We start from the raw sequence: 55,988 nt of genomic DNA, 5'->3' as shown, positions 1-55,988 counted from the left end.
AAGGACAGATCGGGGGCGGTGCGGAAGGCATAGCCGTCGCCGATTCGTTCCAGCGCCACGCCGCGGCCCTGATAGCGGCGGCGCAGGGCCGACACGGCCTCGGCCGGATCGCAGCCGCGCGGCAGGCGGGCGGCCAGGTCGCGAACGGTGATGGGACCGGCGGCGGCGAAAAGGATGGCTTCGACCATTCGTTCCTGCTGGTCCGGCGGCGGCGGCGGAAACTGGGGCCGGGCTTCGGCCTCGGCGTCGTCTTGCGGGGTCGGATCGGTCACGTCAGGAGCGGTCGGCTGAAGGGTTGCGGCGGAAGCTGATGGGCGCGAAGGTCCCGGCCTGGCGGATCTCCAGCTTGCCCTGCCGGGCCAGTTCCAGCGAGGCGGCAAAGGTGGCGGCGGTGGCCGAGCGGCGGCGCCTGCCGTCACCGTCCCAGCCATCGGGCAGGAAATCCGACAGGTCGGTCCAGTCGCCGGCAAAGCCGATCAGCCCGCGCATCCGGTCCAGCGCCTGTTCCATGGTGAATGTGTCGTGGCGCTCGAAGGCATAGGGGCGGAATTCCTCTTTCGTCTTCAGGCGGGCATAGGCGCGCATCAGGTCGATCAGCCCGGCCTGCCATTCGGTGCGCCGCTTGCGGGCAATGGTTTCGGGCGCGCCGCGCGCAAAGCGGCTGATGCCCAGCCGATCGCGGCCCATCAGGCGGGCTGCCGCCTCGCGCATGGCTTGCAGCCGTTCCAGCTGGAAGGCCAGATGGGCGGCCATGTCCTCGGCCGAGGGGCCCTCGGCCTCGGGGTCGGGCGGCAACAGCAGGCGCGATTTCAGGAAGGCCAGCCAAGCTGCCATGACCAGATAATCGGCGGCCAGCTCGATTCGCAGGGCGCGGGCCTTTTCCACGAAGGCCAGGTATTGTTCGGCCAGGTGCAGGACCGAGATCTTCATCAGATCGACCTTCTGGGTCCGCGCCAGGGTCAGCAGCAGGTCCAGAGGGCCTTCATAGCCGTCCACGTCGATGATCAGCGCCTCGTCCGCCCGGCGCTGCGCCACGCTGTCGAAATCATCCTCCGGCGGGCTGTCGGGCACCGGCTTCAGATAGGGAACGTCTGTCGAGGATCTGGCCAAGGGAATTCCCGTTTGCTGCGACGGGCAGACTCGGCCCAAGCCCTGCGCGAGTCAAGCGCGGCGGGCGCGCAAGGGGTATTTGTGCAACGAAGAAATCAGGCGGTCAGCGCGCGCCATTCGGCGAGCAGCGCGGCACGGTCCAGATTCCGGGGCGCACGGCGCCGGGCAAGTGCTGCATCGGCACGGCGGCGGGCGAGGGGCGTCATCGGCCCCGCGGCGGCGACCACCGGTTCCATCTGGGCCACATCGCGGTTGCAATGCAGAACCAGATCGCATCCGGCGGCGATCGAGGCCGCGGCACGGTCGGATTCGGACCCGGCGAGGGCGTTCATGGTGATATCGTCGCTCATCAGCAGGCCGTCGAAGCCGATCCGGTCGCGGATCAGCGCGATGATCCGGGCCGAGGCGGTGGCGGGGGCGTCGTCCAGGTCGGCAAAGCGGATATGGGCGGTCATGCCCATCGGCAGATCGTTGAGCGCCCTGAACGGCGCGAAATCCGTTGCGTCGAGTTCGGCCAGTGGCGCGGTGACCACGGGCAGGTCGCTGTGGCTGTCGGCGGCAGCCCTGCCATGTCCGGGCATGTGTTTCACAACCGGCAGCACTCCGGCAGCCAGCAGGCCATCGGCGGCAGCGCGGCCCAGTTCGGCGACGGTTTGCGGATCGGTTCCGAGACAGCGGTTGCGCAGGAAGGGATGAGTGTCGGGCTGCGCCACATCCAGCGTCGGCGCGCAATCCGAATCGATGCCGCAATCGCGCAATTCGCGCCCGATCAGGTAGTGTCGCAGCCACATGGCGCGCGGCCCGGCCGGGGCCTGATCCAGCGGTGCGGGCCATTCCATCCAATGCGGCGCCCGCAGGCGCTGGACGCGGCCGCCTTCCTGATCGACGGTGATCACCGCGTCGCGGCCCACGGCCTCGCGCAGATCACCGGTCAGGCGGCGCAGCTGGTCAGGGTCGTCCACGTTGCGGCCGAACAGGATGAAGCCCCACGGATCGGCTTGGCGGAAAAAGGACCGCTCGCCCGTCGTGAGGCTGGTCCCGGCGATGCCGCCGAGGATCGTCGCGTTCGGCGCCATCAGCGCGACAGCGCGATGCAGTCCGTGCCGCCCGATTTGACCGCCGAACAGAATTGGCGCGCATCGCTGATCGAGGAAAAGCCTGCCACGCGCAACCGCCAGAAGGTGCGGCCGTTCGAATCGTATTTCTGGATCACCTGCCCCTTGTCCGAGAACAGCGAGCCGAACTTGCCCGAAAGGCGGTTCCATTCGCCGTTGGCGATGGCATTGCTGTCAAAGGCGCCAAGCTGGACCAGCGGGCCGCTGCCGGTATCGACGGCCGGCTTCGCGGTCGGCTCGGCCGGGCGGCGGGCCGGGGCCGCCGGCGCCGCGTCGGTTGCCATCGTGCCGGCCGAGGCCAGACGGGTGATGCGCGGGCGCGGAGCCGGACGGGGCGAGGCCACAATGGCGCCAAGATTGGCCGCGGCCTGCGCCTGCGCCAGAGCCGCGTTGATCGCATCGGTCTGCGCGGGGACGCCGTTCTCGTCGGTCAGCGCCTCGTTGACCGATCCCTCGATCACGGGCGCGTCGATGACCGAGGAATCCTCGACCGAATCGCTGGCCACGGCAAGGCGGTTCGCTTCGGCCGCCGCCTGTTCCTCGGCCAGAGCGCGGGCCTCGCTGTCAGACATCGGCGTGATTTCCTCGCCATCGAAGCTGAGCGGCGCGTCGGGCGTATTGGCGGGATCGCGCGCCTCGGCGCCAAGCGTGCCCATCGCGACATCCTCGTCGGTCAGGCCCACCGCGGCGGGCGCGATCGCGACCGTATCGGTTCGCGCGGGTTCGGCCCCCTCGGTCACGCCATTGACCGAATAGCCGGTGTAAGAGGTCAGCTTGCCGCCCGGATCCTCGGGCGTGGTGCGGGCATCGCCCGCGATGGCCTTGATGACCGGCACGCCCGAAACATCGCGCGACACCAGTTGCCAGCCCCAGACCATCAGCCCGACCATCAGCCCGACCGAGGCCACGGCGCCCAGATAATGGGTCAGCCGGGTCAACCGAACCGAAATGCCTTCCGACCCGTCGGGATCGGCCGCGAATCGGCTGTCGCCGGATACGGCATCGCCGGCGCCGTCCCAGTTGTCCTGATCGTAAGAGAATTCGCGCCGCACCTTGTGCCGCGAGAACACGTAACCGCCTTCGCGGAAATCCATTACTGCCATAGCCTGCCTGTCTGCCGGTTGATCCGACTTGCCTCGACTGCTCGTCCACTTCGGCCGGGGCGCCTTTGGTCAGCGCATTTCCTCGACCGGAGTGACGCCAAGGATACCCAGACCGGCGGAAATGACAACGCCAACCGCCCGGACCAGCGCGATTTTTGCCTGGCTCGTGGCCGAATCGCCATCCTGGACAAAGCGCAGCGACTGATCGTCATTGCCCCGGTTCCACAGCGAATGCAGGTCGGACGCGATCTCGTAGAGGAAAAACGCGATCCGATGCGGCTCGTGCGCGCGGGCGGCATGTTCGACAAGGCGTGGCCATTCGGCAACTTTCCGGGCCAGGTCAAGTTCTGATTGATGGGCCAGTTTCGACAGATCGGCGTCCGCAAGGGCCGAATCCGAGACGTCGATGCCAACCTCTGTCGCGCGGCGCAGGACCGAACTGACCCGCGCGCTGGCATACTGGACATACCAGACCGGGTTGTCCCGGGATTGTTCCAGCACCCTGGCAAAGTCGAAATCCAGCGCCGCGTCGTTCTTGCGCGTCAGCATGATGAAACGGGTCACATCCGAACCTGCCTCTTCGACGACATCGCGCAGGGTGACGAAGGTGCCCGCCCGCTTGGACATCTTGAAGGGCTCGCCGTTCCGGAACAGCTTGACCAGCTGGATCAGCTTGATGTCCAGCGGCACGCGGCCGTTCGACAATGCCTTCACCGCGGCGTTCATCCGCTTGACATAGCCGCCGTGATCGGCGCCGAACACGTCGATCAACTGATCGAAGCCCCGGTCGATCTTGTCCCAGTGATAGGCGATGTCGGGGGCGAAATAGGTCCAGGCGCCATCCGATTTCTGGATCGGCCGATCCACGTCGTCGCCATGGGCGGTCGATCTGAAAAGCAGTTGTTCGCGCGCCTCCCAATCCTCGGGCAGTCGGCCCTTGGGCGGCTCCAGCACGCCGCGATAGATCAGGCCCAAGCTGTCCAGGCGCTTGATCGCCGCCTCGATCCTGCCGCTGCCGTAAAGCGCCTTTTCGCTGGAATAGATGTCCATCCGGACGCCCAGCAGGGCCAGATCCTGGCGGATCATCCCCATCATCGCCTCGGTCGCGAAATCGCGCACCTCGGCCAGCCATTCCTCCTCGGGGCGCTCCAGCAGGCTGTCGCCGTATCTGTCCTTCAGCGCCTCGCCAACCGCAATCAGGTAATCGCCGGGATACAACCCTTCGCGGATTTCCGGTTCCAGCCCATTGGCCTCGCGGTAACGCTCATAGGCCGAGCGGGCCAGCACATCGACCTGCGCGCCGCCGTCGTTGATGTAATATTCGCGTGTCACCTCGTGGCCGGAAAAGGCCAGCAGATTGGCCAGCGCGTCGCCAAAGACCGCGCCGCGGACATGGCCCACATGCATCGGGCCGGTCGGGTTGGCGCTGACGAATTCGACATTGACCTTGTGGCCCGCGCCGATGCCGGAACGGCCGAAATCGCGGCCCGCGCGGATTGCCGTCCTGACCACACCCTGCCAGACCGAGGGCGCGAGGCGCAGGTTCAGAAAGCCCGGTCCCGCCACCTCGGCGCCTGCGATGCGGGGATCGGTCAGCCGGGCGGCCAGTTTTTCGGCGATCTCGCGCGGCTTCATGCCGGCGGGCTTGGCCAGCACCATCGCGGCATTGGTCGCCATGTCGCCATGGGCCGGATCGCGCGGCGGCTCGACCGTGACATTGGCGGTGTCGAGACCGGCAGGCACTTCGCCCGCCCCGGCCATCTGGTCCAGCGCCTCGATGACGATACCGCGAAGATCGGTGAAAAGGTTCATGATCGGCTTCCTGACATTCAGCCTGCCGGTTATCGCCTGCGGATATGGAAGGTCAACAGCGGTGGCCGAAGCGCGCCAGGAAGCAGGGGCATCTGTCGGCGATCCCGGCATCGGAAACGCGCCCACCGGTCCCGGTCAGGGGGCGATGCGCGGCCGGACGACACCCGCCGCGCCGGGATTGCGGTCGGGGGATCCGCGACCGGGACGGGAATGCCCGCCCGGTCGGATCGTCAGTCCTGCGAATCCCGATCCTTTCGGTCTTTCGGCCGTTCCTCGTCCTCCAGCGCCGCATCCGGATCGGGCTGGCTGCTGTGATCCTCATCGCTGTCCGGATCGGCGACCTTGCCCTGGGTCTCGATCAGTTCGGAATCATCTTGCATATCCTCGCGCAGCTCTTCGGCCTCCTGCCCCGATTCGCCGCCCTTGACGCTGCCATTGCCCTGACCGCGCTTGACGGCCTCGGCCTCGTCGCGGGCGATCCGGCGGGCCTTTTCCTGCGGTTTGGCCTGCGCCTCGTTCTCGCGCGCGATCTGGTCGGCGATGTCGGGCGGCAGAAGCGACACGATCCGCACCCCCGCCTTGTCCACGACATCGCTGTCGGGATCGGTGACGAACCACAGCTTGCCGTCCTGCACGACCGCCAGCGGGATCGCGCCCTCGCGCACCGCACGCCAGTCGTCCAGCCGGTATTCCTCGGTCAGGCGCGTGGTGCGGAAAATCCAGCCCTCGGCCAGAAGTTCCAGATACTCGGCCAGCGTGCGGTTGCCGTCGATGGTCTGCCCGCCCAGTTGCGAGGGCAGCGCATGCCGGGCGCGATCTTCCTTGTGGCGGGCAAGCTGCCAGATCGCCTCGCGACCGAATTCCGGTGCGAGATCGGTGGCGACCAGCGTGTTGTAGGCGTCGTTGTCGGATGCCGAGAGGATCCCCGAATAGGTGATGAACTCGACGTTGCTTTCCGCCGCCTCGCCCAGAATGTCGCCATAGAAGGTGGGAATGTTCTGGGCCCGCGCGGTGCGCAGATGATCGCGGTTGGTGTCGGTGATCAGCACGTTCACCTCGGCCTTTTCCAGCGCCTTTGCCAGGCCCGTCGCGAACAGCGAGCCGCCGACGATCATCAGGCCCGGCTTCTCGCCCGAGGTCAGACCCAGCCGCCGCGCCAGCGGCGCAAGGGTGAAGCCGTGCAGCACGACCGTCACCAGCACCAGCACGAAGGCCAGCGGCGCGATCTGCGCGCCGTCGTCGATCCCCGCCGATACCAGATTCTCGCCGAAGATGCCCGAGACGGCGACCAGCACCACCCCGCGCGGCCCGGTCAGGGCGATCAGAAACCGTTCGGGCAGGGTCAGGTTCGATCCGATCAGCGAGATCAGGACCGTCAGCGGCCGCGCCACCAGCACCACCAGCGCGACGAAGATGCCCGCGCGCAGCCAGTTCAGTTGCGCCAGCGTGTCGAATTCCACACCCGCCGCAAGAAGGATGAACACCCCCGAAACCAGCAGGATCGTCGCATGTTCCTTGAAGCGGTGCAGTTCGTGATAGCTGGGCAGATCGGCATTCGCGACGACCAGCCCCATGACCGTCACCGCCAGCAGCCCGCTTTCCTGCAACAGCGTGTCCGATACCGCGAAGATCGCCAGCACGGCGACGAAAAGCAGCGGAACCTTCATGTATTCGGGCACCCAGCCGCGCCGGAAGGCCTGCACCAGCATGTAGCCCGCCACGGCCCCGATCAGCGCCGCGAAGCCGACGCCCAGAACCAGTTGTCCGATGGCCTCGCCGGCGGTGACACCGGTGCGATAGACCAGCACGATTTCCAGCGCGATGACGCCGACAAGGGCGCCGATCGGGTCGTTGACGATGCCTTCCCATTGCAGGACCTGCGCCGGCCGCGAGGTCAGCCTGGCCTGTCGCAGCAGGGGCGCGATGACCGTGGGTCCGGTGACGATCATGACCCCGCCGAAGACGATGGCCGATTCCCAGCCCAGCCCGGCGCCGAAAACCAGCGCAAGCGACGACAGGATCCAGCCCAGCGGCGCCCCGATATAGACCAGCCGCCTGACGCCCGGCCGGGCATCGGCCAGCTTTTTCAGGCTCAGCGTCAGGCCCCCCTCGAACAGGATCACGGCAACGGCCAGCGCGATCATCGGCTTGATCAGATCGCCGATATCGCGGGCCGGCACGAAAATTCCCGTGACCGGGCCCAGCAGCAACCCGGCGGCCAGCATCAGCACGATCGCGGGCAGGCGGAACCGCCATGCCAGCCATTGCGCGCCCACCCCCGCGATACCGACCACGGCGAAGGCCTGGATCGGGCTCAGCCCGCCGGTCACGTCCATCTCCATTCCTGTCCCTCGTTCTGTGCGCCGGTGTCCCGCGTCCAAGCGTCTGCCGGCCGAAAGGTTCCCTGTCGACTGCCATTGTGGCAGGTTTTCGGCCGGAAAGATTGACCTTCCTGCCCGGTTGGTTTAGGCGAGGCGGGTCCGCATCCGGCGGAACGACCGAAGGGGCGTGCGGAACTGCGTCCCATGACAGCCGACTGATGCGCCATTCGGGCGCACGGCATGGAACGCGGCGCGCGATTGGCGCGGCCAATGGAAAGCCCCCGCATGACGAAATTCTCCGATCTGAAAATCGACCCCAAGGTTCTGAAGGCCATCGAAGAGGCCGGCTACGAGAACCCGACACCCATCCAGGAAGGGGCCATTCCGCCCGCGCTGGAAGGCCGCGACGTTCTGGGCATCGCCCAGACCGGCACCGGCAAGACTGCCAGCTTCACCCTGCCGATGATCACGCTGCTGGGTCGTGGTCGGGCCCGCGCGCGGATGCCGCGGTCGTTGGTCTTGTGCCCGACGCGCGAACTGGCCGCGCAGGTGGCCGAAAATTTCGATACCTATGCCAAGCACACCAAGCTGACCAAGGCCTTGCTGATCGGCGGCGTCAGCTTTGCCGAACAGGACAAGCTGATCGATCGCGGCGTCGATGTGCTGATCGCCACGCCGGGCCGCCTGCTGGACCATCACGAACGCGGCAAGCTGCTGTTGACCGGCGTGCAGATCATGGTCGTGGACGAGGCCGACCGGATGCTGGACATGGGCTTCATCCCCGATATCGAACGCATCTTCCAACTGACCCCCTTCACCCGCCAGACGCTGTTCTTCAGCGCCACGATGGCGCCCGAGATCGAACGGATCACCAACACCTTCCTGCACGCCCCCGAACGGATCGAGGTTGCCCGCCAGGCCACCGCCAGCGAAACCATCACCCAGAAGCTGATCCAGTTCACGCCCACCCGCAAGGATCAGGCCGCCAAGCAGAAGCGCGAATTGCTGCGCGCCCTGATCGATGCCGAGGGTCTCGCGACCGAAACCGGCGGGCTGAAGAACGCGATCATCTTCTGCAACCGCAAGACCGATGTGGACATCGTCGCCAAGTCGCTGGCCAAATACGGCTATGATGCCGCCCCGATCCACGGCGATCTGGAACAGAGCCACCGCACCCGGACCCTGGACAGTTTCCGCGACGGCAGCCTGAAACTGCTGGTCGCCTCGGACGTGGCGGCACGCGGGCTGGACATTCCGGCGGTCAGCCATGTGTTCAATTTCGATCTGCCCAGCCATGCCGAGGATTATATCCATCGCATCGGCCGCACCGGCCGGGCGGGCCGTCAGGGCACCGCCATCAGCCTCGCCACGCCCTCGGACGAGAAATATCTTTCGGCCATCGAAAGCCTGGTAAAGCAAAGCCTGCCGCGCGCCGAGGCGCCAACGGGATTTTCGCTGACGGACGCGGCGCCATCCTCGTCTCGCAGGGATGGCGACGACCGCGGTCGCGGGGGGCGCGGCCGAAGCCGCAGCCGTCGCGGCGGCGAGGATCGCCCGCGCGAGGACAGCCCGCGCGTCGATCAACCCGAGAAGACGCGCGCGCCAGAGGCCGAAACCGCACCGCAGCAGCCCGAACGCCGCGAACAATCCGGCCAGCAGGACCGGCGCGACGACCGGCGCGGAGGACGCAGGGGCCGCGGCGAGGATCGCGGCCAGCCGGTGCAGGGCATGGGCGATCACGTTCCGGACTTCATGCTGGTGCCGATCCGGTCGGCGCTGGACAGCGCCACCCGTGACGAGCCCCCGGCAACCAGCGACGACGATGCCGGGAAACCGCAGGAACAGCCCCGGCCAAAGCGCAGCCGGCGCCGCAAATCCTCGACCGCCGAGGCCGAGACGGCGACCGGGCCCGCGTCGCCCGAGCAGCCGGAGGAATCGGCGCCGCCGACGGAGGCCATGGTCGAAACGCCGGCCGAGACACCCGCGGCGGCCGAAGCCCCCGCCGAGGCACAGGCAGAAACGCCGGACGACAAGCCGAGGAAAACCCGTCGCAAGGCTGCGGCCGCCAAGTCCGAGACCGCCGAGGCGGCGGCGGACGCGCCAAAACCGCGCCGCAGCCGCGCCAAGACCGCAAAGAAGGACAGCGCGGCCGAGGACGATACCGGCGCCGCGGACAGCGACTCGGCCGCGAAACCGGCGCGCAGCCGCCGCAAGAAGGCCGACCCTGCCGCAGAGGCCGAGGCCGAGCCGGCCAAGCCCGGGGCCGAGGAGACGCCCATGCCCAAGCCCAGGCGGCCCCGCCGCAAGAAGGCCGATGCCCCCGCAACCGGGGACAATGCCGACGCTGACGCCTGAGCCTCGACGATGCGCGACCGCCTGACCCCGCCGCGCCTGCGCTCTGGCCGGCGACCGCCGCTGCGCCAGCTTCTGCCCGATCTGGCGCTTGGCATGATCGCGTCGCTGGGCCTTGCGCCCTTCGATGTCTGGGGGCTGGCTCCGGTGGCCTTCGCGATCCTGATCTGGCGCGCCTGCCGCGCCAACCCGCAGGCCGCGTTCTGGCATCTGCTGGCGGCGGGGCTGGGCTGGTTCGGCCTGGGCATGAGCTGGATCGTCGAGCCTTTCCTGGTCGAACCCGAGATCTATGGCTGGATGGCGCCTTTCGCGCTGATCCTGATGGCGCTTGGCGGCGCCCTGTTCTGGGCCATTCCCGGCTGGCTGGCCGCACTTGCCGCACCCGGCTGGCGCAGCCGCAGCCTGACCATCGCGGCGGCGCTGGTTCTGTCGGACTGGCTGCGCGGCTGGCTTTTCACCGGCCTGCCCTGGAACCTGGTCGGGCATACCTGGATCTCGACCCCGATTGCGCAGATCGCCTCGAGCACGGGCGCCATCGGGCTGTCGGCGATAACGATGGCGCTTGCCGTCCTGCCCGCAGCGCTGTGGCGACCCTTCGAACGCCGCGCGACCGGTTTCCTGCCGGGCATCGGGCTGGCAATCCTTGCAACCGGCGGGCTTTGGGCTCTGGGCCTGAACCGGCTGTCGCGCCCCCTGCCGCCCGATACCGATTTCACCATCCGGATCGTCCAGCCCGATGCCGAACAAAAGCTGAAATGGGACCCGGAATGGTCCGCGGTCTTTTTCCGCCGCCTGCTGGATCTGTCGGCCGAGCCGGGCCCCCGCGATCTTGTGATCTGGCCCGAGACGGCGGTGAATTTCCTGCTGAACGATGCCGAGGGCGTGCTGCCGGTCCTGGCCGGGTCAGCGGGTGCCCCATTGGTCACCGGCATCCAGCGGCGAGAGGGCGGCCGCTATTTCAACAGTCTCGTCGCGCTGGACGCGCAGGGCAGACCCGAAGCGGTCTACGACAAGTTCCACCTGGTGCCCTTTGGCGAATACATTCCCTGGGGCGATGCGCTGGCACGGTTCGGCATCTCGGCCTTTGCAGCGCAATCGGGACGCGGCTATTCGTCCGGCTCCGGCCCGGCCTCGATGCAGGCCGGCAAGCTGCCGCCCTTTCAGCCCCTGATCTGCTACGAGGCGATCTTTCCCCAGCATCTTCGCGGTCTGGACAATCGTCCGGCATGGTTGTTGCAGGCCACGAATGACGGCTGGTTCGGCCGCTTCCTGGGTCCGTATCAGCATCTTGCCCAGGCCCGCCTGCGCAGCATCGAATCCGGATTGCCGATGATGCGCGCGGCCAATACCGGCGTCAGCGCCGTGATCGATGCCCGCGGCGCGGTTCGCCAGTCCCTTGGCCTTGGCGTCGCCGGCAAGATCGACGCCAAGCTGCCCGGCGCGCTGCCGCCGACCGTCTGGATCAGGTGGGGCTCGATGCCGGTGGTGGTGCTGGTGGCGCTGGTGCTGCTGATGGCGGCCGCCGCGCCCCGGCTGTTCCGTCGCAAGGGGGGCGCCGCCCCCCGTCGCTGACGCGTCCCCCCCCGGAGGTATCTGGAAAGAGGGCGAGGGACCGGCGCGGCGTGATCCGCCTCAGTCGCGGAAATACCGGCTGTCCTTGACCTGATCCCAGGCCCAGACGACCTCGGCCAGACGATCCTCGTCCGAGCGGTCACCGCCATTCATGTCCGGATGCAGATCCTTGACCAGCGACTTGTACTGGCGGCGAATTTCGGTCCGTGACCAGCCGTCGCGGGCTTCAAGGATTTCCAGCGCCTTGCGTTCGGCCGGCGGCAGTTTGCGGGCCGCGACCCGGGCGCGGGCCTCGGGCGCGGTGCCGTTGGCACCCAGGATCTCGTGCGGGTCGCTGACGCCGTGGCGAGCCCATTTCTGTTCCTCGGCGGCGCGGCCGAAGGGTTTCGTCGGCCTTTCCCAGACCGTCGCATTGTCGATGAACTGCTGGAATTCCTCTTCCGACTGGCCCTGGAAATAGTTCCAGTTGGCGTTGTATTCCCGCACATGTTCCTTGCAGAACCAGAAATAATCATCAAGGTTGCGCGGGTTCTTGGGCGCCCGGTATTGCCCCGCCTCGTCACATCCTTCCCGTTCGCAGATGCGGGTCGAGGTTTCGAAGGCGCCCGACATGCCGCGGCGTCCCTTGTTCTTGCGCTTCTTGTCCTTCGCGGCCGAAATGTCGAATCCGAAGGGGTCTTTGCTGCTCATTCTCGGGCACCTTTGCGACTCGGAGGCGGCAGTTTAGGCTATTTCGGGCGACATGAAAGGTCTTGACGAAAGGATGTGCGGATGATCGCGGACGAGATGCGCAACAGGCTGGAAGCTCTGCGCCCCGAACGGCTGGAGATCGTGGACGACAGCGAATCCCATCGCGGACATGCGGGTTTTCGCGAGGGCGGCGAGAGTCATTTTCACATCCGAATGACCGCGGCCGCCTTTGCCGGGCTGAGCCGGATCGAGCGGCACCGGCTTGTTCACCGCACGCTGGGCGATATCGTGCCGCGGATCCACGCCCTGTCGCTGGATCTGGCCGAGGCCTGAGCGCTGTTAGCGCCGTCAAGGCTTGCCCGCCCGGCGAGCGCCGCGTAGAAGCCCAGCGACGAGGCAGGTGACGAGGAACCGATCATGAATGCGCCCGGGGATTTCAACGACCGCATGCTGTCCCTGGGATTGGCCCGCGTCAGTGAGGCGGCGGCCCATGCCTCGGCCCTGCTGATCGGGCGCGGCGACGAAAAGGCCGCTGATCAGGCCGCCGTCAATGCCATGCGCGATCAGCTGAACATGCTGGACATCAGGGGCGTGGTCGTCATCGGCGAGGGCGAGCGCGACGAGGCGCCGATGCTGTATATCGGCGAAGAGGTCGGCACCGGTCAGGGGCCGCAGGTGGATATCGCGCTGGACCCGCTGGAGGGCACGACGCTGACCGCCAAGGACATGCCGAACGCGCTGACGGTGATCGCGATGGCGCCGCGTGGAACCCTGCTTCATGCGCCTGACGTCTACATGGACAAGCTGGCCATCGGGCCGGGCTATGACAAGGATGTGGTCAGCCTCCGGATGAGCCCGGCCGAACGGGTTCGGGCGCTGGCCCGTGCGCGGGCCTGCCGCGACAGCGACATCACCGTCTGCATCCTCGAGCGTCCGCGCCACGAGGAAATGATCGCCGAGGTTCGCGAGACGGGCGCCGCGATCCGGCTGATCACCGATGGCGACGTGGCGGGGGTCATCCACACCGCCGAGGCCGAATTGACCGGGATCGACATGTATATGGGCTCCGGCGGCGCCCCCGAGGGGGTTCTGGCCGCATCGGCGCTGAAATGCATGGGCGGACAGATGTGGGGTCGGCTGCTGTTTCGCAACGAGGACGAGCGCGGCCGCGCACGCAAGGCCGGGATCAGCGATTTCGACCGCATCTATACCCGCGACGATCTGGTGACGGCGGACGTGATCTTCGCCGCGACCGGGGTGACGAACGGCTCGATCGTGCGCGGCGTTCACACCCGGCCCGGCTATATCGAGACCGAGACGATCCTGATGCGGTCCAAGACCGGCTCGGTCAGGCGGATGCTGTATCGCAACCCGGTAAGGTAGGCCGCGCCGCCCGGCCCCGGGCCCGCCTGGGAAGGATTTCTGCAAGTCGAAAGGAGCCGCGTGGCGTTTCTGGGGATCGAGCAATCGCTGAGCGGGCGGCGCTGGATCGGTCCGGATGCCGCGTTGGAGCGGCTGGCCGAGGGGCTGGCGCAGAAGTCCGCCCTGCCGCTGGCGGTGGCGCGGGTTCTGGCCGAACGCGGAATCGAGGCCGGCGCCCACGAGGCTTTCCTGACGCCGAGGCTGCGCGATCTTCTTCCCGATCCCTTGACCCTGCGCGACATGGAGACGGCGGCCGAGCGGATCGTGGCGGCTGCTGTCGGCGGACAGCGGATCGCGATCTTCGCCGATTACGATGTCGATGGCGGCACCTCGGCCGCGCTGCTGCTGGACTGGCTGCGGCGACAGGGCCGGGACGCGACCCTCTATGTCCCCGACCGGATCGACGAGGGCTATGGTCCGAACGCGCCGGCGATCGAGGCACTGGCCGCCGCGCATGATCTGATCATCTGTGTCGATTGCGGCACGCTGAGCCATGATGCGCTTGCCGCCGCCGGGCGCCGCGACGTGATCGTGCTGGACCACCATCTGGGCGGCGAGACCCTGCCCCCCGCGCTGGCCGTGGTGAACCCGAACCGGGCGGACGAGGACGGATCGCTGGGCCATCTCTGCGCCGCCGGCGTGGTCTTCCTGACGCTGGTTCAGGCCGGGCGCGTGCTGCGCCGGATGGGCCGGCCCGAGCCCGATCTGCTGTCGATGCTGGATCTGGTGGCGCTGGCGACGGTGGCCGACGTGGCGCCCCTGGTGGGGGTCAACCGGGCTTTCGTGAGGACCGGGCTGGCGATCATGGCACGGCGACAGCGGCCGGGACTGGTTGCGCTGTCCGACGTGGCGCGGCTGGACGGGCCGCCCAACAGCTTTCACCTGGGTTTCCTTCTGGGCCCACGGATCAATGCCGGGGGGCGCGTCGGGCGCGCCGATCTGGGCGCGCTGTGCCTGTCGGCGACCGATCCCGTCGAGGCCGGGCGGCTGGCCGCGGATCTGGACGGGCTGAACCGCGATCGCCGCGCGATCGAGGCGGCGGTGCGCGACGAAGCCTTGGCCCAGGTCGAGGCGCGCGGCGATGCGCGCCTGTCATGGGCGGCCGGCGATGGCTGGCATCCGGGCGTCGTGGGCATCGTCGCGGCGCGGGTCAAGGAGGCCAGCGACCTGCCCTCGGTCGTGATCGGGATCGAGGGCGGAATCGGAAAGGGATCGGCCCGTTCGGTTCCCGGCGTCGACCTGGGCCGTGCGGTCCAGCGGCTGGCGCAGGAGGGCCTGCTGCTGAAAGGTGGCGGGCACGCGATGGCCGCCGGTCTGACGGTCGAGGCCGCCCGTATTCCCGACGCGATGGCACGGCTGGCCGACCTGATCGAGCGCGATCTGTCGCAGCGCAGCGGCAGCCGCGACCTGCGCGTTTCGGGGCTGCTGGAGGGCGCGGGGGCCACGCCGCAGATGTTCCGCCAACTCGAAGATGCCGGACCCTATGGCCAGGCCGCCCCGGCGCCGCGTTTCGCCTTTGCCGACCAGTTGATCGACAGCGCGGCGACCATGGGCGACAGCCATCTGCGGCTGTCCTTCCGCAGCCCGGGCGGCCCCTCGCTGGAGGCCGTGGCCTGGGGCGCGATGAACGGCCCCCTCGGGCCCGCGCTGATCGGTGCGAAGGGCCGGCGCTTTCATCTGGCGGGCAAGTTGGAATTGTCCACCTGGGGCGGGCGCGAAAGATTGCGGTTGCGGCTGGACGACGCGGCCCCGGTCTAGCCGCGGGTCAGGCGCATCCCGTTCCGCCTTCGCGGCATTGTCCACGATTTTCGGTCATGACGGCGACCAGCCGCGCTTCGCGACCCGAACGATCCTGCGGATCGGGTTCGGACAGGAACCAGAAATCGGCCAGCACCCTGCCCGGTTCGTCCGACCAGCCGATCCGCAGGATCTCCGGGCCGTCATGCGCGAAAGAGCGCCCGGTCACGGCTTCCGGAGAGATGAATTTCAGCATCGTGCGATTGAAATCCCGGTCGGCGAAGGCCACCGAGACCTGATCGGACGCGCCCTGGAACGTCAGGTTCCAGACCCCGCCCTGCCGCGTCGTGGTCACGAACAGCCCGACAATCCTGCCGGGGCCGGGCAGCCGGACCTGAACGCCCTCCGGACCGGGATCCCACGTCGTGACGCGTCCCACGGCGCTGTTTTCCAGAACGCCCCGCCCGGCCCCCGGAAAATCCGTCACGAGGCGGATCGAGGGCAGATCGGCGCCGGGATGGTGGGGCACCCTGCCGCGCCGGATCAGATCCAGCGCCCCGGCGACGATGTGGCCGAAAACCGCCGGATCATTCGCGTAATGCAGATAGTCCTGGTAAAACTCCACTGGCAGCGTCGCGCTGTCGGGATGGACGGCGAGATAGGCTTCATCGACATCGAAATAGGGGATGCCGCTTGCCCCGAACAGATCGTGCAGCGCGGCACGATAGGGCGATTTCCGCCGGATTTGCGAGGGTCGGCGCGGCTGGAAGATCATCGGCGCGAAGACGACGCCGCGATCCGCGCAGATCGCAATGATCTGACGCAAGACCCCGATCATCTCGTCAACCGTATAGCCGGCATTCCGGATATAGAGCGCGTCGTTGATGCCATAGGCCCAGATAAGGACGTCGCCGCGCCCCATGCCGGTTTCGCGCATCGCCCGCAGCAAGCTCATATGCGAGGGCGCGCCGCCGATCGAGATGTTGCGCACCTCGGCCGGCGTGTCGGGATGGGCGATCAATCCGGCGACCCAGCCATCGCGACGGACCGAATTGGAATCGCCCGAGACGAAGATCGTCATCCGCTCCTCTCCTTGCCGTGGCGGCCCATCCTGTCGTCGGCGAGCCGCGCGGGACCGGCACTGGTTCGTGCGCGTAAGCGGTCGGCCAGAGGAAATCAACAGCCGCGCCCGCTCTGGTCAGTCGGACAAGGCGCCGCTAGGCTTCGACCGACATCGCAAAGGAGGTCTCGATGAAACTGACCTGGCTTGGACATTCCGGCTTTCGCCTTGAAATCGAGGATGCCGTGATCCTCATCGACCCCTGGCTGTCGGGAAATCCGGTCTTTCCCGAAAACGGCCGTGACGCGGCCATTCAGGGCGCGACCCACATCCTGCTGACCCACGGGCACGGCGATCATTCCGGCGACACGCTGGCCATTGCGAAAGAGCTGAAAATACCGGTCGCTGGCATCTATGACCTGATCAACGGCTGGAGCACGCATCACGGAATCGACGGGATCGGCTTCAACAAGGGCGGCACCGTCGATCTGGGCCGGGCAAAGGTGACGATGGTGAACGCGGCCCATTCCAGTTCGCTGGACGGGGCGGACGGGCCGATCTATGCGGGCCACGAATCGGGCTACATGATCGCCGGCGAGGGGCAGGTGATCTATGTCAGCGGCGATACCGACATCATGGCCGACATGGAATGGATGGGCGATTACCACAAGCCCGATATCGGCATCCTCTGCGCGGGCGGACATTTCACCATGGACATGAAGCGGGCGGCCTATGCTGCGAGGCGCTATTTCGCCTTCAAGACCGTGATTCCCTGTCATTACAAGACCTTCCCCCTGCTTGAACAATCGGCCGAGGCGCTGGTGGCGGATCTGCCGGGGGTCATGGTGATCGAACCCGAAGTGATGAAGGCGATCGAATTGTGAGCTTTCAGTCCTTTGACGACCGGGCCGGTGGCGGCGATCACGCAGGCCGGCTGGCCGCGCTGCGGCAGCGGATGAAGGCCGCCTGTCTCGATGCCTTCATCGTGCCACGCGCCGATTCGCATCAGGGCGAATATGTGGCCGAAGCCGATGCGCGGCTAGCCTGGCTGACAGGCTTCACCGGCAGCGCGGGCTTCGCCATCGTTACGGCGGACAAGGCCGGCGTCTTCGTCGACGGCCGCTACCGGGTGCAGGTGAAATCGCAGGTCGATCCGGCGCATTTCACCCCTGTCCCCTGGCCTGATACGAGGCCCTCGGACTGGCTGCGCGACGCCCTGCCGGCCGGAGGGCGGGCCGGCTTCGATCCCTGGCTGCACACGCGCAAGGAAATCGAGACGATGGAAAAGGGGCTTGCCGACAGCGGCATCGGCCTGATCGCGATGGACCGCAACCCGCTCGATGCCGTCTGGACCGACCGCCCTGCCCCGCCCGTCGGCCGGGCCCGTGCCCATGACGAGGCACTGGCGGGCGAAAGCGCCGCCGGCAAACGCGCCCGTCTGGCTGCCGCGCTGCGCAAGGACGGTCAGGCGGCGGCCTTTCTGTCGCTGCCCGATTCGATTTCCTGGCTTCTGAACATCCGCGGCAAGGATTTGCCAAGGAACCCCGTGGTGCAAGGCTTTGCCGTCCTGTCCGATGACGGCCATCTGGCGCTGTTCGCCGATCCGGCGAAATTCGACGACGGCTTGCGGACGACGCTTGGCAACGCGGTGTCGATCCTGCACCCCGAGAGCCTGTCCGCCGCCCTGCTGGACCTCGAAGGCCCGGTGCGCCTCGACCCCGCAACGGCGCCCGAGGCCGTCTTCCGCCTGCTGGAACAGGCCGGAACCGATATCGCCCGCGCCCCGGACCCGGCGATCCTGCCCAAGGCCCGCAAGAATTCCGCCGAACTCCACGGAATGCGCCAGGCGCATCTGCGCGACGGCGTGGCGATGGTGCGGCTGCTGGCATGGTTGGAGGCGCGGGATCCGGCGTCGCTGACGGAAATCGATGTCGTCCGAAAACTCGAATCCCTGCGATCCGACCAGGGCATCACGGATATCAGCTTCGACACGATCTGCGGCGCGGGCCCCAACGGCGCCATCGTCCATTACCGCGTGACCGAGACCACCAATCGCCGCCTCTCGACCGGCACGATGCTGCTGATCGATTCGGGCGGCCAGTATCCCGACGGAACCACCGACATCACCCGCACGCTGCCGCTGGGCCAGCCTCCGCCCGACGCCGTCGCCCCCTATACCGCCGTATTGCGCGGGTTGATCGCGCTTAGCCGGGCGCGCTTTCCCAGGGGCGTGGCGGGCGCGCATCTGGACGCGCTGGCGCGGCAATTCCTGTGGCAACAGGGGCTGGATTACGACCATGGCACCGGCCATGGCGTCGGCGCCGCGCTGTGCGTCCATGAAGGCCCGGCCCGGATCAGCCGGACCAGTGACATCGCGCTGGAGCCCGGCATGATCCTGTCCAACGAGCCGGGCTATTACCGCGAGGGCAGCTTCGGCATCCGTCTCGAAAACCTGATCGCCGTGATCGAGGCCCCGTCCGAGGAAGGCCGCACCATGCTGGGGTTCGAGACGATCACACTCTGCCCCATAGACACGCGCTGCATCGACCGCGCCGCGCTGTCACCGGCCGAGGCCCGGTGGCTGGATGGCTATCACGCGCAGGTCCGCGAAACGTTGTCGCCGCTGCTCGACGAGGACACGGGCGCATGGCTGGACCGGGCCACGGCCCCGATCGCCTGACCTCGCCCTCTTTCCAAATACCTTGCAGGGGGTCCGGGGGACGCAAGGTCCCCCGGCGGTCGCGGGACGCGGGGCTACAGCGCGTCCAGGATCCGCTCGGCCTCGTGGCGACAGGACGTCAGCACCGCGCGATCCTCTCCGGGAAAGAACCGTCCGCGGGTGGCGGTCGGCATCGCGGCCGGTTCCGCGATGACCACGCGCGGGCCGATCGCTGCGTTCTCGGCCTGCCAGCTTCGCACCAGCGCGATCTGCGCGGCCTTCGTCGCGCCGTAGGCGCCGAAGAATTTCTGTCCGGCGCGAGGATCGTCGAAGAACAGGGCGGTGCTCTGGCGTATGCGCAGCAGCGGCTCGATCAGGGCGATCAGGCCGCGCACGACCTCGACATTGGCCAGCAGCGATTTCGACCAATCCTTGCCGTCGATATGCGGCGCCGGCGACAGCGGTGCGGCGTGGATCGCACAATGTGCCCACAGATCCAGACCGCCCCATCGTTCGGCCACGGCCTGCACCATCTGCTGCATCGCCGCCGCGTCGGTCACATCCATCGGCGCCAGCGTCGCGCTGCCGCCCGAGGCCCGGATGCGGTCGTCCAGCTCTTCCAGGCCGCCCACGGTCCGGGCCACGGCCAGCACATGAAATCCGCGCCGGGCCAGCCCCTCGGCCAGGGCCGCGCCAAGACCGCGCGACGCGCCTGTCACCAGCGCGATCCTGCCTGTTTCCTCGGTGGTCTGATCCTGTGTCATGGCGGCAGCCTTTCGCAAAAGAGCGGTGCCCGCGCAAGACCCTTTCGCCGACCGGCCGATTGACTTTCGCGCCCGCTGCGTGAACATTCGGCCACGAATTTCGCACCAGGAAGAGGCCCCGCCATGACATTGACCCAAGCCGCGCTGCCGGTCCGCTCGACCCGAACGAACATCCTGCTGGTTCTGGCCGGCTCGGCTCTGGTCGCGTTGTCCGCCCAGGCCAGCGTACCGATGTGGCCGGTGCCGATGACCTTGCAGACTCTGGCCATCACGCTGATCGGGCTGACCTATGGCTCGCGTCTGGCGGCGGCGACGATGCTGGCCTATCTGGCCGAAGGCGCCGTGGGCCTGCCGGTCTTTGCCAATGCCTCGGGCGGGATCGCGCCGCTGATGGGGCCGACGGCGGGCTTCCTGTGGGGCTTTGTCGGCATGGCCTGGCTGACCGGCTGGCTGGTCGAACGCGGGCTGGACCGCGGCTTCCTGCGCCTGTTTGTCGCCGGTCTCGTGCCGGGACTAATGCTGTTCGTGCCGGGCGCCCTGGCGCTGTCGCTGGTGCTGGGCAAATCCCTGTCCGAGGCCGCCGCGCTGGCGGTGATGCCGTTCCTGGCCGGCGCGCTGGTCAAGGCCGCAATCGCCGCGATGGCTGTCGCCGGCGGCTGGCAGTTGTTCCGCAAGCGCTGACCGAAGCGATGTCCGCGACGCGGCGGCCATCGCGGCCCGCCTGAAAGCCGACGAACCCCGTCATTCCGGCGGGGTTTCGTTTTGCGACCGCGCTGCGGCCAGGCCGGTCAGGCCGCCACGGAAGCCGGCGCCGGTCGCCGGCCCGGCCCTGTCCTGCACGCCGGATACAGCGCTGGAACCGGCTGCGCCGGCCACCAGCCGTCGCACCCGGTCCGCAGGAAAATGGAAAACCCCCGCAGATGGCGGGGGCCTTGTTACCGATCCGTGCGGTTTCAGTCTTGTCTGCGAGCGATCCGCAGAGGGGTCACGCCGCCTCGGCCTCGGCCTCGGCGGCCATGCGCCGTTCGCTTTCCTCGCGCGACAGCGCCACCGAGGTCCGGACGCCCTTCGAGACGAAGTCCATCAATCCCTTGACGACCCGCTCGTTCGGGTCGATCCCGGCGCAGGACAGAACCTCGCGTCCGTCGCGCGAACGCGCCCACCGGGCGATCTGCTCGGGGCCGTTGCCGTATTTCTTGTCATCTGCAATGGCGTCATCCAAAGCAGCCAGAACCACCGCCGCAAACAGCTTGCGGGCACGCTGGCCCTGCTCGAAATTGAAAGCCGAGCCGTCAACAAAATCGCGCATATCGTTCGTCCATTTCCTCTGGCCCGATGATACCACCGAGGCCCTTGCGGGAAGACTCTGGGTCAACCCTTCGTTTTTTCTTCCGTTTCTCCGACGGTGCCGTTTGGCTTAGACCATCCTGACCCCGATTCGATATTACTTCGACTGCATGACAGCCATGCGTAGCCTGCAAGGCGGGCAAAAACACGCAAAATTTCGACGGCCCGCCGGACGGCGGCGGCCTTCCGCCACGGATATCAGCTTGACAACGCCCGCATACCGTTCCGGTTGCCAGCCACGGCCTGTCCCGATATAGGGGCGCTTCAACGCCATTCAACGTCTGGACGGCGCGAACCTCTCATCATCCGTCAAGAGAATCCCATGCCCAAGATCAACGGCAACGAAATCCGGCCCGGCAATGTGCTGGAACATGACGGCGGCCTCTGGGCCGCCGTGAAGGTCAATCACGTCAAGCCGGGAAAGGGCGGCGCCTTCGCCCAGGTCGAGTTGAAAAATCTTCGCGACGGCCGCAAGCTGAACGAACGTTTCCGCAGCGAGGACAAGGTCGAGCGTGTCCGGCTGGACCAGAAAGATCAGCAATTCCTGTATGAAATGGACGGCAAGCTGGTCTTCATGGACAGCCAGACCTTCGAGCAGACCGAACTGGACGCCGAATTGCTGGGCGATCGTCGCCCCTTCCTGCAGGACGGCATGACCGCGACCATCGAATATTACGGCGACGAGGCGCTTTCGGTCTCGATCCCGCAGAAGGTCGTCTGCAAGGTCGCCGAGACCGAGCCGGTGGTGAAGGGCCAGACCGCCGCCAACAGCTACAAGCCCGCGATGCTGGACAACGGCGTTCGCATCATGATCCCGCCCTTCGTGGGCGAGGGCGAGGATATCGTGGTGAATACCGAGGTCTTCGAATACAGCGAACGGGCCTGACGCGCGCCACGTCCTGACCGGGTGAGGATCGGACTTCCCGGGCCCTGTCCGGCAGGATGGCGCGCCCTGTCGGAGGGTCGGGACGCCGCCCGGCGCGGTGGCATGCCGATTTCTACCCGAACAGGTTCAGCTGCACCGGATCGCTATCTTCGTCACGATCGAAACCCGACAGCGTGATCCCCAACAGCCGGGCGCCGCGCGGATCGGGCAGGACAGCGCCGGCCAGTTCGCGGGCGATGGACAGCATCTCGGCCTCGGATCCCACGGCGCGCGGCAGGGTCCGCGCCCGTGTGATCTGCTGAAAATCCGAAAACTTGACCTTCAGCGTCACCGTCCGTCCCCGCAAGCCATGGCGGCTGACATGGCGCCAGACCTTATCGGCCAGGGGCGCCAGTGCGTCATGCGCCTGGGCCAGGTCCATCAGGTCGGTGAAATAGGTGTTTTCGGCCCCGACGGATTTTCGGATGCGGTCGGACCGGACCTGCCGGTGATCGATGCCGCGCGAGATGTTCCAGTAATAGCGCCCCGACTTGCCGAAACGCCGGGTCAGGAAATCAAGGTCCTGCGCCCGCAGATCGGCGCCGGTCTCGATCCCCATCGCGCGCATCTTGCCCGCCGTCGCCGGGCCGATGCCGTGAAACTTGCCCACCGGCAGGGCCAGCACGAAATCCGGTCCCCGATCGGGCGTGATCACACAAAGCCCGTCGGGCTTGTTCTGGTCCGAGGCCAGCTTGGCCAGAAACTTGTTGTAGCTGACCCCGGCGCTGGCGGTCAGCGCGGTTGCCTCGCGGATGCGGGCGCGGATCTCGCGGGCCACCTGCGTCGCCGTCTGGCCGGGCCAGAGGTGGTCGGTCACGTCCAGATAGGCCTCGTCCAGCGACAGGGGCTCGATCAGCGGCGTGTAATCGGCAAAGATGTCGCGGATCTGGCCCGAGATGTCGCGATAGATCTCGAACCGGGGCCTTACGAAGATCAGATCGGGGCACAGCCTGCGCGCCGTGACCGAGGGCATGGCCGAGCGGATCCCGAAGACCCGCGCCTCGTAGCTGGCCGCCGCCACCACCCCGCGCATCGAACCGCCGCCCACAGCGACCGGCTTGCCGCGCAATTCCGAATCGTCGCGCTGCTCGACCGAGGCATAGAAGGCATCCATGTCGATATGGATGATCTTGCGCAGCGGTGGCTGCGCGTCGGGGGCCATGCCGGCCCCGACGCTCATTCGGCGACGATTCGGGCCGGGCCTGCCTCCATCCCCGCGCCCAGCCGGTCGAAGCGGACATGGGCGATGCCGCGACCGCCCGATTGGGTAAACAGGGTGCCGACTTCGCGCCCCTCGCGGGTGATGGCGGTGCCGACCGGGGCTTCGCCCTCGACGCGCAGGGTGATCAGACCCTTGCGCAATTCGGTCTTGTGCTTCATCCGCGCGGTGACTTCCTGACCGACATAGCAGCCCTTGCGGAAATCGACGCCGTGCAGACGCTGGAATCCGGCCTCGAGGATGAAAGTCTCGTTCGGGATCAGTTCGATCAGGCTTTCGGGGATGCAATGGGCGACGCGGATCGCGTCCCAGTCGCTGCCGTCATCGCCCCGCTGGCCGTAAAGGCGCCAGCCCAAAGCGTCGTGGCGCGGATCGGCGATGGCGCCATCGGGCGCAGGGCCGGTGCCGCGCGCGATCGGCATCGCCACCGCCTCCAGCGCGACCTTCGAGCGCAGCTTGTACATGCCCAGCCGCCGCAGCAGATCCTCGGCCAGCCCCGCATCGACATCCAGCAGCAGCGCGTCACCATCGAACAGGATCAGGAAATCCGCCAGATACTTGCCCTGCGGCGTCAGCAGGGCGGCCCAGCAGGGTGCGCGGGTCACGTCGTTCGTGACCAGATCCTGCAGGAAATCCAGCCGATCCTCGCCGGTCACACGGATGATCTGGCGGCTCATTGTTCCTCTCCGAATTGCAGCGCGACAAGGCGGGCATAGGCGCCGCGCCTTGCCATCAACTGGTCATGACTACCCTGTTCCACAACCCGGCCGGCCTCGATCACGACGATCTTGTCGGCATTGCGGATCGTGGACAGCCGATGCGCGATGACCAGCGTCGTGCGCCCGCGCGCCAGCCTGTCCAGCGCATCCTGCACCAGCCGTTCGCTGGCGGTGTCCAGCGCGCTGGTCGCCTCGTCCAGAAGCAGGATCGGGGCGTCGCGCAGGACGGCGCGGGCAATGGCGATGCGCTGACGCTGGCCACCCGACAGCGACGACCCCCTTGGCCCCGCGGCGCTGTCCAGTCCGCGCTTTTCGGTATCGACGAAATCGGTGACATGGGCTGCATCCATCGCACGGCGAAGATCGTCCTCGGACGCATCGGGCCGGCCCATCAGCATGTTGTCGCGCAGGCTTTCGTCGAACAGCGCCGCCTCTTGCGAAACCGTCGAGAACTGGTCGCGCAGCACGCCCAGGTCGTAATCCGCAACCGGCACACCGCCCAGCAGCACCTCGCCGCGGTCGGGATCGACCATCCGTGTCAGAAGGTTGAACACCGTCGATTTGCCCGCCCCCGAAGGACCGACCAGCGCCGTCGTTCGCCCCGCCTCGGCCGCGAAGGATAATCCGTGCAGGATCATCTGCCCGTCATAGGACAGCCAGACATCCGACAGCCGGATGTCGCAGTCATCGGGCGGCGCGGTCCGCGTGCCCGACACAACCGTCGGCCTGGTGTCAAAGACCTGATAGACCCGTTCCAGGCTGGCCGCCGCCGTCTGCCAGCTTCCGGCCAGCCCGCCCAGCCGACGCATCGGCTGGAAGGCCAGCGCAAGCGCGGTGAAGAAGGACATGAAATCGCCGACGCTGCGGCTTCCCTCCATCACCTCCTTGCCGCCCAGCAACAGCACGGCGACGAAACCGATGCCGGTGACAATATCGGTCAGCGCCGGGATCACGCTGGAGGTCGCGGCCAGCTTGACCTGCTCTTGCCGGATGCGGCGGACGATCGTGGAAAAGCGTCGGGTCTGGTCGGCCTCGGCCCGGTTCAGCCGGATCGAGGCGATGCCATGCAGGATCTCGTCCAGCCGGGTCGCGCGCGCGCTGGCGCTGACGCGATTCTGGCGCATCTTGCGGCGGATATAGCGTTGCACGACGGCCGCCGGCGCGATCAGGATCGGCGCGCCGATCAGCGCGGCCAGGGTCCAGACCGGATCGATGGTCAAGGTGACGCCGAACAGCATCACCAGCGAGATCGCGTCCCGCGTGGCCCCGGTCAGCAGCGTGGCCCAGATGCCCTGAACGGCCTGCGTGTCGCCCTGGATTCGTTCGATCATCGCGCCCGGCGCGTTCTCGCGGAAAAAACGGCCGTCCAGCGTCAGGATATGGGCCAGCAGGTTGGTCTGCATCAGCGTCGAGATGTCCAGCGAGATCCGGCTCAGCAGCGCCCGGCTGGAGACCAGCGTGATCGCGCGGGTCAGAAAGATCGCGAAGATCGCCGTGCCGACCCACCAGATCGCCCCGGTTTCCTTGCCGATGAAGACCCGGTCGAACAGCGGCTTCAGCATCCAGGAGATCAGCGCCAGCGTCGAGCCCTCGATCGTCATCAGCGCGAAGGCCGCCAGCATCCGCCCACGATGGACATAGAGGTAATCCGACCAGAAGCGGCGGAACAACATGGATGTCGTATCGGGCTTGCTCACGTCCGCGGATGCCTTTCGCAAGGGTGCCCCAGCCTTATCCCGCCAGCCGCCCCGGCGGCAACCCGCGCGCGCATCAGTCCGGGACGCGCCGCCCCGCGATCATGTGCCACTTGGTGCCGAAACCGGGCTGACGCCGGACCGCGAAACCGGCGGCCGTCAGCGCGCGGCGCACCGATCCCGCCGCGGTATAGGTGGCGAAGCTGCCGTCCGGCGATGTGTGCCGGCCGACCTCGGCCATCAGCGCGGCGGACCACATCTCGGGGTTCTTCGCGGGCGAAAACCCGTCCAGGAACCAAGCATCCGCGCAGCCCTGCCATCGCGGCAGCGTTTCGCGCGCATCCCCGATCACCAGCTGCAATTCGACCGCGCCGACGCGGATCGCCGTGCCGTCCGACAGACCCGCGCGCAGATCGGCCGCCAGCGCGGCCAATTCGGGAAAGGCCGCATGGGCGCGCGCCATCTGCTCCGGCGCCATCGGAAACGCCTCGAAGCTGGTCATTCGCATCGGCACCTGCGCCACCCTGGCCAGCGCGAGGCAGTTCAGCCCGGTCCCGAAGCCCAGTTCGGCAATGTGGAAACCGGGGCGCAGACGCGCGGGCAGATCGTTGCCCGCCAGAAAGACGTGGCGCGTTTCCGCCAACCCGCCGGCCAGGCTGAAATAGGGATCGTCAAAGCGTGTCGAGACCGGCACGCCCCCCTCGCGCCAATCCAGTCCCGGCTGGCTGCCCGGCGTGATTTCGTCTAGATCACCCATGCGCCGAACTAGGGGAAAGGCTCGCGTCTTGGCAAGCGTCACGATCATGGGGGCGGGGATTTTCGGCCTGTCCTGCGCCTGGGAAATGGCACGCCGGGGCGCCAGGGTCCATGTGATCGAGGCCCGCCGCATCGGGGCCGGATCCTCGGGCGGCCATGTCGGTGCGCTGGCGCCGCATGCGCCCGAAAACTGGAACCGGAAAAAACAGTTCCAGCTGGACAGCCTGCTGATGGCCGATGATTTCTGGCGCGCGGTCGAGACCGCTTCGGGGCGTTGCGCGGGCTTTGCGCGAACCGGGCGGGTCCAGCCCCTGGCGGAGGGGGCCGCCGAACTGCTGGAGGCGCGCCTCGATGCCTCGGCGATCCGCTGGCCGGCCGCGATGGCGATGCGGATCACGCAGGCCCCGGCGACCAGCCTGATCCCTGACAGCCCCTCGGGCCTGTGGCTGGAAGACGGGCTGTCCGCGCGGCTGAACCCCCGGGCCGCGCTGCAGGCGCTGGCCCATGCGATCCGGGCAAGCGGTGGCCGGATCAGCGAAGGCACGTCGGTCCGGCCCCAGACCGGCCCCATCCTCTGGGCGACCGGCGCCGAAGGGCTGGCGCATCTGTCGCAAGCCCTGGACCGCCCTGTCGGCAAGGGCGTCAAGGGGCAGTCGGTCCTGCTGGGCCATGCCGCCCCCGAGGCGGCACAGATCTTTGCCGACGGGCTGCACGTCGTGCCCCAGGCCGATGGCACGACGGCGGTCGGCTCAACCACGGAAAATGATTTCACGCATCCTGATCCGGATGATCGGTGCGACGGGCTGGTGGTCCGCGCCCGCGCAATCTGCCCCGGCCTTCGCGACGCCCCGATCCTCGAATGCTGGGCAGGGATCCGCCCGCGCGCCGGATCGCGGGCGCCGCTGTTGGGCGCCTGGCCCGGCCGCTCTGGACATTATGTCGCCAATGGCGGGTTCAAGATCGGCTTCGGCATGGCGCCGATGATCGCCCGGGTCATGGCCCGGCTGATCCTTGACGGCAGGGACGAGGTTCCACCCGACTTCCGCCTGATCTGAGGCATTTCCGGCGCGTGGCGGCCCCGACCACGGTCGCCGCGCGCCATCATCGCCGCTTGCAAACGCGGCCGAAGACGGTTGAAACTGGCCGAGAACACGGAGAAAGCGCATGACCACACGGCTCGACAAGGCCTTCAGCGCCATCGACGCGGCGAATGCAAGGGATCCCGGCCTCGAGAACGGGAAACCGGCCAATCTTCTCTATGGCCAGCGGATGACCGAGGAACAGCAGCGCCTGTTTCCGGAAGCGTCGGAACCCCTGCGCATCGCCTGCCGCGGCCAGCATGTCGAACGCTGGACATTGCCCCGCGACGCCTATCCGATGGATCGCGCGGGCTATCTGCGATGGCGGCAGGAACAGGGCCGCCGCCATGCCGACCGCATCGCCGGGATCATGCAGGACGCGGGCTATGACGACGACCAGATCGACCGTGCCCGCAGGATGCTGACCAAGCAGGGACTGAAGCGCGACCCCGAGGTTCAGGCCCTGGAGGACGTGATCTGCTTCACCTTCATCCGCTGGTATCTGGGCGATTTCATGGCGGAACAACCCGACGACAAGATGCCGCGCATCATCGAAAGGACCGCGAAGAAGATGTCGCCCGAAGGCCGCGCCCGCGCTTTGACGGAATTCGACATGCCCGACGCCTTGGCGCGACATTTCCGCCAATGACGGAGGCGCGAGCGGTCATCGTCTCGCATGGGCAGCCGGGCGATCCCGTGCCGCAGCAGCGCGCGATCGAGGATCTCGCGGCCGCCGTCGCTCGCAACGATCCCGGTTGCGAAGTCCGGGGGGCAACGCTGGCGATGCCCGGCGCGCTGGCCGAAACCTGCGAACCGGACAGCCTGATCTATCCGATGTTCATGGCCGAGGGGTGGTTCACGCGCACCGAATTGCCGCGCCGGCTGGACCGCGCCGGGGCCGCCGGCGCCCGCGTCCTGCCCCCCTTCGGAGCCGATCCGGCCCTGCCTGCGCTGATCGTACGGATCGCGCTTGCTGCCGCCGCCGACGAGGGCTGGACCCCGTCCGAGACGACGCTGCTGCTCAGCGCCCATGGCTCGCAACGCTCGCCGGCCAGCTTTGCCATCACCACCGCGATCGCGGCGCAGATCGCGCCGCATTTCGCCCGCGTGGTGACGGGCTTCGTCGAACAGGCCCCGTGGCTTGCCGATGCCGCGCGCGATCTGGACCGCGCCGTGCACCTGCCCTTCTTCGCGCTGAGGGCGGAACATGTGACCGACGATCTGCCTCGGGCCCTGGATCAGGCGGGGTTCACCGGCCCGCGCCTCGATCCGATCGGACTTGCCGCCGAGGTTCCCGCGCTCATCGCCGCCGCGATCAGATCGGCCCGCTCCGATGGCGGGGCGAAATAGCCATAACCCGCCACCTCGCGAAATCCCAGCTTTCGGTAAAGCGCCATCGCCGACATGTTCGGCCGGCTGACCGCCAGAGCCAGCCGCGATGCCCCCTGAGCGTCGGCCCAGAAGGCCGCCTGCCGCATCATCCAGCCGGCCAGACCGCGCTGCCGCCACGCGCCCAGAACCTCGACGCAATGCACCATCGCGATCCGGTCATGGACCGCCACGAAGGCTGCCCCCGCCGCGCGATCCGAGGTCCGGCCGAGGATCGTGGTCTTGGGCTGCGCCACCCGCTCGATCACCGCCTGCCGGGCAGGTCCGATATTGCCCGCAGCCCAGATTTCGCGCTGGATCGCCAGCGGCGGCCACAGGGTGAAGGTGGTCACCGACGGAATCGCGATGTCGGTGAGGGCCCGGGTGGCGGTCGCCATCACCGCGGTGGGCGTCTCGCGACGAAATCCCCGCGATTCCAGCGCCCCGGCCAGCGCCGCATCGTCATCGGCAACCCGGAAGACCGGCCGCTGATCCCAGCCCCGATGGATGGCGATGGCAGCGTCGATGTGATCGCCACGCCACGCGCCCACGGCGCGGGCCGAACTGACCCGGCCGCCCGCGCCCAGGCCGCGCCCGACCCGGAAACCGCCCGCATCGGCATATTCGGATGCCGGCCAACTGATCTCGAAAGCCTCGGCCAGGGCGGCGTCCATCACAGCGACAGCCGTCGCTTCAACTCGGCCATGGCCACGGCGACGCGATCCGCGTCCAGCCCGCGCACGACCAGGTTGGTGCCCCAGCCCCGTTCATCGTGATAGGGATAGGATCCCATCGAGACATCGGGGAATTCGGCCGCGACCGCCTTCAGCTCCTCGGCCACATCGCTTTCGCCGCGCCGGACCTCGACCGTCTCGGACCGCACCGGGCGCCCGGCGGCCAATCGGGGGATCAGCCAGTCCACCATGCCGCGAAACACCTCGGGTACGCCGGCCATGACATGCGTGTTTCCGATGGAAAAGCCCGGCGCTGCCGAGACGGCGTTGTCGATCAGCGTCGCGCCCAGCGGGATGCGCGCCATGCGCAGCCGGTTGAGCGTCAGTTCCGTTCCCATCCGTTCGCAGCGTTCCTGCAACAGCGCGCGCGCGGCTTCGTTGACCTCGGCCGTGGTGCCATGGGCGATCGCGACGGAATCGGCGGTGATGTCGTCATGGGTCGGACCGATCCCGCCCGAGGTGAACAGCAGATCGAAGGCGCCGCCAAGGCTTTTGTCCAGTGCCCGCACGGCCTCCACGATCTGATCCTGATCGTCGGCCACGATTCGTATCTCGCGCAGGTCAAACCCGGTCGCCGTCAGCACCTGGGCCAGATGATGCGCGTTGCCCTCGCGCGTGCGGCCCGACAGGATCTCGTCCCCGATGACCAGGATCGCCGCGCTTGGATTATCCGATTGCATATGCCGTCCTCCGAAGGATGCCGTGACGTTCTAAGCCCGCGCGCGGGGCTGGAACAAGGGGCCGCTCGGGTCTATCTATGCGCCATCAGAAAGGATCCGCGATGGACGAAAGCCACATCACACGAGAAGGCATCCGCATTCACGTCCCGGCAGATTTCGCCGGAATGCGCAAGGCCGGCGCGATGACGGCCCAGATCCTCGATGAGGTCGGCGTGATGGTCGAACCGGGCGTGACCACCGGCGCGCTGGACGATTTCATCCGCCGGCGGATCGAAGAGATGGGCGCGACCTCGGCCACGATCGGCTATCGCGGCTATCAGCATGCAAGCTGCATCAGCGTGAATCATGTCGTCTGCCACGGGATTCCGGGCGACAAGGTGCTGCAGAACGGTGATATCCTGAATATCGACGTGACCGTGATCGTGGATGGCTGGTATGGCGACAGCAGCCGCATGTATGTGGCCGGCACACCCTCGATCAAGGCGCAAAGACTGATCCAGGTCACCTACGATTCGCTGATGAAGGGGATCGAGGCGGTCCGCCCCGGCGCCACCTTCGGCGATATCGGCGCGGCCATTCAGGCCCATGCCGAAGGCCAGCGCATGTCTGTCGTGCGCGATTTCTGCGGGCACGGGCTGGGCCGCGTCTTTCATGCGCCGCCGAACGTGCTGCATTTCGGCCGCGCCGGCAAGGGCCCGGTGCTGGAGGAAGGCATGTTCTTCACCATCGAGCCGATGGTCAACCTGGGGCGCCCCGATACCAAGGTTCTGGCCGACGACTGGACAGCCGTGACGCGCGACAAATCGCTGTCGGCGCAGTTCGAGCATTCCATCGGCGTGACCTCCCAGGGGTTCGAGATTTTCACGCCCTCGGACAGGTTCTTTCCCGATTTCTGACCGTCAGGCGGACATCGCCGGTCCCTCTCGGCCCTTTCCTCGCATCACGCGGCGCGGCCGACGCCCCTAGGCACGCCCGGCCGCTGCCGATAGCAGCGAGGGGTCGATTCCCTGCGCGCGCAGCGCGGATTGCCACTTGCCGTCGTGATCCGCGCCGAAGATCAGATCCTCTCTGCCCTCGCCGGTCAGCCAGCCGTTCTGCAGCATCTCGTCTTCCAGCTGCCCCGGTCCCCAGCCGGCATAGCCCAGGGCCAGGACGGCCGATTCCGGGCCCTGACCATGGGCCAGATCCTCGAGAATGTCGCGGGTCGTGGTCATGGCGATGGCACCGCCGATGCGCAGCCGGCCCTCGGGATCATTGCCGTGTTCGGGCACCTTGTGCAGCACGAAGCCGCGGCCGGGCTCGACCGGGCCGCCGAAACGGACCTCGATCGGGCGGGCGTCCTCGTCGGCCTCGATACCGAGCTGCTCAAGAAGGTCACCGAAGCCGATTTCGGGCAACGGCCGGTTCAGCACCAGCCCCATCGCGCCTTCCTCGGAATGGGCACAGACCAGCACCACGGATCGCTGAAAACGCGGATCGGCCATCCCCGGCATGGCGATCAGGACCTTGCCGGTCAGATTGGCTTCGCCGGGATCGCCGGGATCGTTGTCGAATTCGCTCATCGAATCTCCTTCACGCTCAAGATCGGTGCTTGGCGGGATCGTTGCAAGTCCTGCGCGCAAACGTGACCCCAGGCCACGGCCGGCCAGCAGCGATCCTCACGCCGTCGGGCGCCGTCGCGAGGCAAGGCCGCGCCCCGCAAGGCCAAGCATCGCCAGCCCGGCGCCCAGGGCGATGATCAGCAGCGCCAGGGCATACCAGCCAAGCGCCATCCAGGCCGAGGACGCGACCGGCCACCAGCCGGGCAGCGCGATTTTCATGGCGGGCAACAGCGTGACCGGCAGCAGGATCGCCACGAAGGCCAGTGCCGCCAGCCCGGCCGCCAGCCGCACCGGCCAGCGCAGGCCGGGGCTACGCAGCCCGCGCCGGAAACCCGTGCGGGCGCGGCCGATATCCTCGCCGATACCCAGAACCGCGGGCACCACCAGAAGCACGACGACCATGCCAAAGCCAAGGCCATAGGCAAGCGTCACCACCGTGGGTTTCAGGAACAGCGCCTGGGACGAACGCTCGTAGAGCAACGGCGCCAGACCCAGAACGGTCGTCGCGGTGGTCAGCAGGACCGGACGGAAGCGGTCGCAGACGGCATCGACAATGGCGGGCCGGAGACCACGATCCCTCGCATATTCGTCGATGGTCGAGATCAGGACGATCGAATCGTTGATGATGATTCCCGACATCCCGATCAGACCCACGATCGAGAACATCGACAGGGGCAGCGACCACAGGGCATGGCCCCAGACCGCGCCGACCAGTCCGAAGGGGATCACCGACATCACCACCAGCGGCCGGCTCCAGCTGGCAAAGATCCAGGCCAGCACCATGTAGATCCCGGTCAGCGCAAGCGCGAAACCGACGACCGCGTCGCCCAGGAAATCGCGTTCCTGCTCGGCCAGGCCTGTGGTCTCGTAATTGATGCCGAATTCGGCCGCGATCTGCGGCATGATCTCGGTTTCCAGCGCCTGCGTGATCTGCGCCGCGCGCGCCGGATCATCGCCCGAAATATCGCCGGTGACCGAGATCATCCTTTCGCCGTTCTCGCGCCGGATCACGGAAAAGCCCGCCTCTGTGCCCACCGTCACGATATCGCCCAGCGGCACCCACTGCCCCGACAGCGTGCGCATCATCATCCGGTCCAGAAAATCGCCCTGGCGTTCGTTCTCGGGCAGTTCCACGCGGATTGCGCCGGTGCGGGTGCCCACCGGAAAGGTCGCGGCCTCGATGCCCGCCAGGCGCTGGCGCAATTGCCGTGCCAGGCTGTCGGTCGTGAAGCCCAGGGCCTCGCCCTGCGCAGTCAGCCGCAGGTTCAACTCGTCCTTGTCATAAGACATGCTGTCTTCCAGTGCCGAGACTTCGGCAAAGCCCGACAGGCGCAGCTTCAGCGCCTCGGCCGCGTCCTTCAGGCGCTGTGCCTCCGCCCCCGTCATGCGGACCGAGATCGCATCCCCGCCCGGACCCGATCGGAAGCCGCGAAAGCTGATCGTCTCCAGCCGGGGATCGCTGGGCATGGCCTCTTGCAGCGCAGCCACGAAGTCGAAGCTGGAATAGGGCCGCACATCCGGCTCGATCAGTTCCAGTTGCACCGCGCCCAGCAGATCCGTGTCCTTGGTGTCGGCGCCGGGCAGCGGACGGCCGGAATTTCCGCCGACCATGGTCATCGCATGGGTGATCGGGTTGGCGCCGTATCTGGTTTCGTATTCGGCGCCGACGCGATCGACCGCGTCCTGTACCAGTCCCATCACCCGGATCGTATCCTCGCGCGTGGCGCCGGGCAGCATGGCAAAGTTTCCCGCCACGCTGCCCCGTTCGGGCGCGTCGAAAAAGCGCCAGGGCACCTGCCCGGTGACCAGCGCGCTGGCCGACCAGGCGAACATCGCCGTCGTCGCGGCCAGAACCGGATAGCGCAGCACCATCGCCCAGCGGATCAGCGGTCGCAGCAGGCGAGCCACGAACCAGTCCAGCCCGCGATTGACCAGCTTCGAGGGGCGGTCGTACCAGTTGCGCCGCGCCGTGCGGGTCAGGGCATGGGCCATGTGGCTGGGCAGGACCAGGAAACATTCGATCAGGGATGCGGCCAGAACCAGGATCACCGTCATCGGAATATCCGAGATCAGTTCGCCGAAATGACCGCCGATGAACATCAGCCCGGCAAAGGCGATGATCGTGGTCAGCGAAGACGACACGACCGGCGCGGCCATTCGCCCCGCCGCGCGTTCCGCCGCGACGACCGCGGGCTCGCCCAGCTTGCGGGCGCGATAATCGGCATGTTCTCCCACCACGATCGCGTCGTCCACGATGATGCCCAGCGTCAGGATCAGCGCGAACAACGAGATCATGTTCAGCGTCATGCCGGTCGCATACATCAGCCCCACCGCCGCCGCCAGCGAGGCCGGAATCCCCGCCGCCACCCAGATCGCGGTGCGGGCATTGAGGAACAGAAACAGCAGCGCCAGCACCAGCCCAAGGCCCAGAACGGCATTGTCCAGCAACAATTCCAGCCGTGCCGCGATCAGTTCGGCCCGTGCCCGCACCAGTTCCATGGTGACGCCGCCGGGCAGTGCGGGCGTCATCCGGGCCACGATGTCCTCGACGCTGCGCTGCATCCCGATCGCGTCGCCGGCGGCGCTGCGCTGGACCTGCACGATCACCGCCGGATTGCCGCCGACATAATAGGCCGTGTTGCGATCCATGCCCGATTGCCGCACATCGGCGACATCGCCCACGGTCAGGGTCGTTCCGTCCGGCTGGGCCTTCAGCGCCAGGGCCGCGACGGCGGCCGGATCGCGCGTCTCGGCGCCGGTGCGCACCCGCGCGGCGCCGGACGACACGTCGCCCGCCGGGCTTGCCGAGGCCGCTGCGCCGACGGCTGCGGCGATCTGTTCCAGCGTGATGTCGTACCGGACCAGATCGGCCATCCGCACCTCGACCAGCGTCTCGGGGGCGGCCAGACCCGTGATGCTGAGCCGGGTGATCCCGGCGGCGTAAAGGCGGTTGCTGAAATCGTCGGTGATCCGCGACAGCTGGTCCAGTCCGACCGGTCCCGAGATCACCACATCGGCGACCCTGTCGCGCCAGGAGGATCGCACCGTTTCGGGGTCTTCCGCGCCTTCGGGCAGATCGCCGGCGCTGGCAATGGCGGTTTCCACGTCGGAATTGGCGCGCGCCATGTCCCAGCCCGGTTCGAACTCGATCTCGATCTCGGCCGATCCCTGCACCGCGCGCGAGGTGACGTTGGCCACGCCCTCGACCCCCATCAGCGAGGGTTCCAGCACCGCCACCACGGAACGGTCCACATCCTCGGGTCCGGCGCCGTCCCACTGCACCCGCACGTCGATTTCCTGAACGACGGTATCGGGAAAGAACTGCGCGCGGATCCTGGGCGCGGAATACAGACCGCCGACCACCATCACCATCAGGATCAGATTGGCCAGCGTCCGGTGGCGGGTGAAGATCGACAGGAAACCGCGACGCTCAGCCATTGCCGGCCCCGCGCCGGTTCCGGGCGCTCTGATCCGTGGCGGGTGCCCGTGGCTCGTCGGACGGGGCCTCGGCCTGGCTGTCACGGACCAGAATCCCGGTGCCCAGTTGCGGCGCACGTTCGGCCACGATCCGCGCGCCCGCCAGCTCGTCCGAGACGCGGATCACCACGTCATTTCCCTGCCGCCGCAGGATCTCGACCGGCGTCGCGGTCAGGCGGCCCTGATCATCGGCGACCAGGACGCCGCCATCCGCACCGATCGCGATGGCTGGGATGATGGCGGCATCGGCCAGCGCGGGTTCGGCGATCTCGACGCTGACGAAATCGCCCGGACGCAAGGTCGCGCCGCCCCGGATGATCCTGGCATAGACCACGCGGCCGGACGCACCCTCCGCGACCGAGGCCGCCGCGCGGTCGATCTGCGCCTCGGCCGTCAGCCGCCCGGCCGAGCCGTCCAGCACGATCATCGCCGCCGTCCCGTCCAGCCTGCCATCCTCGTCCACAAGCCGCGAGAACTGATCCAGCGACAGGGGCACCTGCGCCTCCAATGCGTCCGGGTCGATGATCTCGGCCAGTTGTTCGTTCAGGCTGACCAGGCCACCCTCGACCGCGGTGACGGCGGTGACGCGGCCGGAAAAGCCCGCGGTGATCGTGGTATCGGCCAGAGCGCGGCGAGCCTCGGACAGGTCGATCTCGGATCGGCGCAGCGCGTTCTGGGCCGCGGTGACCGCGCTTTCGGCGCTGGCCAGGGCGGAGCGGCCCGCGATCACGGCCTGTTCGGCCGATGATGCCGCCAGCTGTGCCGTTTCGCGGTCGGCGCTGGTGCCAAGCCCCCGCGTGGCCAGCGATTCCTGGCGATCGACCGCCGCGCGGCGCAGTTCGGCCTGCCGCTCGGCCGCCGCCAGATCATCGGTCGCGACCTGCACGTTGCGACGGGCATCGCGCAAGGTCGCCTCGGCGTCGTCGCGGGCGGCGATCTGGTTGTCCAGCGCCGCCTGCGCCGAGGACGGATCGATCCGCACCAGCAATTGCCCGGCCTCGACCTGACCGCCCTCTTGCAGGCTCGGGTCCAGATAGACGATCCGGCCCGCCGCGCCGGCCCGCAATTCCAGGCGCCTGCGCGAGTCGATGCTGCCGAAGACGCGCATCACCGGCTGGACCTGTTGCGGGATGAGGGTCAGCAACCGCGCCGAATAGACCTGTTCGCCGCCGCCGCCGCGCCCCGGTCCACCGTCCTCGCCGCGCGAGGCGACCGCCTGCCACAACTGAAAGCCCGCCAGAAACAGCAGGGCCAAGGTCAGAAAGGTGATGAACAGCCCCGAAAGACTGCGGAAGAGAAAGCGCATCCGGCGGGGATCCCGTCTGTGAAGGGTCGTCCTAACCCATGATGCGGAAATGAAACCTAAACGGAAAGGCCTTCCAGCGTCGCGGACAGCGACAGAAGATCCGCCCATGCCTCGCGCTTGGCGGCCGGGTTGCGCAGCAGATAGGCCGGATGGGTCATCGGCAGCGCGGGGCGGCCGAAAGCCTCAACCCATTGCCCACGCAGGCGCAGAATGCCCCGGCGGCCCAGGGCGGCCTGGCAGGGAATGTTGCCCATCAGCACGATCAGATCGGGCGCGGCCAGTTCGACATGACGCCGCACGAAAGGCATGCTCACGAGGATTTCATCGGGGCTGGGGTCGCGGTTGCCCGGCGGACGCCAGGTCAGCACGTTGACGACATACAGCGCCTGCGCCGCATCGACCGCCGTCCGGGACAGCCCGATGGCGGCGAACATCCGGTCCAGCAACTGCCCCGCGCGACCGACGAAGGGGCGACCCTGACGGTCCTCCTCGTCGCCCGGCGCCTCGCCCAGAATCATCACGCGGGCCCCGGGATCGCCGTCGGCGAAGCAGAAATTCCGAGCGCCCTTCTTCAATTCGATCCCGTCGAAAGCCTCCTGCGCCGCCGCAAGCGCCGCCAGCGTCCCGGCCCCTGCAGCCAGCGCCTCGGCCTCGGCCAGACGGGCGGCGGCGTCATCGGTCGATTGCGGAGGCGACGATCCCGGCGCCCGGGCCTGCAGCGGCGGCGGCAGCGGTGGCTTGGCCGTGGCCGGTTTCGGGCGCGCGGCCAGGTCGAACCGGTCCAGGGGCGCGTCCAGGATCGGCTCGTCCACGCCCATCTCGGCCTGCCATTCCAGCAGCGCCAGCGCGGTTTCGGCATCCAGCTCGATTCCGTGATATGTCGGGTTCGCGTCCATCCGCGCGCAGGCTAGGCCGCGCGCGCGGGCGGGACAAGTCAGTCGCAGACCAGCATGTAGCCGGTGCCGCGCACAGTTTGCAGAAAGCGCGGCTCTTTCGGATCGGGCTCGATCTTGCGGCGCAGGCGGGTGATCTGGACATCGATGGCGCGTTCGCTGTTCTCGGCCTCGTCACCATTGCCGCTGCGCCCCAGATCCTCGATCAGATCCGACCGGCTGACCGGCTGGCCGGCCCGCGCCGCCAGCCGGCGCAACAGGGATTGTTCGGTTCCGGTCAGCCGCAGCGGGGCATCGCCCTGCCACAATTCACCCTTGTCGGTATCGTAGCGCAGCATCCCCAGCGTCAGGAATTTCGGCTGAGAGGCTTCGGCCGCCGGCACCCGGCGCAGGATCGCGGCGATGCGCAGCAGCAATTCGCGCGGCTCGAAAGGCTTGGCCAGATAATCGTCGGCGCCGCTTTCCAGCCCGGCGATGCGATCCTCGGTCTCGCCCCTCGCGGTCAGCAGCAGGATCGGCGTGTCCAGTGCACCGCGCAGGCTGCGGGTCAGCGAGATGCCGTCCTCGCCGGGCATCATCACGTCCAGCACGATCAGGTCGAATTCCAGCCCCGCCAGCAGCCGCCGCGCCTGCGTCGCGTCGCGCGCCATCGTGACCATGAAGTCGTTCTTGCGCAGGAACTTTCCCAGCAGCGCGCGGATACGTTCGTCATCATCGACGATCAGAAGATGGGCGGCAGGATGGGTCATCGGGCTCAGCGGTCCTCGGGCAGGTCCTTCATCGCCTGATACTGCGCCCGCGTCTCGGGGTCCATCATCGCTTCCAGAACCTGCCGGAAACCGGCCACGGCCTGAGGTCCGGCATTGCGATAGGCGGTCCGCATCCGCACCCGCTGCGCCTCGGAGAGGCGGCGTTCCAGCGCCGTTCCCTTGCCGGTCAGGAACAATTGCCGTTCGCGCCGATCACGGCGGCCGACCCGGCTTTCGACCAGCCCGTCCGCGATCAGCGTCCGCAGCACCCGGTTCAGCGATTGCTTGGTCACGCCCAGGACTGCCAGCAACGAGGTCACCGTCAGGCCCGGATCGCGGTTGATGAAATGCAGCGCGCGGTGGTGGGCGCGGCCGTAATCCAGTTCGGTCAGAATCAGGTCGGGATCGGCGGTGAAGGCACGATAGGCGAAGAACATCGCCTCGATCCCCCTGCGCAACTGATCATCGGTGAGAAACAGCAGATCTTCCCCGACCTTGGTCTGGAGTCGCAGCTTCTCGGCCATTCGATCGTCCTTTCGGCGGTTTGCGTCTTGATAGGGCAGCGTTGTTGACTTTCCAAGATTCGATTGCTAGCCGTCAAGGGCTTCGCGCAACAAAACGGCCCTTTCCGGACGGCTGGCGCAAGAATCGCAAATTCCGGACGTGATGGAGGGAAATGATGACGGCGGCATATGACGATCGCGACGGCAAGATCTGGATGGATGGCGAATTGGTCGAATGGCGCGACGCGAATGTTCATGTCCTGACCCATGCGCTGCATTACGCCAGTTCGGTCTTCGAGGGCGAACGCTGCTATGACGGCAAGATCTTCAAGGGGCACGAACATTCTTTGCGGCTGATCGAATCGGCACGGCTGGTGGACATGACCTCGCCCTATACGGCCGAGGAAATCGACGCAGCGAAGGACGCCGTGCTGAAGGCCAACGGGTTCGACAACGCCTATGTGCGCGCGGTGATGTGGCGCGGGTCGGGTCCGGACATGGGCGTTTCGGCCGCGCGGAACCCGGTCCGGATGGCCGTCTGCGCCTGGGAATGGGGCAGCTATTACGGCGATGCGAAATGGCAGGGCGCCAAGCTGGACGTGGCCAAGTGGAAGCGGCCCAGCCCGGAAACGATCCCGACCGCGGCCAAGGCGGCCGGCCTCTACATGATCTGCACCATGTCCAAACACGCGGCCGAGGCCAAGGGCTGTTCGGACGCGCTGTTCATGGATTGGGAAGGCTACGTCGCCGAGGCGACCGGCGCCAACATCTTCTTCATCAGGGATGGCGAGGTGCACACGCCGCTGGCCGACCGCTTCCTGAACGGGATCACGCGGCAGACCATCATCGGGATGCTGAAGGACAACGGCGTTTCGGTTCACGAGCGCCGGATCAGGCCGGAAGAACTGGAAGGTTTTCAGGAATGTTTCCTGACCGGGACCGCCGCCGAGGTGACGCCGGTCGGCCAGATCGGCGACTGGCATTTCCAGGTTGGCGAAACCACGCGCAAGATCGCCGAGGATTACGAGACGCTGGTCCGCGCTTGAATCTCCGCGCTTGAATCACCGACGCCCATCTCGCGCTGGTGGTGCGCGATCATGACGAGGCGATCGGGTTCCATGTCGATGTCCTGGGTTTCCGGCTGCTTGAAGGTGTCCATCAGCCGGAACAGGACAAGCGATGGGTTCTGGTGCAACCGTCGGGTGGCGGCGTTTCCTTGCTGCTGGCGCGCGCCGACCAGCGACGCCCAGAACGCGGTCGTCGGCGATCAGACCGGCGGCCGTGTCTTTCTTTTTCTGGAAACCGACGATTTACGCGCGGACCTGGCCCGACTGCGCCGGGCAGGCATCCGGATCATCCGCGAACCGAGATTGGCGGATTGCGGCATCGCGGCGGTTTTCGCCGACCTCTACGGCAATCTCCGGGATCTGATCCAGCGCCCCGCAGAGGCCGGCTGACCTGCGCGGCTAGGCCGTTTGATCCCGTTCGATCCGCAGGAATTCGGCGGTCTTGCGGTTCTCGTCACCCCGCATCTTCGGGCGGGCGCGCAGGGTCTTGATGGCGGGATGGGTGCCGGCCTCGCGTTCCTGGCGTGCGTATTCGCGCAGGCGCGTTCCGTTCTGGCTGCGGGGTTGATCGCTGACATGCTTGTTCATGATCCGGCCCTCCTCTGGCCTTCTGGACCATCAATATAGGACCGGAACAGACCGATTGGAACCGTCAGGCGGCCTTGATTCCCTGAGCCGCCGACAGAACGGCATGCAGGGCGGTCGCGTCGTCGTTGGCACGCAGCTTCGCGCGCAAATCGTTGTCGCGCAGCGTCCGCGAGACCAGCGCCAGCGCCTTCAGATGATCGACGCCACTGGATTCTGGGGCCAGAAGCGCAAAGATCAGATCGACCGGCTGGCGGTCCACCGCGTCGAAATCCAGCGGTTTCTCGAGGCGCAGGAACAGCCCCACGACGTTGTCCAGCCCGTGCAGGCGGGCATGGGGCAGCGCGACGCCATGGCCGACACCCGTCGGCCCCAGGCTTTCGCGCTCCTGCAGAGCATCCACAACCTCCGAGATGTTCAGCTTGTATTCGGCATTGGCCAGATCGGCCAGTTCCTGAAACAGCCGTTTCTTCGAGGTGACCTGCCCAAGAGAACGAACGGCGCCGGGTTTCAGGATCTCGCTGAGTTGCATGATGCTTGCGTCTCTCTCAATGGATGCGCCCCCGCGCGAAAACGCCGGGGGCGGTCCGTCGGTTCAGCCATGTCGCGGGCGACGATCAGCCATTGCCGCGCGGATCGATCCAACCCACATTGCCGTCGTCGCGGCGGTGGACGACGTTGACGCCGCCGTGTTTCTCGTTGCGAAACACCAGCAGCGGCGTTCCGGCCAGTTCCATCTGCATCACGGCATCCCCTACCGAAAGCGTGGGCACACGCGCCTCCATTTCGGCGATGATGATGGGTTGAAGCCCGCTATCCTTCGTCTCCCACACATCCTCGTCGGCGGACAGCACATACATGCCCGCGGGGCCGAATTCAACCGGATCAGAGCGGTCCTTGTGATGATCCTTCAGACGGCGCTTGTAGCGGCGAAGCTGCTTGTCCATCTTCTCGCGGCAGGCCTCGAAGGCATCATAAATCTCGACCGCGGCCCCGCGCGCCTGCACGGTCAGGCCGGTGGACAGATGCACGACGCTATCGCACAGGAACTGATGCGCGTCGCGGGAAAAGGTGACGGTCGCATCGGTGGGCCGCTGCGAATATTTGGTCACCGTCTCGCCCAGTTCCGTCTCGACATGAGTGCTGAGGGCATCGCCCACATCGATATGTTTTCCGCTGATCGTATAGCGCATCGTCGTTCCTCTTCGGTTGCCCGGTCTGACACGCCTGCCCGACGCAGAAAGCCAGGCCCGGGTTTGAGACGGCATTCCGTGCCGCCACCTGAACATTTGGTGACAGAGCGGCTTGGCTGTCAACGGGGCGGCGGAGGATCGCCGACGACCCGCGCCGCACGAGCTGGTGAGCAGCGTGCTGTCGGGGGCCGGGTCTTGCGGCGAAAGCCGCCCGCAATCGCCGCGCAAGCGCAGTCCGGATCGCGGGTCCGCCACTTCGCATTCAAGGTCGTCCCGTGGAACGGCAATCAGGCCAGGCTGAAGCTGTCGCCCAGATAGACCTTGCGGACCCGCGCGTCGGCAACGATCTCCTGCGTCGAGCCGGACATCAGCACGTTGCCGTCATGCAGGATATAGGCGCGATCCACGATGCCCAGCGTCTCGCGAACGTTGTGATCGGTGATCAGCACCCCGATGCCGCGCGATTTCAGATCATGGACCAGCCCGCGAATCTCGCCCACCGCGATCGGATCGACGCCCGCAAAGGGCTCGTCCAGCAGCAGATAGCCGGGATCCGAGGCCAGACAGCGCGCGATCTCGCATCGCCGCCGCTCGCCCCCCGACAGGGCCAGGGCCGGCGCGCCGCGCAGATGACCGATCGAGAAATCCCCCAGCAACTCCTCCAGCCGGTCGCGGCGGTGGCGCGGATCGTCCAGCGTCACCTCCAGCACGGCCATGATGTTCTGCTCGACCGTCAGGCCCCGAAAGATCGACATTTCCTGTGGCAGATAGCCGATGCCCATCCGTGCACGGCGGAACATCGGCAGCGCGGTTGCGTCGCGGCCGTCGATCATGACCTGCCCGGCATCCGGCGCGACCAGCCCCGCGATGCAGTAGAAGCAGGTCGTCTTGCCGGACCCGTTCGGCCCCAGCAGCGCCACCACCTCGCCCCGGTCCAGCGTGACCGAGACATCGCGGATCACCGGCCGGTTGCGATAGGATTTGCGCAGCCCCGCGACCCGCAGCCCGCCTGCCCTGACCTGAGTGTCCCGCGCCATCAATTGCCGCCGGGCTGGAGCACGGATCGCACCCGGCCATCGACCCTGGCGGTGCCGTCGGCAAGGTTGACGATCATGCGGTCGCCGGTCAGCACGTTCTGGCCCTGTTTCAGCACCACCGCGCCGGCCAGCGCGATATTGCCACTGGCAACGTCGTAATCGGCCGTTTCGGACTGTGCCGCATCCTTGCCCGAGGTCAGGGTCACGTTCCCCTGGGCCTTCAGCGCCTGGATCCGGTTCTGCCCGCCCTCTGCATAGATTACCGTCACGCTGTCGGCGGCCAGCCGCATCTCGCCCTGGCCGATCACCACATTGCCGGTGAAGACCGCGCTGCCATCCGCCTGATCGACGGCAAGATTGTCGGCGGCGACCTCGACCGGGGCCGAGGTGTCGGCCGTCATGCCGCCGAAGGCCACGTTCTGCGCCAGGGCGGGCGCGGCCAGGAGGGTCAGGGCGATGGTCAGGGGGCGCAGCATGGCGGGCATCCTCGTCCGGGGTTCAGGGTTGGTATATCAAACGGACGGAGCCCGAGAAATTCAAGACCGCTGCGCCCGCCCCGTCTTCGCGCTTTGGCTGCAGATCCATGCGGTCTGCGCGGATGCTGCCGAACGGCGCCTCGGCCTCGACCCCGCCGGTCGCGCGAATCAGCGAACGGTCAGTCGCGGCATCGACGCTGGGCGCATCCATCCGCCAGCCCGACGAGGTGGTCATCCTCACGCCGCCGCGCAGTCCGATCAGGCCATCGGCAAGCCCGGCCCGGGGCGCGGTCAGATCGGCGGTCAGGCCGTCCTTGCGCCGCCAGTCCAGCCGCACGTCGCGCGCGGCGCCGGCCCCTTGGCCTGGCGGCGTCGCCTCGCTGGCGCTCAGCGACAATTCGGCACCGTCATCGGTCACGCCGGTATAATCGGGCGCCACGAGGCGCGGCTCGCGCGCCATCTGTTCGGCATCGAGCTGGGCATAGGGAATGCGCGAATCCTCTTCGGGTCGGCGCGAGAACAGGAACAGCGTGGACAGGATCGCCAGCGCCGCCAGTGGCAGAAGCACGCGCAGCCAGCGGACGATGCGGGTGCGCCCCATCCGCCTAGACCAGTCCGGCGCGCAGGCAGTCGTGGATATGCAGAATGCCTTCCGGCCTGCCGCCCCGGACGGCGAAAAGACAGGTGATCTTGCGGTCCTGCATCTCGGCCAGGGCCGCCTCGGCCAGGGCGTCGGGGGCGATGGTGCGCGGATCGCGGGTCATCACCTCGTCGGCGCGGTAGTCCAGCAATCCCTGCATGTGGCGCCGCAAGTCGCCATCGGTGATGATTCCGACCAGGGCGCCGGACCCGTCCGTGACCCCGGTTACGCCATATCCCTTCTGGCTGATGACCAGCAGCGCGTCCGCCATCGGTGCGCTTTCGCCGATCAGGGGCATGTCGGAATGCATCAGATCGCCGACCTTCGACAAAAGCGCGCCCAGCTTGCCACCCGGATGAAAGGTCCGGAAATGCTCGGCCGTGAACTGACGATGCTCCATCAGCGCAACGGCCAGCGCATCGCCCAGGGCCAGCGTCATCGTGGTCGAGGTGGTGGGCACGATGCCGCGCCCGCAGGCCTCTTCGGCGGCGGGCAGGACCAGGGCCACATCCGCCTGCCGCAACAGCGTCGATTCGGGGCGCGAAGCGACCGCGATCAGCGGGATGGCGAACCGCCGGGTATGCGCGACCAGATCGGCCAGTTCGGGCGTTTCGCCGCTGTTGGACAGAATCAGCGCCGCATCGCCCTGCGTCACCATGCCCAGATCGCCGTGACTGGCCTCGGCCGGATGGACGAATTGCGCCGGCGTGCCGGTGGAGGCCAGTGTCGCCGCGATCTTGCGCGCGACATGGCCCGACTTGCCCATGCCCGAGACGATGACCCGGCCTCGAGCGCTCAGGATCACCTCGATTGCACGCTGGAAACTGTCGCCAAGTCCGTCGGCCAGCCGCTCCAGCCCGGCGATCTCGGTGCGGATCACGCGCCGCGCGGTCTCGATGTAATCTGCCAAACCCCTGACCCCTGCTCTGGTCGCCACGTCTCTGTTGGGGGTCCGGGGGGAAAGCGCCCCCGGCCGTCGTCTTCCATCTAGTGCTTGAAGATGTCCTTTTCATCCCCCCAGCCCAGCAGATCCAGATGGGCGCGGGCGGGCAGGAAATCGAAACAGGCCTGCGCAAGCCCCATCCGGTTCTCGCGCTTCAGCCGTTCCTCAAGCGCGGCCTTCAGCTTGTGCAGGTGCAGGACGTCGGAGGCCGCGTATTCCAGTTGCGCGTCCGTCAGATCCGGCTGCCCCCAGTCGCTGGTCTGCTGCTGCTTGCTGACATCGACATCCGCCAGTTCGTTCAACAGGTATTTCAGCCCGTGCCGGTCGGTGAAGGTGCGCACCAGCTTCGAGGCGATCTTGGTGCACCAGACCGGCGAGGTCACGACGCCGAAAGCGTTTTCCAGCGCCGCGATGTCGAAACGGCCGAAATGGAACAGCTTCACCACCTTGGGATCGGTCAGGATCCGGCACAGGTTGGGAGCCTCGGTCTGACCGCGCTCGATCTGGACAAGATGGGCATCGCCGTCGCCCGCCGACATCTGCACCAGACACAACCGGTCGCGGCGAGGATCCAGCCCCATCGTTTCGGTGTCGATGGCCACAACGGGGCCAAGGTTCACGTCGTCGGGCAGGTCGTTCGGATAAAGATGGATGCTCATCGGCCTTTTTCTGCTTGGGTTCCGGTTTTGCGCCTCTCTGACCAGAAACCGTCGCGGCATTCCAGAAGAATCGCCGCGCCCCGCGAGGAAGATGACGGTGCGTCGCACGGCATCGGCGTCGAACCGATCCTCACGCCCACGCCACGGCGCAAGGGTCCGCAGGCGGGCCGGGCTTCGGCGCGGCAGGCGCCCGATCATGCGGCCTGCCACAGCCCCTGTTCCCGGACCAGCTGGCAGGCCTGGTCGATCGAGGTTCGCGCCCGTTCGATCAGCAGGTCGATCTCGGATTCGCTGATGACCAGCGGCGGCGAGATGATCATCCTGTCGCCGACATGGCGCATGACCAGATTATTGGCGAAACAGCGTTCGCGGCAGATCAGCCCCACGGTCCCCGCATCCGCGGCAAAGCGCGCCCGGCTGTCCTTGTCCGGCGTCAGCGCGATTGACCCCATCATGCCGACGATCTTGGCCTCGCCCACCATCGGGTGATCCGTCAGGCTTTCCCACCTGGCCTTCAGATAAGGCGCCGTCACCTTGGCCACGCGATCGACAATGCCATCCTCGTCCAGGATGCGCAGGTTTTCCAGCGCCACGGCGGCGGCGACGGGATGGGCGGAATAGGTATAGCCATGGGCGAATTCACCCGTCTCGTTGATGACCTTCGCCACCCGGTCCGACAGGATGGATCCGCCCATTGGCGCATAGCCCGAGGTCAGGCCCTTTGCGATGGTCATGATGTCGGGTGTCATCCCCATCGTCTGCGAGCCGAACCAGTTGCCGGTCCGCCCGAAGCCGCAGATTACCTCGTCCGCGATCAGCAGGATGTCGTATTTGGCAAGGATGCGGTTGATCTCGGGCCAGTAGGTTTCGGGCGGCACGATCACGCCGCCCGCACCCTGCACCGGCTCGGCGATGAAGGCCGCGACCTTGTCGGGGCCGATTTCCTCGATCTTCGCCTCAAGCTGGCGGGCGCGTTCGAGGCCGAATTCCTCGGGCGTCATGTCGCCGCCTTCCGACCACCAGTCCGGCTGGTCTATATGGACGATGCCGGGGATCGGCAGGCCGCCCTGCGCGTGCATCCCCTTCATCCCGCCCAGGCTGGCCGCGCCCATGGTGGACCCGTGATAGCCGTTCCATCGCGAGATCACGACCTGCTTTTCGGGCTGGCCCTGCGCGGCCCAGAAGTGCCGCACGATCCGCAGGTTGGTGTCGTTGGAATCCGATCCCGAACCGTTGAAGAAGACGTGGTTCAGATCGCCGGGCGCAAGCTCGGCCAGGCGTTTGGCAAGGCTCAGCGCCGGAATGTGGGTCGTCTGGAAGAAGGTGTTGTAGAACGGCAGCTGGCGCATCTGTTCGGCGGCGGCCTGCACCAATTCCTCGCGCCCATAGCCGATATTGACGCACCACAGGCCGGCCATGCCGTCCAGGATCTCGTTCCCGTCGCTGTCTGTCAGGAACACGCCCTCGGCGCGGGTAATGACGCGCGCGCCCTTCGCGCTCAGCTCCGCGCCGGCGGTGAAGGGATGCATGTGATGGGCCGCGTCGATGGCCTGCAATTCGGCCGTGGGCAGGTGGTTCTGGATCATCGTCAGGCTCCTCGCACGCGGATCGGAACGAAAAAATGGCCGCGCATGGCGACCCTTTGCGGACAAGATAGAGCTTCGCCGAATGGCGTCAACCCGATTTGATCAAATCTTTTCGCGCAGGATGGCGCGAACGTTCTCCATCCCCTGCCTGATGTCGCCGGCGATGGCCACGCCGGCGGCCGTCCCGTCTCCGCGCGCCAGCGCAGCCAGCGCCTGCTGGTGCAGATCGGGCAGGTTGCGGGTGCCGAATCGGCCGCACATGACCCGCAGCGATGGCGCGGCGCGCAGCCACAGGGCCTCGACCAGCGGCAGCAGGACCTGCGAGGCCGAGGCGGCGTAAAGCGTCATGTGAAAGCGGTGGTTCTGCATCATGTAGCCGGTGATGTCGCCGCCGGCGATGGCCTGGTTCAGAACATCGTCGATCCGGTTCAGACCGGCGATCTGGGCAGTGGTCAGCAGCGGCGCGGCGCGGCGCACCAGTTCGGGTTCCAGGGCGAGGCGGGCGAACAGCAATTCGTCGATCTGGGCCTCGGACAGGATCGGCACCGAAACCCGCCGGTTGCCCTGAAATTGCAAGGCGCCCTCGGCGATCAGCCGCCGGATCGCCTCGCGCACGGGGGTCATGCCGGCGCCCAGCATCGCCACCAGCCCCTGGATCGTGACCGGCTGGCCCGGCGCCAGGTCGCCCGACAGGATCATCTCGCGCAGGCGGTGGTGGACGCGGACATGTTCCGGAGGCTTCGGTTCGGGATTGTTCAAATTCCGGGCATTCCTCTTTTCGAACGGGCCGGTGACTTGGTCTTGACAGGATCGCCGCCACCTGTCCCGATTATCATGTTGCGACGCCCATTCGCTTTTGATCAAATTGGGCTGCGAAAGACAATGAGAACCACCAACAGGGGAGTTTCGCAATGAAAAAGGCATGGATGCCGCTGGCCGCCCTTATCGCCGCCGGGACCGCCGCGCAGGCCGAGGAGGTCCGCGTCTACAACTGGTCCGACTATATCGACGAATCGCTGCTGGCGAAATTCGAGGACGAAACCGGAATCGATCTGATCTACGACGTCTTCGACAGCAACGAGGTGCTGGAAACCAAGATGCTGGCGGGATCGTCGGGCTATGACGTGGTCGTGCCGACCGGATCCTTTCTTCAGCGCCAGATCCAGGCGGGCGTTTTCCAGAAGCTGGATTACGACAAGCTGCCCAACGCGGTGAACCTGTGGGACGTGATCAAGGAACGCACGGCCAAATATGATCCCGGCAACGAATATTCGATCAATTACATGTGGGGCACGACCGGGCTTGGCGTGAATGTCGAGAAGGTCAGGCAGGCCCTGGGCGAGGATGCGCCGATCGACAGCCTGGATCTGATCTTCAAGCCCGAGAACATGGAGAAGCTGGCCTCCTGCGGCGTCATGTTTCTGGACGCGCCGACCGAGGTGATCCCTGCGGCGCTGAAGTTCCTAGGCGAGGATCCCGACAGCAAGGATCCCGACGTGATCGCCAAGGTCGAGGGGGTGCTGATGCCGGTCAGACCCTATATCTCGAAGTTCCACAGTTCGGAATACATCAACGCGCTGGCCAATGGCGACATCTGCGTGGCCTTCGGCTGGTCGGGCGACATCCTGCAGGCCCGCGACCGCGCCGCCGAGGCCGACAACGGCATCACGATCGCCTATAACGCGCCCAAGGAAGGCGCGCTGATGTGGTTTGACCAGATGGCCATCCCGGCCGATGCACCCAATCCCGACGGCGCGCTCAAGTTTCTGAATTTCATGATGGATCCGCAGAACATGGCGGCCGCGTCGAACTATGTCTATTACGCCAACGGCAACAAGGCGTCGCAGCAATACCTGAACGAGGACGTGATCGGCGATCCGGCGATCTATCCTTCGGCCGAGACGATGAAGAACCTCTACACCTTCACGCCCTACGACCCCAAGGTGCAGCGGATCGTCACCCGGCTCTGGACCAAGATCAAGTCCGGCACCTGATCCGGAACGCCGCCGCCGCGCCCTGTTCGGGCGCGGCGCATTCCTTGCCGCTCATCCGTCAGAGGTTTCGATGGCGCAGTCCAAGCCGCAGAATGTCTTCGCCCCCTGGGACGATCCGAACGTGGTGCCGCTGATCCGGTTCCGCAACGTCACCAAGCGGTTCGGGACCTTCACCGCCATCGACAGCCTGGATCTGGACATCTACCGCAAGGAATTCTTCGCCCTTCTCGGCCCCTCGGGCTGCGGCAAGACCACGCTGATGCGGATGCTGGCAGGGTTCGAGACGCCCAGCGAAGGCAAGATCACCGTCGATGATGTCGATGTCGGGCCGATCCCGCCCAACAAGCGGCCGGTGAACATGATGTTCCAAAGCTATGCGCTGTTTCCCCATCTGACGGTCGAGGACAACATCGCCTTCGGGCTGAAACGATCGAAGATGTCGCGGGACGAGATTACCGCGCGCGTGACCGAGATGCTGCGCCTGACCCGGCTCGAGAAATTCGCCAGACGCAAGCCGCACCAGATTTCCGGCGGACAGCGGCAGCGGGTGGCGCTGGCCCGGTCGCTGGCCAAGGCGCCCAAGCTGTTGCTGCTGGACGAACCGCTGGGCGCCCTGGACCGCAAGCTGCGCGAAGATACGCAGTTCGAGCTGATGGACATTCAGGAAAAGACCGGCACGACCTTCGTCATCGTCACCCACGATCAGGAAGAGGCGATGACGGTCGCCAGCCGCGTCGCGGTCATGGATCACGGGCGCATCGTCCAGGTGGACACGCCCGCCGGCATCTACGAGAACCCGAACAGCGTCTATGTCGCGGATTTCATCGGCGATGTGAACATCATCGAGGGCAATGCCTCGCCTGCCGGCGAGGGCCGGGTGTCGATCCACTACGCCGAAGGCGCGCAGCCGATCATCGCCGCAGCCGACCACATCCCGGACGGACAGCGCGTCTCCTTCGCGATCCGGCCGGAAAAGATCGTCGTGGGAACCGAACCCGATCCCGACCGCACCAATCAGGTTCGCGGCAGGATCGTCGATATAGGCTATCTCGGCAATGTCTCGACCTATCACCTGGAATTGCCGGAGGGGCAGAAATTCTCGGCCCAGATGACCAATGCGCGACGCCTGGCGCGTCGCGACTTTACCTGGGACGACGAGGTCTGGCTGTCCTGGACCGAGACCGCCGGCGTCGTCCTGACCGAATAGGGAGGCAGTCATGAACCTGCGCCGCCTGTTGCTGATCGCGATTCCCTATCTGTGGCTGCTGGGGCTGTTCCTGGTGCCATTCCTGATCGTGCTGAAAATCTCGCTTTCGGATACGGCGGTGGCGATTCCGCCCTACACGCCGACGCTGGATCTGTCGGGCGGCTGGGCGTCGATCAAGGAATTCTTCGGCCAGCTCGATTTCGAGAATTTCATCTGGCTGACCCAGGACGAATTGTATTGGCGGTCCTATCTGTCCAGCTTGCAGATCGCGGCCGTCTCGACCTTCATCACGCTGCTGGTCGGCTATCCCGTCGCCTACGGCATGGCGCAAAGTCCCGACGAATGGCGGCCCACGCTGATGATGCTGGTGATCCTGCCCTTCTGGACCTCGTTCCTGATCCGGGTCTATGCGTGGATCGGGATCCTTGCGAATGAGGGGTTCCTGAACCAGTTCCTGCTCTGGACCGGCATCATCGACATGCCGCTCCAGATCATGAACACGACGACGGCCGTCTATATAGGCATCGTCTATACCTACCTGCCCTTCATGATCCTGCCGATCTACGCCACGCTGGAAAAGATGGACGGCGCCCTGATCGAGGCGGCCGAGGATCTGGGCTGTTCGCGGCTGTCGGCCTTCTGGCTGGTGACGCTGCCGCTGTCGCGGCCGGGCATCATCGCGGGCTGTTTTCTGGTCTTCATCCCGGTCATAGGCGAATTCGTGATTCCCTCGCTGCTGGGCGGATCGCGCACGCTGATGATCGGCAAGGTCCTGTGGGAGGAATTCTTCTCGAACCGCGACTGGCCGGTGGCCTCTGCGGTCGCGGTGGTCCTGCTGATTCTGCTGATCGTTCCCATCGTGCTGTTCCAGCGCAACCAACAACGCCAGCAGGAGGCCAGCCAATGAATCGCCGCCTGAGCTGGTTCAACGTCACCACGCTGAGCCTGGGCTTCGCCTTCCTGTATCTGCCGATGCTGATCCTGATCATCTACAGCTTCAACGCCTCGAAGCTGGTCACGGTCTGGGCGGGCTTCTCGACGCAGTGGTATGTCTCTCTGATGGGCAACCAGCAGTTCCTGGACGCGGCTTGGGTGACGCTGCGGGTCGCCTTCTTCTCGTCGACGCTGGCGACGGTTCTGGGCACGATGGCGGCCTATGTGCTGGTCCGGGCGGGGCGCTTTCCGGGGCGGACGCTGTTTTCCGGCATGATCTACGCGCCACTGGTCATGCCCGACGTGATCACCGGCCTTTCGCTGCTGCTGCTGTTCATCGCCATCAACCTTGACCGCGGCATCTTCACCATCGTCCTGGCGCATACGACGTTTTCCATGTGCTATGTCTCGGTCGTCGTCTCGTCGCGGCTGATGACCTTCGACCGTTCGCTGGAAGAGGCCGCGCTGGATCTGGGCTGCACGCCCTTCGACGCCTTCCGGTCGGTGACGCTGCCGATCATCACGCCGGCGGTGATCTCGGGCTGGCTTCTGGCCTTCACCCTGTCGCTGGACGATCTGGTGATCGCCTCGTTCACCGCCGGCCCGTCCTCGACCACGCTGCCGATCCGCATCTTTTCCTCGGTCCGCCTTGGCGTCAGCCCCGAAATCAACGCCCTGTCCACGATCATGATCTCCATCGTGGCCGTGGGCGTCGTCTCGGCCTCGCTGGTGTCAAAGCGCGCCATCATCCGTCAGCGGCAAGAGGAACTGGCCGGCGTGCGTGCATGAGTCGGTCGCGCCTCTATGAACCCGCAGCCTACGGCGCGGCCGCCCTGGACGGCTGTTTCTGGCCCGGCACGCAGGATGATCCGTGCACCTATCCGGCCCTGCACGGCGAGGCCCAGGCCGATTTCGCGGTGATCGGGGCAGGCGTCACCGGGCTGTCGGCGGCGCTGGAACTGGCCCGGTCGGGGCAGGATGTGGCGGTGCTGGACCGGCACCGGCCCGGCTGGGGCGCCTCGGGCCGCAATGGCGGCTTCTGCTGCCTCGGCGGCGCAAAGCTGGGCCGTGACGCGATGATCCGCCGCTATGGCGAGGCCGAGCACCGCCGTTATCGCACCACCGAGATGGCCGCCATCGCCCATGTCCGCGCCGTTCTGGACGATCACCGCATCGACGCCGACACCCATTCGCGGGGTGGCGAGTTGCAACTGGCGCATCGCCCGCGCGACTGGGCCGCGTTTCAGCAAGAGGCCGGGCTGGCCGCGCGCGATTATGGCATCACGCCGCGCCTGATCCCCGCCGCCGATCTGCCCGCCGAGGGCGCCGCGGGCACGGGCTTTCACGGCGGTTTGGTGCTGCCCCTGGGCTTTGCGCTGAACCCGCGGAAATATGTGCTGGGCCTGGCCCATGCCGCGCAGGATCACGGCGCGCGCCTTCACGCCGACAGCCCGGTTCTGCGGATCGCGCGGCGGCGGGACAGTTATGTGCTGGCCACGCCATACGGACACCTGCGCGCGCGCCGGCTGCTGCTGGCCACGAACGGCTATTCCGCGGAAGACCTGCCGGACTGGATGCGCGGCCGCTATCTGCCGGTGCAGTCCTCGGTGATCGTGACGCGGCCGCTGACCGATGCCCAGATCGCCGCGCAGGGCTGGAGCACCGATCTGATGGCCTTCGACAGCCGCAGCCTGCTGCATTACTTCCGCCTGCTGCCCGACCGCCGGTTCCTGTTCGGGATGCGCGGCGGCATTGCCTGGACGCCCCGCACCCATCGCGCCATCCGCCACCGGATCATCGCGGATTTCCAGGCCATGTTCCCGGCCTGGCGTCAGGTCGGGATGACGCATTTCTGGTCCGGCCTCGCCTGCCTGACCCGCAGCCTGGTGCCCTTCACCGGCCCCATCGACACCTGGCCGGGCGCCTTTGCGGCCTTCGGCTATCACGGCAACGGCGTCGCGATGGGCAGCTTCGCCGGGCAGCAGATGGCCCGGCTGGCGATGGACCAGACCGCGGATCTGCCCGGCTTTTTCGCCCGTCCTCCGCCCCGGTTCGAGGGTGGCGGCCTGCGCCGCCACCTGCTGCGCGCGGCCTATGCGTGGTATGCTTGGCGCGACCGCTGAAATCGTTTCAGGTATCGCGTCTCAGCAGATCGCGGGTAAAGACCCTGCCGGCCACATCGTCCAGATCGTCATGGCGGCGATTGGCGATGATCAGGTCGGCCTTGGCCTTGAATGCCTCCAGATCGCGGATCACGGCCGAGTTGAAGAATTGTTCGGCATCCAGCGCCGGCTCGTAGACGATACATTCGACACCCTTGGCCTTGATCCGCTTCATGATGCCCTGAATCGCGCTGTCGCGGAAATTGTCCGAGCCTTCCTTCATCACCAGCCGGTAGATCCCCACGACCTTGGGCCGCCGCGACAGGACCTGATCCGAGATGAAGTCCTTGCGCGTCCGGTTCGATTCCACGATGGCCGCGATCAGGTTCTGCGGCACGCTGTCATAATTCGCCAGCAACTGCTTGGTATCCTTTGGCAGACAATAACCGCCATAGCCGAAGGACGGGTTGTTGTAGTAATCGCCCACCCGTGGATCCAGCGACACCCCCTCGATGATCGCGCGCGGATCCAGATCGTGGCTCAGCGCATAGCTGTCCAGTTCGTTGAAGAACGCGACCCGCATGGCAAGGAAGGTATTGGCGAACAGCTTGATCGCCTCGGCCTCGGTCGAATCGGTCAGCAGGACCGGCACATCGCGGTCCTCGGCCGCCGCCACCAGCATGTCGGCGAAACGGCGCGCCGCCGCCGTCCTGTCGCCGACCACGATCCGGCTGGGATGGAGATTGTCGTAAAGTGCCTTGCCCTCGCGCAGGAATTCCGGCGAGAACAGAATCCGCTCGCAACCCGACCTGTCGCGGATGCTGCGGGTAAAGCCCACGGGAATCGTCGATTTGATGACGATGGTCGCATCGGGCGCCATCTCGCACGCCATGGCCACGACCTGTTCGACCGAGGACGTGTCGAAGTAATTGCTGCGGGGATCGTAATTGGTGGGCGTCGCCACGATCACGTAATCGGCCCCGGACATCGCTTCGCGCGGATCGGTCGTCGCCGTCAGGTTCAGCGCCCGGCCGGCGAAGAATTCCGCGATCTCGTCATCCTCGATGGGCGAAACCCGCGCCTGCACCGACGCGACGCGCTCGGCATCGATGTCCAGCGCCACCACCTGATGACGCTGGGCCAGCAGAACCGCGTTCGACAATCCGACATATCCCAGTCCGGCCACGGCAATCTTCATCACGTCCACCCCTTATCAACACTTCGCGATCCGTCATAGGTCAGCCCGCGCCCGGCGTCCATCATCCCGTGCCCCGGCCCCGCCGGTCACAGCGATCGCCACAATTGATGAGCCGCAAAGGCCGCATCGCAGAACCGCGCCACCGCCCTGCCGCCCCGGGCCACCGGCATCGCGGATGGCGCCAGAGGCAGATCCGACAACGCCCCGCCCGCCAGATGCCGGGCCAGTCCGCGTCCGACATGCGTGCCCGGACCGATGCCTCGCCCGTTATAGCCGATCGGAATGAACAGCCCCTCGGCCGGGCAAAGGATGCGCGGCAGATGATCGCCGGTCATGGCGATGCGTCCGTCCCAGCCCGCCTCGAATTCGACCGGACCCAGATCGGGAAACAGGACCCGCAGCCGCCGGGCCGCCCATCGCCGCGACAGGCCCGCATCGCCGCCAATCAGCGATCCCATGGACCCCAGGATCAGCCGCCCCGCCACGTCGCGCCGCAACGAGAACATGACGCGCGCCGTATCCCACACGCCCTCACCGCCGGGCAGGATCGAACGGGCCCGATCCCCCAGCGGCGCCGTCGCAAGCTGAAAGAACCGGATCGGGATGAAGCTTCGCGCCAGTCCCGGCCACAGGCCGTCGCTGTAGGCGTTGGTGGCCAGGATCACCGAATCCGCCCTGATCTCGCCCGCATCGCTGCGCAAGCGCCAGGCCGGACCCTCGCGCGTCAGCTTCGTTACGCGGACGTTTTCCACGATCCGCGCCCCGGCCGCGCGCGCGGCGCGCGCCAGACCGCGCGCATAGCCCATCGGGTTGATCGTGCCGGCGCGGCGATCCAGCAATCCGCCGTGAAAGGCGCGGGTCCCGGTCCGCCGCGCGGCCTCGGCGGCCGACAGCAGTTCGACGGGTGCGCCCAAACGCTGCCATTGCCATGCGCGGTCGCGCAGATCGGCCAGCCCGGCTGCCGAATGAGCAACATGGATGGTGCCGTTTCGGGACGCATCGCAGGCGATGCCGTGACGTTCGATCAGCGAAAAGACCAGATCGGGCGCGTCCCCCAGACCGGCGATCAAGCGGCTTCCGGCCTCTTCGCCCAGGGCGGCGCGAACCTGATCCGGGGGCAGCCACAGGCCGGCATTGACCAGCCCGACATTGCGCCCCGAACCGCCATGACCGATCCGCCGCGCCTCGATCACCTGCACGCTCAGCCCCTGCTCGGCTGCGTGCAGGGCCGCCGAAAGCCCGGTGAAACCGGCACCGACGATGGCCAGATCGGCCGAGGCCGCCATGCCCCCCGCAATCGCATCCGCCGGCGCGGTACGATCCCACAAGGAGATCGGATCCTCATTGTCTGCCTGCATTCCGGGTCCTGCCCCCTGCCGCGTCACGAATGCGACATTCGCCGGAACCTCCGGCGCTGTCAAAACCCGTTCGCGATCCCGGCATGGCAGCCGCGCCCGGACATCGGGTTTTCGGCGATCATTTTGCGGTGAGGCTTGTTATGATTGCTGCGTTGACGATGTCTTCGGGGGTGCACCCCCGGGAGAGGTCGTTGGCGGGGCTGGCGAGGCCCTGGAGGATGGGGCCGATGGCGTGGCAGCGGC

General features: G+C 67.0%; 56 protein-coding genes and 1 pseudogene (1 of these 57 running past the window's edge). 21 read left to right on the top strand and 36 right to left on the bottom strand.

Features of this window, described 5'->3' with window-relative positions; all coding sequences use genetic code 11:
- From scpB to AC13CR_RS04975, 6 genes are all read right to left on the bottom strand, one after another.
- Window positions 1-272 carry the 5' end (the start) of an SMC-Scp complex subunit ScpB gene (gene scpB / locus AC13CR_RS05000; protein WP_446233010.1) on the bottom strand. 412 nt of this gene lie to the left of the window's left edge, so the window shows 272 of its 684 coding nt (coding positions 1-272); its start codon is at window positions 270-272; its stop codon lies beyond the left edge, outside the window.
- Window position 273: 1 nt separating this feature from the next.
- A complete protein-coding gene (locus AC13CR_RS04995; RefSeq protein WP_292957971.1) occupies window positions 274-1,071 on the bottom strand; it encodes a segregation and condensation protein A in 798 nt (265 codons plus the stop codon).
- A gap of 134 nt (window positions 1,072-1,205) precedes the next feature.
- Window positions 1,206-2,186: a beta-N-acetylhexosaminidase gene (gene nagZ / locus AC13CR_RS04990; RefSeq protein ID WP_292957860.1), complete on the bottom strand. Its 981-nt coding sequence runs from the start codon at window positions 2,184-2,186 to the stop codon at window positions 1,206-1,208.
- On the bottom strand, window positions 2,186-3,328 hold the full coding sequence (locus tag AC13CR_RS04985; protein WP_292957863.1) for an SPOR domain-containing protein: 1,143 nt from the start codon (window positions 3,326-3,328) through the stop codon (window positions 2,186-2,188). The genes nagZ and AC13CR_RS04985 overlap by 1 nt, the downstream gene beginning before the upstream one ends.
- Before the next feature lie 69 nt (window positions 3,329-3,397).
- Window positions 3,398-5,140, bottom strand: coding sequence for an arginine--tRNA ligase (gene argS / locus AC13CR_RS04980; protein WP_292957866.1), 1,743 nt, complete (start codon window positions 5,138-5,140; stop codon window positions 3,398-3,400).
- A 230-nt stretch (window positions 5,141-5,370) separates the two neighbouring features.
- The gene (locus AC13CR_RS04975; RefSeq protein WP_292957869.1) at window positions 5,371-7,482 is read right to left on the bottom strand and encodes a cation:proton antiporter; all 2,112 of its coding nucleotides are present in this window, start codon (window positions 7,480-7,482) and stop codon (window positions 5,371-5,373) included.
- Window positions 7,483-7,746: 264 nt separating this feature from the next.
- Here AC13CR_RS04975 and AC13CR_RS04970 point away from each other — a divergent pair, with 264 nt between their 5' ends.
- Together AC13CR_RS04970 and lnt are read left to right on the top strand one after the other, a co-directional pair.
- Window positions 7,747-9,816: a DEAD/DEAH box helicase gene (locus AC13CR_RS04970; protein WP_414692178.1), complete on the top strand. Its 2,070-nt coding sequence runs from the start codon at window positions 7,747-7,749 to the stop codon at window positions 9,814-9,816.
- A 9-nt stretch (window positions 9,817-9,825) separates the two neighbouring features.
- Window positions 9,826-11,385, top strand: a complete 1,560-nt coding sequence (gene lnt / locus AC13CR_RS04965) for an apolipoprotein N-acyltransferase (protein WP_292957871.1) — start codon at window positions 9,826-9,828, stop codon at window positions 11,383-11,385.
- A gap of 60 nt (window positions 11,386-11,445) precedes the next feature.
- Here lnt and AC13CR_RS04960 read toward each other — a convergent pair whose 3' ends face one another.
- Window positions 11,446-12,075 (bottom strand): J domain-containing protein, encoded by a 630-nt coding sequence (locus AC13CR_RS04960; protein ID WP_292957873.1) that lies wholly within the window; start codon window positions 12,073-12,075, stop codon window positions 11,446-11,448.
- 81 nt (window positions 12,076-12,156) lie between these two features.
- On the opposite strand from AC13CR_RS04960, the gene AC13CR_RS04955 reads away from it, so the two are divergent.
- The 3 genes from AC13CR_RS04955 (at window position 12,157) to recJ (ending at window position 15,255) form a co-directional block, all read left to right on the top strand.
- The gene (locus tag AC13CR_RS04955) at window positions 12,157-12,408 is read left to right on the top strand and encodes a BolA family protein (RefSeq protein WP_292957876.1); all 252 of its coding nucleotides are present in this window, start codon (window positions 12,157-12,159) and stop codon (window positions 12,406-12,408) included.
- 84 nt (window positions 12,409-12,492) lie between these two features.
- The gene (gene glpX / locus AC13CR_RS04950; RefSeq protein ID WP_292957880.1) at window positions 12,493-13,458 is read left to right on the top strand and encodes a class II fructose-bisphosphatase; all 966 of its coding nucleotides are present in this window, start codon (window positions 12,493-12,495) and stop codon (window positions 13,456-13,458) included.
- Window positions 13,459-13,518: 60 nt separating this feature from the next.
- Entirely contained in the window at window positions 13,519-15,255 is a 1,737-nt protein-coding gene (recJ, locus tag AC13CR_RS04945) for a single-stranded-DNA-specific exonuclease RecJ (RefSeq protein WP_292957883.1), read from the top strand.
- 7 nt (window positions 15,256-15,262) lie between these two features.
- Here recJ and AC13CR_RS04940 read toward each other — a convergent pair whose 3' ends face one another.
- A complete protein-coding gene (locus AC13CR_RS04940) occupies window positions 15,263-16,315 on the bottom strand; it encodes an SGNH/GDSL hydrolase family protein (RefSeq protein ID WP_482900762.1) in 1,053 nt (350 codons plus the stop codon).
- A gap of 170 nt (window positions 16,316-16,485) precedes the next feature.
- Here AC13CR_RS04940 and AC13CR_RS04935 point away from each other — a divergent pair, with 170 nt between their 5' ends.
- Window positions 16,486-17,178 carry a metal-dependent hydrolase gene (locus AC13CR_RS04935; protein WP_292957889.1) on the top strand — a complete coding sequence of 231 codons (693 nt, stop codon included), beginning with the start codon at window positions 16,486-16,488 and terminating at the stop codon, window positions 17,176-17,178.
- Window positions 17,175-18,974, top strand: coding sequence for an aminopeptidase P family protein (locus AC13CR_RS04930; protein ID WP_292978245.1), 1,800 nt, complete (start codon window positions 17,175-17,177; stop codon window positions 18,972-18,974). Before AC13CR_RS04935 ends, AC13CR_RS04930 begins: the two co-directional genes overlap by 4 nt.
- Before the next feature lie 74 nt (window positions 18,975-19,048).
- On the opposite strand, the gene AC13CR_RS04925 is transcribed toward AC13CR_RS04930, so the two are convergent.
- Window positions 19,049-19,717 carry an SDR family NAD(P)-dependent oxidoreductase gene (locus AC13CR_RS04925; RefSeq protein WP_292957895.1) on the bottom strand — a complete coding sequence of 223 codons (669 nt, stop codon included), beginning with the start codon at window positions 19,715-19,717 and terminating at the stop codon, window positions 19,049-19,051.
- Window positions 19,718-19,840: 123 nt separating this feature from the next.
- On the opposite strand from AC13CR_RS04925, the gene AC13CR_RS04920 reads away from it, so the two are divergent.
- Window positions 19,841-20,398 carry a biotin transporter BioY gene (locus AC13CR_RS04920; protein ID WP_292957898.1) on the top strand — a complete coding sequence of 186 codons (558 nt, stop codon included), beginning with the start codon at window positions 19,841-19,843 and terminating at the stop codon, window positions 20,396-20,398.
- Window positions 20,399-20,702: 304 nt separating this feature from the next.
- Here the strand turns inward: AC13CR_RS04920 and AC13CR_RS04915 are convergent, their stop codons facing one another.
- Window positions 20,703-21,026, bottom strand: a complete 324-nt coding sequence (locus tag AC13CR_RS04915; protein WP_292957901.1) for a DUF6280 family protein — start codon at window positions 21,024-21,026, stop codon at window positions 20,703-20,705.
- A 360-nt stretch (window positions 21,027-21,386) separates the two neighbouring features.
- Here AC13CR_RS04915 and efp point away from each other — a divergent pair, with 360 nt between their 5' ends.
- Window positions 21,387-21,950 (top strand): elongation factor P, encoded by a 564-nt coding sequence (gene efp / locus AC13CR_RS04910; protein WP_292957904.1) that lies wholly within the window; start codon window positions 21,387-21,389, stop codon window positions 21,948-21,950.
- A 112-nt stretch (window positions 21,951-22,062) separates the two neighbouring features.
- On the opposite strand, the gene dinB is transcribed toward efp, so the two are convergent.
- From dinB to mnmC2, 4 genes are all read right to left on the bottom strand, one after another.
- On the bottom strand, window positions 22,063-23,169 hold the full coding sequence (dinB, locus tag AC13CR_RS04905; RefSeq protein WP_446233561.1) for a DNA polymerase IV: 1,107 nt from the start codon (window positions 23,167-23,169) through the stop codon (window positions 22,063-22,065).
- Entirely contained in the window at window positions 23,166-23,885 is a 720-nt protein-coding gene (gene ygfZ, locus AC13CR_RS04900; protein WP_482900761.1) for a CAF17-like 4Fe-4S cluster assembly/insertion protein YgfZ, read from the bottom strand. Before ygfZ ends, dinB begins: the two co-directional genes overlap by 4 nt.
- Window positions 23,882-25,600: an ABC transporter ATP-binding protein gene (locus AC13CR_RS04895; RefSeq protein ID WP_482900773.1), complete on the bottom strand. Its 1,719-nt coding sequence runs from the start codon at window positions 25,598-25,600 to the stop codon at window positions 23,882-23,884. The genes ygfZ and AC13CR_RS04895 overlap by 4 nt, the downstream gene beginning before the upstream one ends.
- Before the next feature lie 97 nt (window positions 25,601-25,697).
- Window positions 25,698-26,378 (bottom strand): tRNA (5-methylaminomethyl-2-thiouridine)(34)-methyltransferase MnmC2, encoded by a 681-nt coding sequence (gene mnmC2, locus AC13CR_RS04890; protein WP_482900760.1) that lies wholly within the window; start codon window positions 26,376-26,378, stop codon window positions 25,698-25,700.
- Between mnmC2 and AC13CR_RS04885 the strand changes: the two genes are divergently transcribed.
- From AC13CR_RS04885 to AC13CR_RS04875, 3 genes are all read left to right on the top strand, one after another.
- Window positions 26,377-27,432, top strand: a complete 1,056-nt coding sequence (locus AC13CR_RS04885; protein WP_292957916.1) for an NAD(P)/FAD-dependent oxidoreductase — start codon at window positions 26,377-26,379, stop codon at window positions 27,430-27,432. The two genes, mnmC2 and AC13CR_RS04885, sit on opposite strands and share 2 nt — an antisense overlap.
- A 109-nt stretch (window positions 27,433-27,541) precedes the next feature.
- Complete coding sequence (locus tag AC13CR_RS04880; protein WP_292957918.1) at window positions 27,542-28,105, top strand: DUF4202 domain-containing protein; 564 nt, start codon at window positions 27,542-27,544, stop codon at window positions 28,103-28,105.
- Window positions 28,102-28,806, top strand: a complete 705-nt coding sequence (locus AC13CR_RS04875) for a sirohydrochlorin chelatase (protein ID WP_292957920.1) — start codon at window positions 28,102-28,104, stop codon at window positions 28,804-28,806. The genes AC13CR_RS04880 and AC13CR_RS04875 overlap by 4 nt, the downstream gene beginning before the upstream one ends.
- Here AC13CR_RS04875 and AC13CR_RS04870 read toward each other — a convergent pair.
- A complete protein-coding gene (locus tag AC13CR_RS04870; protein ID WP_292957922.1) occupies window positions 28,695-29,498 on the bottom strand; it encodes a GNAT family N-acetyltransferase in 804 nt (267 codons plus the stop codon). The two genes, AC13CR_RS04875 and AC13CR_RS04870, sit on opposite strands and share 112 nt — an antisense overlap.
- Window positions 29,498-30,238, bottom strand: a complete 741-nt coding sequence (locus AC13CR_RS04865) for a competence/damage-inducible protein A (RefSeq protein WP_292957924.1) — start codon at window positions 30,236-30,238, stop codon at window positions 29,498-29,500. The genes AC13CR_RS04870 and AC13CR_RS04865 overlap by 1 nt, the downstream gene beginning before the upstream one ends.
- 101 nt (window positions 30,239-30,339) lie before the next feature.
- Here AC13CR_RS04865 and map point away from each other — a divergent pair, with 101 nt between their 5' ends.
- Window positions 30,340-31,134, top strand: a complete 795-nt coding sequence (gene map / locus AC13CR_RS04860) for a type I methionyl aminopeptidase (protein ID WP_292957925.1) — start codon at window positions 30,340-30,342, stop codon at window positions 31,132-31,134.
- Window positions 31,135-31,200: 66 nt separating this feature from the next.
- Here the strand turns inward: map and AC13CR_RS04855 are convergent, their stop codons facing one another.
- The 6 genes from AC13CR_RS04855 to AC13CR_RS04830 form a co-directional block, all read right to left on the bottom strand.
- Complete coding sequence (locus tag AC13CR_RS04855; protein ID WP_292957926.1) at window positions 31,201-31,800, bottom strand: YqgE/AlgH family protein; 600 nt, start codon at window positions 31,798-31,800, stop codon at window positions 31,201-31,203.
- A gap of 96 nt (window positions 31,801-31,896) precedes the next feature.
- On the bottom strand, window positions 31,897-35,277 hold the full coding sequence (locus tag AC13CR_RS04850; protein WP_292957927.1) for an efflux RND transporter permease subunit: 3,381 nt from the start codon (window positions 35,275-35,277) through the stop codon (window positions 31,897-31,899).
- On the bottom strand, window positions 35,270-36,622 hold the full coding sequence (locus AC13CR_RS04845) for an efflux RND transporter periplasmic adaptor subunit (protein ID WP_292957928.1): 1,353 nt from the start codon (window positions 36,620-36,622) through the stop codon (window positions 35,270-35,272). The genes AC13CR_RS04850 and AC13CR_RS04845 overlap by 8 nt, the downstream gene beginning before the upstream one ends.
- A 56-nt stretch (window positions 36,623-36,678) precedes the next feature.
- Window positions 36,679-37,518 (bottom strand): uracil-DNA glycosylase, encoded by an 840-nt coding sequence (locus AC13CR_RS04840; protein WP_292957930.1) that lies wholly within the window; start codon window positions 37,516-37,518, stop codon window positions 36,679-36,681.
- 38 nt (window positions 37,519-37,556) lie between these two features.
- Window positions 37,557-38,264: a response regulator gene (locus tag AC13CR_RS04835; RefSeq protein WP_292957932.1), complete on the bottom strand. Its 708-nt coding sequence runs from the start codon at window positions 38,262-38,264 to the stop codon at window positions 37,557-37,559.
- Between the two features lie 5 nt (window positions 38,265-38,269).
- Window positions 38,270-38,788 (bottom strand): MarR family winged helix-turn-helix transcriptional regulator, encoded by a 519-nt coding sequence (locus AC13CR_RS04830; RefSeq protein WP_292957934.1) that lies wholly within the window; start codon window positions 38,786-38,788, stop codon window positions 38,270-38,272.
- Window positions 38,789-38,943: 155 nt separating this feature from the next.
- Between AC13CR_RS04830 and AC13CR_RS04825 the strand changes: the two genes are divergently transcribed.
- Window positions 38,944-39,813 (top strand): branched-chain amino acid aminotransferase, encoded by an 870-nt coding sequence (locus AC13CR_RS04825; protein ID WP_292957936.1) that lies wholly within the window; start codon window positions 38,944-38,946, stop codon window positions 39,811-39,813.
- Here AC13CR_RS04825 and AC13CR_RS04820 read toward each other — a convergent pair.
- Complete coding sequence (locus tag AC13CR_RS04820; RefSeq protein WP_446232093.1) at window positions 39,789-39,926, bottom strand: hypothetical protein; 138 nt, start codon at window positions 39,924-39,926, stop codon at window positions 39,789-39,791. The two genes, AC13CR_RS04825 and AC13CR_RS04820, sit on opposite strands and share 25 nt — an antisense overlap.
- Here AC13CR_RS04820 and AC13CR_RS04815 point away from each other — a divergent pair.
- Window positions 39,897-39,962: pseudogene (locus tag AC13CR_RS04815) on the top strand (VOC family protein); the annotation flags it as partial. The gene AC13CR_RS04820 and the pseudogene AC13CR_RS04815 overlap by 30 nt on opposite strands.
- A gap of 7 nt (window positions 39,963-39,969) precedes the next feature.
- Entirely contained in the window at window positions 39,970-40,224 is a 255-nt protein-coding gene (locus tag AC13CR_RS04810) for a VOC family protein (protein ID WP_446232092.1), read from the top strand.
- A 9-nt stretch (window positions 40,225-40,233) separates the two neighbouring features.
- On the opposite strand, the gene AC13CR_RS04805 is transcribed toward AC13CR_RS04810, so the two are convergent.
- From AC13CR_RS04805 to AC13CR_RS04760, 10 genes are all read right to left on the bottom strand, one after another.
- Entirely contained in the window at window positions 40,234-40,422 is a 189-nt protein-coding gene (locus AC13CR_RS04805) for a hypothetical protein (protein ID WP_292957938.1), read from the bottom strand.
- Between the two features lie 64 nt (window positions 40,423-40,486).
- A complete protein-coding gene (locus tag AC13CR_RS04800) occupies window positions 40,487-40,951 on the bottom strand; it encodes a PTS sugar transporter subunit IIA (protein WP_292957939.1) in 465 nt (154 codons plus the stop codon).
- Between the two features lie 85 nt (window positions 40,952-41,036).
- Complete coding sequence (gene hpf / locus AC13CR_RS04795; protein WP_292957941.1) at window positions 41,037-41,612, bottom strand: ribosome hibernation-promoting factor, HPF/YfiA family; 576 nt, start codon at window positions 41,610-41,612, stop codon at window positions 41,037-41,039.
- Between the two features lie 287 nt (window positions 41,613-41,899).
- Window positions 41,900-42,649 (bottom strand): LPS export ABC transporter ATP-binding protein, encoded by a 750-nt coding sequence (gene lptB / locus AC13CR_RS04790; RefSeq protein ID WP_292957943.1) that lies wholly within the window; start codon window positions 42,647-42,649, stop codon window positions 41,900-41,902.
- Complete coding sequence (gene lptA, locus AC13CR_RS04785; RefSeq protein ID WP_292957945.1) at window positions 42,649-43,125, bottom strand: lipopolysaccharide transport periplasmic protein LptA; 477 nt, start codon at window positions 43,123-43,125, stop codon at window positions 42,649-42,651. The genes lptB and lptA overlap by 1 nt, the downstream gene beginning before the upstream one ends.
- Window positions 43,126-43,147: 22 nt before the next feature.
- Window positions 43,148-43,726 (bottom strand): hypothetical protein, encoded by a 579-nt coding sequence (locus tag AC13CR_RS04780; protein WP_292957947.1) that lies wholly within the window; start codon window positions 43,724-43,726, stop codon window positions 43,148-43,150.
- Between the two features lie 4 nt (window positions 43,727-43,730).
- Window positions 43,731-44,675, bottom strand: a complete 945-nt coding sequence (locus tag AC13CR_RS04775; protein ID WP_292957949.1) for a KpsF/GutQ family sugar-phosphate isomerase — start codon at window positions 44,673-44,675, stop codon at window positions 43,731-43,733.
- A 77-nt stretch (window positions 44,676-44,752) separates the two neighbouring features.
- A complete protein-coding gene (locus AC13CR_RS04770; protein ID WP_446233628.1) occupies window positions 44,753-45,367 on the bottom strand; it encodes a ribonuclease D in 615 nt (204 codons plus the stop codon).
- A gap of 194 nt (window positions 45,368-45,561) precedes the next feature.
- Entirely contained in the window at window positions 45,562-46,959 is a 1,398-nt protein-coding gene (locus AC13CR_RS04765; RefSeq protein ID WP_292957977.1) for an aspartate aminotransferase family protein, read from the bottom strand.
- Between the two features lie 96 nt (window positions 46,960-47,055).
- Entirely contained in the window at window positions 47,056-47,712 is a 657-nt protein-coding gene (locus AC13CR_RS04760; RefSeq protein ID WP_292957953.1) for a GntR family transcriptional regulator, read from the bottom strand.
- A gap of 152 nt (window positions 47,713-47,864) precedes the next feature.
- Here AC13CR_RS04760 and AC13CR_RS04755 point away from each other — a divergent pair, with 152 nt between their 5' ends.
- From AC13CR_RS04755 to AC13CR_RS04735, 5 genes are all read left to right on the top strand, one after another.
- Window positions 47,865-48,947, top strand: coding sequence for a polyamine ABC transporter substrate-binding protein (locus tag AC13CR_RS04755; RefSeq protein ID WP_292957955.1), 1,083 nt, complete (start codon window positions 47,865-47,867; stop codon window positions 48,945-48,947).
- Between the two features lie 70 nt (window positions 48,948-49,017).
- Window positions 49,018-50,154: an ABC transporter ATP-binding protein gene (locus AC13CR_RS04750; RefSeq protein ID WP_446233627.1), complete on the top strand. Its 1,137-nt coding sequence runs from the start codon at window positions 49,018-49,020 to the stop codon at window positions 50,152-50,154.
- Window positions 50,155-50,170: 16 nt separating this feature from the next.
- On the top strand, window positions 50,171-51,061 hold the full coding sequence (locus tag AC13CR_RS04745; protein ID WP_292957979.1) for an ABC transporter permease subunit: 891 nt from the start codon (window positions 50,171-50,173) through the stop codon (window positions 51,059-51,061).
- Window positions 51,058-51,876, top strand: a complete 819-nt coding sequence (locus tag AC13CR_RS04740) for an ABC transporter permease (RefSeq protein WP_292957959.1) — start codon at window positions 51,058-51,060, stop codon at window positions 51,874-51,876. Before AC13CR_RS04745 ends, AC13CR_RS04740 begins: the two co-directional genes overlap by 4 nt.
- Window positions 51,873-53,210, top strand: coding sequence for an NAD(P)/FAD-dependent oxidoreductase (locus AC13CR_RS04735; protein WP_292957961.1), 1,338 nt, complete (start codon window positions 51,873-51,875; stop codon window positions 53,208-53,210). The genes AC13CR_RS04740 and AC13CR_RS04735 overlap by 4 nt, the downstream gene beginning before the upstream one ends.
- 7 nt (window positions 53,211-53,217) lie before the next feature.
- Here the strand turns inward: AC13CR_RS04735 and AC13CR_RS04730 are convergent, their stop codons facing one another.
- The 3 genes from AC13CR_RS04730 to AC13CR_RS04720 all read right to left on the bottom strand — a co-directional run.
- Complete coding sequence (locus tag AC13CR_RS04730; protein ID WP_292957963.1) at window positions 53,218-54,387, bottom strand: nucleotide sugar dehydrogenase; 1,170 nt, start codon at window positions 54,385-54,387, stop codon at window positions 53,218-53,220.
- Between the two features lie 86 nt (window positions 54,388-54,473).
- Complete coding sequence (locus AC13CR_RS04725) at window positions 54,474-55,745, bottom strand: NAD(P)/FAD-dependent oxidoreductase (RefSeq protein WP_446236348.1); 1,272 nt, start codon at window positions 55,743-55,745, stop codon at window positions 54,474-54,476.
- A 118-nt stretch (window positions 55,746-55,863) separates the two neighbouring features.
- The coding region (locus AC13CR_RS04720; RefSeq protein ID WP_446233629.1) for a phosphate acyltransferase at window positions 55,864-55,988 on the bottom strand (125 nt) is incomplete at its 5' end.

Source organism: Paracoccus sp. L-17 (genome assembly GCF_056857655.1).
The sequence above is the reverse complement of the archived record's forward strand: the minus strand, read 5'-3'. Positions and strand labels throughout refer to the sequence as shown.

Coding starts and splice junctions, on each gene's coding strand:
- nagZ (WP_292957860.1), bottom strand. CDS start 2,186: ATGGCGCCGAACGCGACGATCCTCGGCGGCATCGCCGGGACCAGCCTC.
- AC13CR_RS04985 (WP_292957863.1), bottom strand. CDS start 3,328: ATGGCAGTAATGGATTTCCGCGAAGGCGGTTACGTGTTCTCGCGGCAC.
- argS (WP_292957866.1), bottom strand. CDS start 5,140: ATGAACCTTTTCACCGATCTTCGCGGTATCGTCATCGAGGCGCTGGAC.
- AC13CR_RS04975 (WP_292957869.1), bottom strand. CDS start 7,482: ATGGAGATGGACGTGACCGGCGGGCTGAGCCCGATCCAGGCCTTCGCC.
- AC13CR_RS04970 (WP_414692178.1), top strand. CDS start 7,747: ATGACGAAATTCTCCGATCTGAAAATCGACCCCAAGGTTCTGAAGGCC.
- lnt (WP_292957871.1), top strand. CDS start 9,826: ATGCGCGACCGCCTGACCCCGCCGCGCCTGCGCTCTGGCCGGCGACCG.
- AC13CR_RS04960 (WP_292957873.1), bottom strand. CDS start 12,075: ATGAGCAGCAAAGACCCCTTCGGATTCGACATTTCGGCCGCGAAGGAC.
- AC13CR_RS04955 (WP_292957876.1), top strand. CDS start 12,157: ATGATCGCGGACGAGATGCGCAACAGGCTGGAAGCTCTGCGCCCCGAA.
- glpX (WP_292957880.1), top strand. CDS start 12,493: ATGAATGCGCCCGGGGATTTCAACGACCGCATGCTGTCCCTGGGATTG.
- AC13CR_RS04940 (WP_482900762.1), bottom strand. CDS start 16,315: ATGACGATCTTCGTCTCGGGCGATTCCAATTCGGTCCGTCGCGATGGC.
- AC13CR_RS04935 (WP_292957889.1), top strand. CDS start 16,486: ATGAAACTGACCTGGCTTGGACATTCCGGCTTTCGCCTTGAAATCGAG.
- AC13CR_RS04925 (WP_292957895.1), bottom strand. CDS start 19,717: ATGACACAGGATCAGACCACCGAGGAAACAGGCAGGATCGCGCTGGTG.
- AC13CR_RS04920 (WP_292957898.1), top strand. CDS start 19,841: ATGACATTGACCCAAGCCGCGCTGCCGGTCCGCTCGACCCGAACGAAC.
- AC13CR_RS04915 (WP_292957901.1), bottom strand. CDS start 21,026: ATGCGCGATTTTGTTGACGGCTCGGCTTTCAATTTCGAGCAGGGCCAG.
- efp (WP_292957904.1), top strand. CDS start 21,387: ATGCCCAAGATCAACGGCAACGAAATCCGGCCCGGCAATGTGCTGGAA.
- dinB (WP_446233561.1), bottom strand. CDS start 23,169: ATGAGCGTCGGGGCCGGCATGGCCCCCGACGCGCAGCCACCGCTGCGC.
- ygfZ (WP_482900761.1), bottom strand. CDS start 23,885: ATGAGCCGCCAGATCATCCGTGTGACCGGCGAGGATCGGCTGGATTTC.
- AC13CR_RS04895 (WP_482900773.1), bottom strand. CDS start 25,600: ATGTTGTTCCGCCGCTTCTGGTCGGATTACCTCTATGTCCATCGTGGG.
- AC13CR_RS04885 (WP_292957916.1), top strand. CDS start 26,377: ATGCGCCGAACTAGGGGAAAGGCTCGCGTCTTGGCAAGCGTCACGATC.
- mnmC2 (WP_482900760.1), bottom strand. CDS start 26,378: ATGGGTGATCTAGACGAAATCACGCCGGGCAGCCAGCCGGGACTGGAT.
- AC13CR_RS04880 (WP_292957918.1), top strand. CDS start 27,542: ATGACCACACGGCTCGACAAGGCCTTCAGCGCCATCGACGCGGCGAAT.
- AC13CR_RS04875 (WP_292957920.1), top strand. CDS start 28,102: ATGACGGAGGCGCGAGCGGTCATCGTCTCGCATGGGCAGCCGGGCGAT.
- AC13CR_RS04870 (WP_292957922.1), bottom strand. CDS start 29,498: ATGGACGCCGCCCTGGCCGAGGCTTTCGAGATCAGTTGGCCGGCATCC.
- AC13CR_RS04865 (WP_292957924.1), bottom strand. CDS start 30,238: ATGCAATCGGATAATCCAAGCGCGGCGATCCTGGTCATCGGGGACGAG.
- map (WP_292957925.1), top strand. CDS start 30,340: ATGGACGAAAGCCACATCACACGAGAAGGCATCCGCATTCACGTCCCG.
- AC13CR_RS04855 (WP_292957926.1), bottom strand. CDS start 31,800: ATGAGCGAATTCGACAACGATCCCGGCGATCCCGGCGAAGCCAATCTG.
- AC13CR_RS04850 (WP_292957927.1), bottom strand. CDS start 35,277: ATGGCTGAGCGTCGCGGTTTCCTGTCGATCTTCACCCGCCACCGGACG.
- AC13CR_RS04845 (WP_292957928.1), bottom strand. CDS start 36,622: ATGCGCTTTCTCTTCCGCAGTCTTTCGGGGCTGTTCATCACCTTTCTG.
- AC13CR_RS04840 (WP_292957930.1), bottom strand. CDS start 37,518: ATGGACGCGAACCCGACATATCACGGAATCGAGCTGGATGCCGAAACC.
- AC13CR_RS04835 (WP_292957932.1), bottom strand. CDS start 38,264: ATGACCCATCCTGCCGCCCATCTTCTGATCGTCGATGATGACGAACGT.
- AC13CR_RS04830 (WP_292957934.1), bottom strand. CDS start 38,788: ATGGCCGAGAAGCTGCGACTCCAGACCAAGGTCGGGGAAGATCTGCTG.
- AC13CR_RS04825 (WP_292957936.1), top strand. CDS start 38,944: ATGACGGCGGCATATGACGATCGCGACGGCAAGATCTGGATGGATGGC.
- AC13CR_RS04820 (WP_446232093.1), bottom strand. CDS start 39,926: ATGGACACCTTCAAGCAGCCGGAAACCCAGGACATCGACATGGAACCC.
- AC13CR_RS04805 (WP_292957938.1), bottom strand. CDS start 40,422: ATGAACAAGCATGTCAGCGATCAACCCCGCAGCCAGAACGGAACGCGC.
- AC13CR_RS04800 (WP_292957939.1), bottom strand. CDS start 40,951: ATGCAACTCAGCGAGATCCTGAAACCCGGCGCCGTTCGTTCTCTTGGG.
- hpf (WP_292957941.1), bottom strand. CDS start 41,612: ATGCGCTATACGATCAGCGGAAAACATATCGATGTGGGCGATGCCCTC.
- lptB (WP_292957943.1), bottom strand. CDS start 42,649: ATGGCGCGGGACACTCAGGTCAGGGCAGGCGGGCTGCGGGTCGCGGGG.
- lptA (WP_292957945.1), bottom strand. CDS start 43,125: ATGCTGCGCCCCCTGACCATCGCCCTGACCCTCCTGGCCGCGCCCGCC.
- AC13CR_RS04780 (WP_292957947.1), bottom strand. CDS start 43,726: ATGGGGCGCACCCGCATCGTCCGCTGGCTGCGCGTGCTTCTGCCACTG.
- AC13CR_RS04770 (WP_446233628.1), bottom strand. CDS start 45,367: ATGAGCATCCATCTTTATCCGAACGACCTGCCCGACGACGTGAACCTT.
- AC13CR_RS04755 (WP_292957955.1), top strand. CDS start 47,865: ATGAAAAAGGCATGGATGCCGCTGGCCGCCCTTATCGCCGCCGGGACC.
- AC13CR_RS04750 (WP_446233627.1), top strand. CDS start 49,018: ATGGCGCAGTCCAAGCCGCAGAATGTCTTCGCCCCCTGGGACGATCCG.
- AC13CR_RS04740 (WP_292957959.1), top strand. CDS start 51,058: ATGAATCGCCGCCTGAGCTGGTTCAACGTCACCACGCTGAGCCTGGGC.
- AC13CR_RS04735 (WP_292957961.1), top strand. CDS start 51,873: ATGAGTCGGTCGCGCCTCTATGAACCCGCAGCCTACGGCGCGGCCGCC.
- AC13CR_RS04730 (WP_292957963.1), bottom strand. CDS start 54,387: ATGAAGATTGCCGTGGCCGGACTGGGATATGTCGGATTGTCGAACGCG.
- AC13CR_RS04725 (WP_446236348.1), bottom strand. CDS start 55,745: ATGCAGGCAGACAATGAGGATCCGATCTCCTTGTGGGATCGTACCGCG.